Origin of the sequence: Nonomuraea sp. KM90 (assembly GCF_052246675.1) — a bacterium.
GTDB lineage: Bacteria > Actinomycetota > Actinomycetes > Streptosporangiales > Streptosporangiaceae > Nonomuraea.
Window position 1 is genome coordinate 55,976 of record NZ_JBQQCB010000019.1, and the last position, 56,810, is coordinate 112,785.

The 56,810-nt window shown below is 70.7% G+C and carries 50 protein-coding genes, 2 tRNA genes and 2 pseudogenes (2 of these 54 running past the window's edge); 24 read left to right on the forward strand and 30 right to left on the reverse strand.

Annotation, left to right across the window (positions count from 1 at the left end; translation table 11 throughout):
- The 6 genes from ACTWPW_RS21635 to ACTWPW_RS21660 all read right to left on the reverse strand — a co-directional run.
- A protein-coding gene (locus ACTWPW_RS21635) for a hypothetical protein (RefSeq protein ID WP_443169734.1) crosses the window boundary here: on the reverse strand, positions 1-1,847 show its 5' portion. 274 nt of this gene lie to the left of the window's left edge; 1,847 of the gene's 2,121 nt are visible here — the first part of the coding sequence; its start codon is at positions 1,845-1,847; its stop codon lies beyond the left edge, outside the window.
- Positions 1,844-5,593, reverse strand: a complete 3,750-nt coding sequence (locus ACTWPW_RS21640) for a vWA domain-containing protein (RefSeq protein ID WP_443169735.1) — start codon at positions 5,591-5,593, stop codon at positions 1,844-1,846. Before ACTWPW_RS21640 ends, ACTWPW_RS21635 begins: the two co-directional genes overlap by 4 nt.
- Positions 5,590-6,828 (reverse strand): ATP-binding protein, encoded by a 1,239-nt coding sequence (locus ACTWPW_RS21645; RefSeq protein ID WP_443169736.1) that lies wholly within the window; start codon positions 6,826-6,828, stop codon positions 5,590-5,592. The genes ACTWPW_RS21640 and ACTWPW_RS21645 overlap by 4 nt, the downstream gene beginning before the upstream one ends.
- Before the next feature lie 31 nt (positions 6,829-6,859).
- A complete protein-coding gene (locus ACTWPW_RS21650) occupies positions 6,860-11,704 on the reverse strand; it encodes a DNA-binding protein (protein WP_443169737.1) in 4,845 nt (1,614 codons plus the stop codon).
- Positions 11,701-12,555 carry a DUF4132 domain-containing protein gene (locus ACTWPW_RS21655; protein ID WP_375113236.1) on the reverse strand — a complete coding sequence of 285 codons (855 nt, stop codon included), beginning with the start codon at positions 12,553-12,555 and terminating at the stop codon, positions 11,701-11,703. Before ACTWPW_RS21655 ends, ACTWPW_RS21650 begins: the two co-directional genes overlap by 4 nt.
- Before the next feature lie 127 nt (positions 12,556-12,682).
- Complete coding sequence (locus tag ACTWPW_RS21660; protein ID WP_375113235.1) at positions 12,683-13,135, reverse strand: DUF2000 domain-containing protein; 453 nt, start codon at positions 13,133-13,135, stop codon at positions 12,683-12,685.
- Positions 13,136-13,249: 114 nt separating this feature from the next.
- Between ACTWPW_RS21660 and ACTWPW_RS21665 the strand changes: the two genes are divergently transcribed.
- Entirely contained in the window at positions 13,250-13,747 is a 498-nt protein-coding gene (locus ACTWPW_RS21665; RefSeq protein WP_375113234.1) for an Lrp/AsnC family transcriptional regulator, read from the forward strand.
- 215 nt (positions 13,748-13,962) lie between these two features.
- Here ACTWPW_RS21665 and pip read toward each other — a convergent pair whose 3' ends face one another.
- Complete coding sequence (pip, locus tag ACTWPW_RS21670; protein WP_443169738.1) at positions 13,963-14,913, reverse strand: prolyl aminopeptidase; 951 nt, start codon at positions 14,911-14,913, stop codon at positions 13,963-13,965.
- Positions 14,914-14,960: 47 nt separating this feature from the next.
- Positions 14,961-15,527, reverse strand: coding sequence for a DUF6624 domain-containing protein (locus ACTWPW_RS21675; protein WP_375113232.1), 567 nt, complete (start codon positions 15,525-15,527; stop codon positions 14,961-14,963).
- Positions 15,528-15,635: 108 nt separating this feature from the next.
- Here ACTWPW_RS21675 and ACTWPW_RS21680 point away from each other — a divergent pair, with 108 nt between their 5' ends.
- Positions 15,636-16,496, forward strand: a complete 861-nt coding sequence (locus ACTWPW_RS21680; protein WP_443169739.1) for a hypothetical protein — start codon at positions 15,636-15,638, stop codon at positions 16,494-16,496.
- Between the two features lie 292 nt (positions 16,497-16,788).
- Here the strand turns inward: ACTWPW_RS21680 and ACTWPW_RS21685 are convergent, their stop codons facing one another.
- The gene (locus ACTWPW_RS21685) at positions 16,789-17,178 is read right to left on the reverse strand and encodes a RidA family protein (RefSeq protein ID WP_375113230.1); all 390 of its coding nucleotides are present in this window, start codon (positions 17,176-17,178) and stop codon (positions 16,789-16,791) included.
- A 73-nt stretch (positions 17,179-17,251) separates the two neighbouring features.
- Here ACTWPW_RS21685 and ACTWPW_RS21690 point away from each other — a divergent pair.
- Positions 17,252-17,905, forward strand: a pseudogene (locus tag ACTWPW_RS21690) (LysR family transcriptional regulator); the annotation flags it as partial.
- Positions 17,906-18,153: 248 nt separating this feature from the next.
- On the opposite strand, the gene ACTWPW_RS21695 reads toward ACTWPW_RS21690, so the two are convergent.
- Positions 18,154-18,426, reverse strand: coding sequence for an antibiotic biosynthesis monooxygenase (locus tag ACTWPW_RS21695; protein WP_375113228.1), 273 nt, complete (start codon positions 18,424-18,426; stop codon positions 18,154-18,156).
- Between the two features lie 86 nt (positions 18,427-18,512).
- On the opposite strand from ACTWPW_RS21695, the gene ACTWPW_RS21700 reads away from it, so the two are divergent.
- Positions 18,513-19,163: a TetR/AcrR family transcriptional regulator gene (locus tag ACTWPW_RS21700; RefSeq protein WP_375113227.1), complete on the forward strand. Its 651-nt coding sequence runs from the start codon at positions 18,513-18,515 to the stop codon at positions 19,161-19,163.
- Here the strand turns inward: ACTWPW_RS21700 and ACTWPW_RS21705 are convergent.
- On the reverse strand, positions 19,103-20,314 hold the full coding sequence (locus tag ACTWPW_RS21705; protein ID WP_443169740.1) for a cytochrome P450 family protein: 1,212 nt from the start codon (positions 20,312-20,314) through the stop codon (positions 19,103-19,105). The genes ACTWPW_RS21700 and ACTWPW_RS21705 overlap by 61 nt on opposite strands.
- A 140-nt stretch (positions 20,315-20,454) precedes the next feature.
- Between ACTWPW_RS21705 and ACTWPW_RS21710 the strand changes: the two genes are divergently transcribed.
- Positions 20,455-20,940, forward strand: a complete 486-nt coding sequence (locus ACTWPW_RS21710; RefSeq protein ID WP_375113225.1) for a GNAT family N-acetyltransferase — start codon at positions 20,455-20,457, stop codon at positions 20,938-20,940.
- Between the two features lie 3 nt (positions 20,941-20,943).
- On the opposite strand, the gene ACTWPW_RS21715 is transcribed toward ACTWPW_RS21710, so the two are convergent.
- The gene (locus tag ACTWPW_RS21715; protein WP_375113224.1) at positions 20,944-21,195 is read right to left on the reverse strand and encodes a hypothetical protein; all 252 of its coding nucleotides are present in this window, start codon (positions 21,193-21,195) and stop codon (positions 20,944-20,946) included.
- 50 nt (positions 21,196-21,245) lie between these two features.
- On the opposite strand from ACTWPW_RS21715, the gene ACTWPW_RS21720 reads away from it, so the two are divergent.
- Together ACTWPW_RS21720 and ACTWPW_RS21725 are read left to right on the forward strand one after the other, a co-directional pair.
- A complete protein-coding gene (locus ACTWPW_RS21720) occupies positions 21,246-22,484 on the forward strand; it encodes an MFS transporter (protein WP_443169741.1) in 1,239 nt (412 codons plus the stop codon).
- A 259-nt stretch (positions 22,485-22,743) separates the two neighbouring features.
- A complete protein-coding gene (locus ACTWPW_RS21725; protein WP_443169742.1) occupies positions 22,744-24,573 on the forward strand; it encodes a rhamnogalacturonan lyase in 1,830 nt (609 codons plus the stop codon).
- A gap of 83 nt (positions 24,574-24,656) precedes the next feature.
- Here ACTWPW_RS21725 and ACTWPW_RS21730 read toward each other — a convergent pair whose 3' ends face one another.
- Both ACTWPW_RS21730 and ACTWPW_RS21735 read right to left on the reverse strand, forming a co-directional pair.
- On the reverse strand, positions 24,657-25,898 hold the full coding sequence (locus tag ACTWPW_RS21730) for a cytochrome P450 (protein ID WP_375113221.1): 1,242 nt from the start codon (positions 25,896-25,898) through the stop codon (positions 24,657-24,659).
- 133 nt (positions 25,899-26,031) lie between these two features.
- Positions 26,032-26,634: a TetR-like C-terminal domain-containing protein gene (locus tag ACTWPW_RS21735; protein WP_375113220.1), complete on the reverse strand. Its 603-nt coding sequence runs from the start codon at positions 26,632-26,634 to the stop codon at positions 26,032-26,034.
- Between the two features lie 85 nt (positions 26,635-26,719).
- On the opposite strand from ACTWPW_RS21735, the gene ACTWPW_RS21740 reads away from it, so the two are divergent.
- Positions 26,720-27,895 carry a DUF418 domain-containing protein gene (locus ACTWPW_RS21740; RefSeq protein WP_443169743.1) on the forward strand — a complete coding sequence of 392 codons (1,176 nt, stop codon included), beginning with the start codon at positions 26,720-26,722 and terminating at the stop codon, positions 27,893-27,895.
- Positions 27,896-27,956: 61 nt separating this feature from the next.
- Here ACTWPW_RS21740 and ACTWPW_RS21745 read toward each other — a convergent pair whose 3' ends face one another.
- Positions 27,957-29,216 (reverse strand): MFS transporter, encoded by a 1,260-nt coding sequence (locus ACTWPW_RS21745; RefSeq protein ID WP_443169744.1) that lies wholly within the window; start codon positions 29,214-29,216, stop codon positions 27,957-27,959.
- A 187-nt stretch (positions 29,217-29,403) separates the two neighbouring features.
- On the opposite strand from ACTWPW_RS21745, the gene ACTWPW_RS21750 reads away from it, so the two are divergent.
- Positions 29,404-30,108 (forward strand): transglutaminase domain-containing protein, encoded by a 705-nt coding sequence (locus tag ACTWPW_RS21750; protein WP_443169745.1) that lies wholly within the window; start codon positions 29,404-29,406, stop codon positions 30,106-30,108.
- Positions 30,109-30,175: 67 nt separating this feature from the next.
- Here the strand turns inward: ACTWPW_RS21750 and ACTWPW_RS21755 are convergent, their stop codons facing one another.
- Together ACTWPW_RS21755 and ACTWPW_RS21760 are read right to left on the reverse strand one after the other, a co-directional pair.
- Positions 30,176-30,523, reverse strand: coding sequence for a DoxX family protein (locus tag ACTWPW_RS21755; protein WP_443169746.1), 348 nt, complete (start codon positions 30,521-30,523; stop codon positions 30,176-30,178).
- Positions 30,524-30,765: 242 nt separating this feature from the next.
- On the reverse strand, positions 30,766-31,647 hold the full coding sequence (locus ACTWPW_RS21760) for a sigma-70 family RNA polymerase sigma factor (RefSeq protein ID WP_375113215.1): 882 nt from the start codon (positions 31,645-31,647) through the stop codon (positions 30,766-30,768).
- 151 nt (positions 31,648-31,798) lie between these two features.
- On the opposite strand from ACTWPW_RS21760, the gene ACTWPW_RS21765 reads away from it, so the two are divergent.
- Positions 31,799-32,092 (forward strand): hypothetical protein, encoded by a 294-nt coding sequence (locus ACTWPW_RS21765; RefSeq protein WP_375113214.1) that lies wholly within the window; start codon positions 31,799-31,801, stop codon positions 32,090-32,092.
- A 284-nt stretch (positions 32,093-32,376) separates the two neighbouring features.
- Positions 32,377-33,603 (forward strand): riboflavin synthase, encoded by a 1,227-nt coding sequence (locus tag ACTWPW_RS21770; protein WP_443169747.1) that lies wholly within the window; start codon positions 32,377-32,379, stop codon positions 33,601-33,603.
- Between the two features lie 74 nt (positions 33,604-33,677).
- Here ACTWPW_RS21770 and ACTWPW_RS21775 read toward each other — a convergent pair whose 3' ends face one another.
- Positions 33,678-34,109: a hypothetical protein gene (locus tag ACTWPW_RS21775; protein WP_375113212.1), complete on the reverse strand. Its 432-nt coding sequence runs from the start codon at positions 34,107-34,109 to the stop codon at positions 33,678-33,680.
- Positions 34,110-34,377: 268 nt separating this feature from the next.
- On the opposite strand from ACTWPW_RS21775, the gene ACTWPW_RS21780 reads away from it, so the two are divergent.
- Positions 34,378-35,676 carry a serine hydrolase domain-containing protein gene (locus ACTWPW_RS21780; RefSeq protein WP_443169748.1) on the forward strand — a complete coding sequence of 433 codons (1,299 nt, stop codon included), beginning with the start codon at positions 34,378-34,380 and terminating at the stop codon, positions 35,674-35,676.
- A gap of 269 nt (positions 35,677-35,945) precedes the next feature.
- On the opposite strand, the gene ACTWPW_RS21785 is transcribed toward ACTWPW_RS21780, so the two are convergent.
- A complete protein-coding gene (locus ACTWPW_RS21785; protein ID WP_443169749.1) occupies positions 35,946-36,371 on the reverse strand; it encodes a hypothetical protein in 426 nt (141 codons plus the stop codon).
- Between the two features lie 124 nt (positions 36,372-36,495).
- Here ACTWPW_RS21785 and ACTWPW_RS21790 point away from each other — a divergent pair, with 124 nt between their 5' ends.
- The gene (locus tag ACTWPW_RS21790) at positions 36,496-37,452 is read left to right on the forward strand and encodes an AraC family transcriptional regulator ligand-binding domain-containing protein (RefSeq protein WP_443169750.1); all 957 of its coding nucleotides are present in this window, start codon (positions 36,496-36,498) and stop codon (positions 37,450-37,452) included.
- Positions 37,453-37,658: 206 nt separating this feature from the next.
- On the opposite strand, the gene ACTWPW_RS21795 is transcribed toward ACTWPW_RS21790, so the two are convergent.
- On the reverse strand, positions 37,659-38,171 hold the full coding sequence (locus ACTWPW_RS21795) for an NUDIX hydrolase (protein WP_443169751.1): 513 nt from the start codon (positions 38,169-38,171) through the stop codon (positions 37,659-37,661).
- A gap of 532 nt (positions 38,172-38,703) precedes the next feature.
- Between ACTWPW_RS21795 and ACTWPW_RS21800 the strand changes: the two are divergent.
- Positions 38,704-39,402: pseudogene (locus ACTWPW_RS21800) on the forward strand (DUF2716 domain-containing protein).
- A gap of 354 nt (positions 39,403-39,756) precedes the next feature.
- Here the strand turns inward: ACTWPW_RS21800 and ACTWPW_RS21805 are convergent.
- From ACTWPW_RS21805 to galU, 8 genes are all read right to left on the reverse strand, one after another.
- Positions 39,757-40,329: a DUF6461 domain-containing protein gene (locus tag ACTWPW_RS21805; RefSeq protein WP_443169752.1), complete on the reverse strand. Its 573-nt coding sequence runs from the start codon at positions 40,327-40,329 to the stop codon at positions 39,757-39,759.
- Between the two features lie 326 nt (positions 40,330-40,655).
- A tRNA-Ala gene (locus tag ACTWPW_RS21810) sits at positions 40,656-40,729 on the reverse strand.
- A 15-nt stretch (positions 40,730-40,744) separates the two neighbouring features.
- Positions 40,745-41,362 (reverse strand): divisome protein SepX/GlpR, encoded by a 618-nt coding sequence (sepX, locus tag ACTWPW_RS21815; RefSeq protein ID WP_443169753.1) that lies wholly within the window; start codon positions 41,360-41,362, stop codon positions 40,745-40,747.
- Between the two features lie 124 nt (positions 41,363-41,486).
- A complete protein-coding gene (locus tag ACTWPW_RS21820; protein ID WP_375113496.1) occupies positions 41,487-42,140 on the reverse strand; it encodes a GNAT family N-acetyltransferase in 654 nt (217 codons plus the stop codon).
- A gap of 58 nt (positions 42,141-42,198) precedes the next feature.
- The gene (locus ACTWPW_RS21825) at positions 42,199-42,675 is read right to left on the reverse strand and encodes a MogA/MoaB family molybdenum cofactor biosynthesis protein (RefSeq protein WP_375113199.1); all 477 of its coding nucleotides are present in this window, start codon (positions 42,673-42,675) and stop codon (positions 42,199-42,201) included.
- Positions 42,675-43,151, reverse strand: coding sequence for a cyclic pyranopterin monophosphate synthase MoaC (gene moaC, locus ACTWPW_RS21830; protein ID WP_364132679.1), 477 nt, complete (start codon positions 43,149-43,151; stop codon positions 42,675-42,677). Before moaC ends, ACTWPW_RS21825 begins: the two co-directional genes overlap by 1 nt.
- A 64-nt stretch (positions 43,152-43,215) precedes the next feature.
- Positions 43,216-44,403 carry a molybdotransferase-like divisome protein Glp gene (gene glp, locus ACTWPW_RS21835; protein ID WP_443169754.1) on the reverse strand — a complete coding sequence of 396 codons (1,188 nt, stop codon included), beginning with the start codon at positions 44,401-44,403 and terminating at the stop codon, positions 43,216-43,218.
- The gene (gene galU / locus ACTWPW_RS21840) at positions 44,390-45,292 is read right to left on the reverse strand and encodes a UTP--glucose-1-phosphate uridylyltransferase GalU (RefSeq protein WP_364132675.1); all 903 of its coding nucleotides are present in this window, start codon (positions 45,290-45,292) and stop codon (positions 44,390-44,392) included. The genes glp and galU overlap by 14 nt, the downstream gene beginning before the upstream one ends.
- Positions 45,293-45,316: 24 nt before the next feature.
- On the opposite strand from galU, the gene ACTWPW_RS21845 reads away from it, so the two are divergent.
- The 3 genes from ACTWPW_RS21845 (at position 45,317) to ACTWPW_RS21855 (ending at position 47,784) form a co-directional block, all read left to right on the forward strand.
- Complete coding sequence (locus ACTWPW_RS21845) at positions 45,317-45,886, forward strand: 5-formyltetrahydrofolate cyclo-ligase (RefSeq protein WP_375113197.1); 570 nt, start codon at positions 45,317-45,319, stop codon at positions 45,884-45,886.
- 24 nt (positions 45,887-45,910) lie between these two features.
- Positions 45,911-47,416: a potassium/proton antiporter gene (locus tag ACTWPW_RS21850; protein WP_375113196.1), complete on the forward strand. Its 1,506-nt coding sequence runs from the start codon at positions 45,911-45,913 to the stop codon at positions 47,414-47,416.
- A 68-nt stretch (positions 47,417-47,484) separates the two neighbouring features.
- Positions 47,485-47,784, forward strand: coding sequence for an FmdB family zinc ribbon protein (locus tag ACTWPW_RS21855; RefSeq protein ID WP_375113195.1), 300 nt, complete (start codon positions 47,485-47,487; stop codon positions 47,782-47,784).
- A 437-nt stretch (positions 47,785-48,221) separates the two neighbouring features.
- Here ACTWPW_RS21855 and ACTWPW_RS21860 read toward each other — a convergent pair whose 3' ends face one another.
- Positions 48,222-50,189: an MFS transporter gene (locus tag ACTWPW_RS21860; protein WP_443169755.1), complete on the reverse strand. Its 1,968-nt coding sequence runs from the start codon at positions 50,187-50,189 to the stop codon at positions 48,222-48,224.
- 110 nt (positions 50,190-50,299) lie between these two features.
- Here ACTWPW_RS21860 and ACTWPW_RS21865 point away from each other — a divergent pair, with 110 nt between their 5' ends.
- The 3 genes from ACTWPW_RS21865 to mscL are packed head-to-tail and all read left to right on the forward strand — an operon-like array spanning position 50,300 to position 52,118.
- On the forward strand, positions 50,300-51,106 hold the full coding sequence (locus ACTWPW_RS21865; protein WP_443169756.1) for an S-methyl-5'-thioadenosine phosphorylase: 807 nt from the start codon (positions 50,300-50,302) through the stop codon (positions 51,104-51,106).
- The gene (locus ACTWPW_RS21870) at positions 51,103-51,696 is read left to right on the forward strand and encodes a flagellar biosynthesis protein FlgA (protein WP_443169757.1); all 594 of its coding nucleotides are present in this window, start codon (positions 51,103-51,105) and stop codon (positions 51,694-51,696) included. The genes ACTWPW_RS21865 and ACTWPW_RS21870 overlap by 4 nt, the downstream gene beginning before the upstream one ends.
- Positions 51,697-51,719: 23 nt before the next feature.
- Positions 51,720-52,118, forward strand: coding sequence for a large conductance mechanosensitive channel protein MscL (gene mscL, locus ACTWPW_RS21875; RefSeq protein WP_375113191.1), 399 nt, complete (start codon positions 51,720-51,722; stop codon positions 52,116-52,118).
- Positions 52,119-52,124: 6 nt separating this feature from the next.
- On the opposite strand, the gene ACTWPW_RS21880 is transcribed toward mscL, so the two are convergent.
- Positions 52,125-53,216: a D-alanyl-D-alanine carboxypeptidase family protein gene (locus ACTWPW_RS21880; protein WP_443169758.1), complete on the reverse strand. Its 1,092-nt coding sequence runs from the start codon at positions 53,214-53,216 to the stop codon at positions 52,125-52,127.
- Between the two features lie 795 nt (positions 53,217-54,011).
- On the opposite strand from ACTWPW_RS21880, the gene ACTWPW_RS21885 reads away from it, so the two are divergent.
- The 4 genes from ACTWPW_RS21885 to ACTWPW_RS21900 form a co-directional block, all read left to right on the forward strand.
- Positions 54,012-54,084: transfer RNA gene (locus tag ACTWPW_RS21885), tRNA-Arg, on the forward strand.
- 323 nt (positions 54,085-54,407) lie between these two features.
- Positions 54,408-55,091 carry a hypothetical protein gene (locus ACTWPW_RS21890; RefSeq protein WP_443169759.1) on the forward strand — a complete coding sequence of 228 codons (684 nt, stop codon included), beginning with the start codon at positions 54,408-54,410 and terminating at the stop codon, positions 55,089-55,091.
- The gene (locus ACTWPW_RS21895) at positions 55,088-55,513 is read left to right on the forward strand and encodes a protein NO VEIN domain-containing protein (RefSeq protein WP_443169760.1); all 426 of its coding nucleotides are present in this window, start codon (positions 55,088-55,090) and stop codon (positions 55,511-55,513) included. The genes ACTWPW_RS21890 and ACTWPW_RS21895 overlap by 4 nt, the downstream gene beginning before the upstream one ends.
- A gap of 155 nt (positions 55,514-55,668) precedes the next feature.
- Positions 55,669-56,810, forward strand: the 5' portion of a protein-coding gene (locus tag ACTWPW_RS21900; RefSeq protein ID WP_443169761.1) for a GmrSD restriction endonuclease domain-containing protein. It continues 928 nt past the right edge of the window; only the first 1,142 of its 2,070 coding nucleotides appear in the window; the start codon lies at positions 55,669-55,671; its stop codon lies beyond the right edge, outside the window.

Genomic DNA, 56,810 nt, shown 5'->3' on the forward strand with positions numbered 1-56,810 from the left:
AGCTCGACGAGCCGCCGCACCCGCCACAACGGCGCGCTGGACACCGGATCCACGTTGCCGGCCCCGCCCATGAGCCCTTCCAGGTCGTCGGCCGGCGAGGGAAGGTGGGCGCTCTGCAGGCGGTCGTAGCCGAGGTCGGCCCGGCCGTGCCATTCGGCGGGCAGCCGCAACGTCGCCTCCACCCCAGGTACGGGCCCCACGGCCAGCGCGGACAGGGTCGCCGCCCGATCCGGCTCGACCCGTCCCACGACCCGCACGCACAACCCGGGCCGGGACGCGAGCCGCTGGAGGTTGGCGACGTGGGCGAGGTCGGGGTGCCGGTCGGCCGGGACGAGCCGGATCATCGGCCCATCCGCTCGCACCTCGCCGTCGCCGGGTACGAGTTCGCGCGCCAGCACGTGATCCCCCGCCGCGCCGACGATCACCAGATCGCACCCGACCGGCTCCCGGGCCTCGTCCGCCGTGTCCGACTCGCTCCACGAATCCCCGGCGAGCCGGGCCCTGGCCGCCTCGCCCAGCGGGCGCGCGAACAGTGCGGCCAGCGGCCCTTCCGTCCAGGGCATGCCGTTCGAGGGTGTCGCGCGTACCCCGCTGCCCGCGCCGAGCCGACCGTCCGGGGAGACGGTGGCTCCGACGATCAGCAGTCCGGCCCTGGCCAGCTGGGCGTGGGTCAGCATCGCGGAGCCGATGGCGACGGTCGCGGTGCCCGCGCCACGGGCGCGCGCCGGCCCGCCCGGCCTGACGTCGGAGACGGAGAACCAGCGGCCGTCCTCCGCGACGACGTGGGTGACGGCACCGCCGTACCCGGTGGCGCTGATCACCGGCTCCCGGCAGACGCCGTAGACGCGCAGGCTGCCGCCCTGCTCGTAGTTCCGGCGAACGCTGCCGACCAGCGCCGGATCGGGATCCGCGGCGGCCAGCCTGCCTGTGATGAGCAGGAGCTCGCGCAGTGCGGACACGAGGTCCGCCAGGCGGTGGCCGCCGTGCTGCTCGCGCGCCGACCGCAGCCCGCGTACGACCCGGAGGGCCGCGGCCTCGGCCCTGGGCAACCCGGCCAGGCGAGCGGCATGGGCGGCGCGGAGCAACTCGGCCTGCGCCACCGCACCGGCGCCCGGCACCCCGGCCACCAGCACCGCCGCCCCAGCACGCCACAACCCCGCCGCAGCCGCCACCCGCCCGCTGTCGGCCGCGGCGCCCACCTGTCTACCACCGGCCGCAGCGCCCACCTGCCCGCCACCGGCCGCGGCGACTGACCCGTCACCGCCGGCCGGCGTCAGTCCGGTGGCTGGATCTGCCCCGGCCGGCGACCCACCGGCAGACCCGGGACCCGCACCGGAACCAGCCCCCAGACCGGCCCCCGGACCGGCTCCCGGATTGGCCGCCACGACCTCGCCGGAGCCGGCGCCACCACCAACGACGCCTCCATCAGGGGCGGCATCGAGGACGGCACCGGGGGCGGCACCGGGGGCGGCATCGGGGGCGGCATCGGGGGCGGCATCGGGGCCGACCGCCACAGCCCCGGGCTCCCCCACCGGGCACGCGCAGAGCACCGCGGCCCGGTGCAGGCATCGTGGCGCGAGCAGGCAACTGCACCTCGCCTGCCCCTCCTCCACGACCACCCCGGACGCCCCCGGCGACAGCGTCACCACCGCGTCCTCACCGCAGACGATCCGAACCCCCTCACCATCCACCACCTCGACGGCAAGGGCGGCGTACTGCTCGACGGCCGCGTCCAGCTTCTTCCGCAGCCGGGAGGTGAGCCCCTCCACGGCGGCGGCGACCACGTGCGGCGCCGCGGCCGGCAGCTGGGAGGCGGCGGCGGGGACGTTCGAGGTTGGGGAATTCACCGGTTCTCTCCGCGAAGGCGATCGCCCACCCAGCGGGCGAGGGCGAGCGGGCTGAGGGCGGCGACCGGCATCCCGGCCGCGACGAGTTGCTGGGCGACGGGCAGCGAATAGCGCGGTACGCCGCTGTCGTCCAGGGCGGCGCACCCCAGCAGGTGTACGCCGGACCCGGCCAGGGCGCGTACCTCCCCGAGCAGGCCACCGAGCGGATAGCCCTCCTCGAAGTCGCTCACGACCACCACGAGCGTACGGCTGGGCACGCTCACCAGGGTGCGCGCGTGAGCGAGCCCCGCCGCGATGTGCGTGCCGCCACCGACCCGGACTTCGAGCAGCAGCGAGAGCGGGTCGGTCACCTGGTCGGTCAGGTCGATCACCTGGGTGGAGAACGTCAGGAAATGAGTGGAAAGCGTGGGCACCCCCGCCAGGACCGCGGCGGTCAGCGCCGACCAGATCACCGACGCCTCCATGGAGCCCGACACGTCGACCACGAGAATCAGCCGCCAGTCGGCCTCCTGCCGGGCCCGTGTCCCGAACACCGGCCGCTCCGGCACTACCACCAGCCGCCCGTCCTCCAGGCGCCGGCTGTGCTGGAGGTTGGCACGCAGGGTGCGGGGCAGGTCGAGCCGCCCGCCAGGACGGCGGGTCGGGCGCGGGCTTCCCAGCCCGGTCAGCGCGGGCCGCAGCTTCGTGGCCAGCTCGCGGGTGAGCTCGGCGACCAGCCGTTTCACGAGCGGCCGCAGCTTGGCAACCTGCTGCTCGGGCAGGCCACCGGCCAGGGAGAGCACGGAGGTGAGCAGCTCGACGGACGGGCGTACGGACGCGGGGTCCAGCTGCGCCAGCACGTCGGTACGCCCGGCGTCGGCGGCCTGGGCCAGCACCTCCTCGCGCACCTCGGTCCCGAACAGCGCCTCCAGCTCCTCCGCCCACTCCCGCGCCGTGGGGAACGACTCCTCCTGCCCCCCGCCGTCGCCCCGGGGCTCGAAGTCGTCGGAGCCCTCGCCGCGGCCGGCGCCGTACAGCTCGTCGAGGGCACGCGCGTACGCCCGCGCGTTCGACGGCAGCCGCTCCGACTCCCGCCCGAGCAGCAACCGCCACCGATCCCCCGGCGCCAGCCGTCGCGCGTCATCGGCCCGCGCCGATGGGGCGGATGCCGGATCCGCGATCTCGGCGGCCGAGCTCTCCGGCGCGCCGGAGCCGGACAGCCCCAGAGAGCGCAGTACGGCCAGTCCGGCGGAGTCGGCGGCCGTCCACAGTCCGATCAGCTCGGGGGACGCGGTCAACGCCAGGTCGAGCCGGTCGCCGAGCCGTTCGGACACGGTGTCCAGCAGCCGCGTGCGCGCCGCGGGAGCGAGCGTGTCGAAGCCGCCGCGCAACGCGGGCAGCCGGTCGAGGAACTGCTGGTCGGCCAGGTCGTCGATGCGGTCCATGAGCGGGCCGAGAGCCGCCGGGGCGGACTCGAGGAGCGGGCCGGCGGCCGTCAGCACGCCGGTCAGCAGGCGACTCAACCGGCGGCGGCCGTCGGGGCCGGTGGCGGTGTCGATCCAGCCGGCCGCGCGGGCGCCGAGCGTGTCGGCGCCGTCGAGGTCGAGCAGGACCCGGGCGGCCAGCGCCGCGCCCTGCATGAGCGGCGCCGCCGTACGCGCGAGCTCGCCCAGCGCGTCGTCCATCCGCAGCCCCAGCCGCTCCTCGCCGACCCGGGTGGCGAGCGCGACCAGCGCGGACGCGTCCTCGGGCAGGTCGCTGCCCGCCAGGCCCGGCAGCGCGCGTACCGCGGCCTCGAGCAGCGTGCCGGCCAGCTCGGCGGCCTGCCCGCGGCCCTGCGGCGTGGTGCCGGGCAGGTGCTCGCGGCGCAGCGCCTCCAGCAGGTCGAGGGCGTCGAGCAGCTCGGCGAGCGTGGCGGTCGCGGGCAGCGCGACCGCCGCGTCGGCGAGCCGGTCCGCGACCAGCTCGGGCAGGTCGCACCGGGCCGCCGCGCGGAGGCCGTCGAGAATCAGCCGGCAGGTGGGCCCGCCCTCCGCGGACTCTCTCCGGTACGCCTCCCGCAACGTGCCGGCCGCGGCCTGTTCCAGGGTCACACCGCGTACGCCCGCCAGGTCGAGCAGCGCGGGCACCGCCGGTGTCCAGGACAGGCGCCACCTGGTGCCGAGCGCGGCGGCGTCGCCCGTCCCGGCCACCTCGACCGGCTCGCCGTACGGGACGCCGCAGACCTGCAGCCGCTGCAGCAGGACCTCGCGGCGCGCGTCGAGGTCGGAGCGGAGCGGGTCGAGGCGCACTTCCCGCCGGTCCGGGTTGTCCGGGCCGGGCAGCCGCAGCGCGGCCAGCTCCGCTTCGACCGCCGGTCCGAGCCCGGAACGCGGGGTGCCCGGGGCGGTACGGCCGCGTTCCGTACCGACGAGGACGGTCTCGAGCGCCTGCGCGAGCGCCCGGCCACGGCCGAGCGGCTCGCCCTGCCCGAGCACCGTCGTCACCGCTTCCAGCAACTCGCCCCGCCCGGGGGCGGGCAGGCCGCGCAGCCGCGCCAGGTCGCAGGCCAGGCGCAGCGTCTCGACGGCCTCCCCGGTGCCCGCCGTATGACCGGCGGCGCGCATCTCCCGGCACAGGTCGGTGATCGCCCGCGCGGCACCGTCCCGCACCCGCTCCGGATCCCCGCCCGCCTCGAACACCGCCTGCTGCCACCGGGGATCCCGGATGCCCGCGGGGTATCCGGAGCGGGAATCGAGCAGGTCGAAGGCATAGGGAACGAGCGAGGTGACGGGCCGCTCGACGGGACCCGGGGTGACCTGCCCAGCGGCCGAGCCCCGCTCCGCAGCGCCGTCATCGACCAGGGCAGGGGCGTGGAAGGCACCGACCACGGCCGCGACCCGGCGCCCGCCGGCGGCGGCCTCGGCGAGGACGCGGCGCATGTGGGCTTCACGCGCCAGGTCCCGGGCGGGCACGCCGCCCGCCGCCTCGGCATCCCGCCTCAGCGCCCATCCGACGCCGAGCGCGGCCCGGCGCACGGCTTCCGGCTCGCATCCGGGCGCCAGCACCTCGACGGCCCGATCCCACATGTCGTCGCCTTCACGCCCGGTCGCGGAGTCCGCCAGCGCCTCAGCGAACGCCCGCCGCCGCCCCCCGACCGCACCTGCAGACCCACGCCCCGAACCCGAGGCCCGGTCCGAATCCGAAACCCGGTCCAAATTCAGGGCGCGGTCCGGATCCAGGGGGCCGTCCGGATCCGGGACCCGGTCCAGGTTCGCGTCTGGGGCCGGGTCCGGGTCGGCGCGTGGGGCCGGGTTCGGGTTCGGGGCTGGGGCCGGGCTCGGGGCTGGGGTGTGCCAGCCTGCGTCGGACAGCGGCAGGTCGCAGCACACCACCTCCGCCCCGCGCTTCCAGGCCCACCGGATGGCCACCAGCTCCGGCGAGAAGTCCGCGAAGGGGTAGAACCCGAGCCCGCCCGCCCCACCGGTCCCCGCCAACGCGACCGGTGCCTGGGTCGCCGGGTCGGCGAGGTGTTCCAGCCACGGCTGGAAGTCCACCGGCAGCTCGACGCACACCACCTCGGCGTCCGCCGCGTCCAGCAGCGCGGGCAGGACGCCGGCCAGGGCGGGGCTGTGGTGCCGGACACCCAGCAGGTACGGCCGCCGCGCCCCGGCCAGCTCCGCCACCACCCGCCGAGGATCGCCGAGAGAGCCGTCCACCCCCCGGAGATCCCCAGGAGAGCCGTCCACTCCCCGGAGCTCCTCGGGAGAGCCGTTCTTCGGGCTCAACGGAGGTTCTCCCGCAGGTCCCAAAGGCGGCGCCACATCGCGGCGCCGTGCTCGGCGCGGCGGCGTACCGGTCCGTCCCAGTAGCCGAGCAACCGCCCGTGATCAGCCGGATCGTCCTTGCGCACGACGCCCAGCAGGTGCCCGGGCACCAGGTCGAGCACGTCGCCCGCGGGCAGGTAGGCGGCCGCCACCCCCAGCGAGGCGGCCACCTGCACCGCCTCCGCCGTGGACATCACCGTGCCGGGCCGCTCGACGTCCCAGCCCTCGTCCGACCGCCCGGAACGCAGGTCGCGGAAGACGGTGACCAGCGCCTCCAGCACCGCGTCGTCCACCCCGAACGCCGCCCCCGCCCGGTGCACCACCGCCGTCGCCTGCCGGCGCACCAGCGCCGTCTCCGCCGCCGCGTCCGAGATGGGCCCGACGGTCTCGAAGTTGAAGCGCCGCTTCAGGGCGGCCGACATCTCCGACACCCCGCGGTCCCGGAGGTTGGCCGTGGCGATCACGGTGAAGCCGGGCGCCGCCGCCACCTGGGCGTCCTCGCTCCCGGACAGCTCGGGCACGCTGACCCGCCGGTCGGACAGGATCGACACCAGGGCGTCCTGCACCTCGGGCAGGCAGCGGGTGATCTCCTCGACCCTGGCCACGCGGCCGGATCGCATGGCGGTGAGCACCGGGGAGTCGACCAGCGCCGCCCGGCTCGGGCCCTGGGCCAGCAGCAGGGCGTAGTTCCAGCCGTAGCGGAAGGCGTCCTCGGTCGTGCCCGCGGTGCCCTGTACGGTGAGCGCGCTGGTGCCGCACACGGCGGCGGCCAGCAGCTCCGACAGCATCGACTTGGCCGTGCCGGGCTCGCCGACGAGCAGCAGCCCGCGCTCTCCGGCGAGCGTCACCACGCACCGCTCCACGAGCGCCCGCTCCCCGACGAACTTGGCCTCCACCTTCATCCGCGCCGGGACACCGCCATTCTCCGGAGCCGCGGCGCCGCCGCCTTCCGGAGCCGCGGCGCTTCCGCCCGCCGGGGCCGCGGCGCCGCCCCGCCGGTCCTTCGGCAGTTCCAGCGTCTCGTCACCGCTGCCGCAGATGAACGTCACCACCGCGCGCGGCGTCAACCGCCACCCCGGCGGCCGGGGCCCGTCGTCGTAGGCGGCGAGGAAGGCCAGCTCGGCCGAGTGCCGCTCCTCGGCCGTGAGCACCTGTCGGGCCGGGGCGCCCGCCACCTGGTCTTGAGTCATGGTCATGGGAGAGAAGTCCTTAAGGGGTGATGGGGATTCAGCGGCGCCGGGCGCCACGTCCGACCTTGAGCTCCTCGAACCGGGGCAGGTCGCCGTCACGCACCCGCCGCCACGCCGTGGCGTAAAGAGCGGCGGCGGGCTCGATCGGCACCAGCGGCGCGCCGGGGCACTGCTGGAACATGGCGAGCTTCCACAGCTCCACGGGCAGGCTGGGAGCGGTGAGCTCGGCCCAGGCGCCGGGCAGGAACAGCCCGCGCCCGGCCCGGCTCCGCCCGGCCGCCACGACGAGGTCGGTCGCGGCCAGCTCGGCGCGGGCGGCCTTGAGCCGGGCGGGCTTCCATCCGGTCCACCTGGCGACGTTGCGGTCGGTCGGGTCGGGCATCGCCAGCAACATCAGGTAGACGGCCGCCGCGTCCCCGCCCAGCCCGTGGGTGGCGGCCACCTCGGCGACCAGGTCGGGCACGGATCGCGTGGGGTCCTGCGGCCACCACAGGCCCTCGGCGTCCCGCGATCCCGACACGGGGTCACCGGGGTCGGTGAGGAGGGCGGCGAAGCGCGGGTCGCGCGCCACGCGCAGCGCGATCTCAGCGGGGAACGGCGCCTCGGCCCCCAGCAGGGCCCGCAGGTAGGGGTCGCCCTCGTCGTACAGGGCGACGCTGATGCCCGGCGAGGGCCGGTCGTCGTAGGTGGACAGGACGAGGCAGCCGTAGCGGACGTATTTGTCGGTGGTCTCGCTCGGCGCCCCCGCGACCTTGCGGAAGGAGGGCAGGTCGATGTAGCGGTCGAGGTCGAGCAGCAGCTCGGGGTGGGCCAGCCGCTCGCGGACCGCGGCCAGCCCGGCGGGCAGCGCGGCCCTGATGGGGTCGCCCGCCGGCAGCCGGTGGGCCAGCCACGCCGCCGCGGGCACGATCATGCGGAGCGTGGTCGCGGTGAACCCCGTGTGCTTCTGCTTCGCCTGCTCCACCCGGTCGTCGCGGACCTTCCAGGCCAGGTCCCGGCTCAGCTCGGGGGCGGCGGCCGGATCGATGAGGGCGCGCACCGCCTGGCCGACGTCCCCGCCGGTCCTGAGCGCGCGGGTCGCCTCCCCGAGCAGCCATTCGGGCACGGCCACCTGCGGGCCGACCTTCGCGTTCCACACCTCGGCCGCGGCGGCCACGTCGGGCCCGTCCGTCCACAGCCTGGCGGGGTCGGCGGGCAGCAGGGCCGCGACGATCGCCCACCGTACGGGGTGGTCGAGCTTCTGGAGCTCGCCCTTGGCGACGGCGGCGTCGGCCAGCTTCACGTCAAGCAGCGTGCGCTCCTCCTTGGTGAGGAAGCCCCGCTCGTACGCGTCCACCCGCGGCAACCCGGCCACCACGAGCTTGGCGGTGGTCAGGGAGACGCCGGTCAGCCGGGCGAACTCCGCGGCCGCCTCGGGCCGCCACGGCGCGGGCCCGCGCTCGTCCAGCTCGGCGAGGAACGCCTGCGCCCAGCCCGCCGGCCGGTCCCCGCCGAGGGGGACGGAGGACTGGACGGTGTAGGGCTCGGGCACCTGGAACTCGCCGGCCGGGTCGTGGAACAGGGCCGTCCAGGTGGTGGCCGAGGTGCCGTGGTGCAGCACGTTCACGAAGGCGATGAACGCCCCGCCGTCCAGCGGCAGCAGCCCGAGCCAACTGCCGTTGCGCCAGCTGCCGTCGGGCCTGGCCACGTGCCGCTGCGCGAGGCGCAGCGACATCCGGCGCCACTGGGCGGGCTCGGCGGAGACGGGCAGCCCGCGCTCGTGCAGCTCGCCGAGGAGCGCGCGCAGCGCGACCCGGCCGCCGGCGCCGGTCGTCGAGGAGGCGGCCCGGAAGGCCACGGCGCCGGGGTGGTCGAGCGCGTGATCCCAGCGCAGCCCGGTGCCGGGCAGCTCGGGCAGGTCGAGGTGCAGCCGGCCCATCCTGGACGGCAGGGTGTCCGGGGCCGACAACGCCTGGCCGAGGATCCGGATCTGGCGGACGGCGCCGGCGGCGTCCTGAGCCCGCCAGTATTGGTTGCCGGAGCCGCCCAGCCCGCTCAGCGCCGTCTCGATGACGTCGTCCTCGGGCCCGGCGGGCTCCTGCGGCCCGTGGTCGCCGGCCAGTGTCTCGGCGAGCCTGGTCCCGATCTCGCGCAGCGACTCCTGCTGGCGGGCGGCGAAGCCGGCGATCCCGGCGATGCCCGCCACCAGCCCGTCATGGGTCACCCCGGGCAGCAGCGCGCGGATCTGCGCGGGCAGGTCGTCGCCGTCGGACTCGGCCGCCTTCAGCAGCGCGGCCGCGGTGTCCCGGTCGATCCGGCGCAGCACGGCCGACCCCTCGGGATCGCGGGGCTCCAGGTGGTTCCAGTAACGAGCGGGCGGCAGGATGATCGTCCCCATGCCGAACGGGCCGGGCGCCGCGTCCGTCTTGACCGTCGCGGTGACCACACCGTCGGGATCGACGAGGAGCAGCCGGTAGCTCCCCTGTACGACGGCGCACGCGCGCTCGGCGCCGGGGAACCGCACGGCCAGGATCGGCGAGTCGGAGCCGGGCGGCACGGTGACCGTGAGCCCGGCGGCGTCCTCGCCCCGCCTGGAGCCGTCCGACAGGCTCACCACCCGCCAGCCGAGCAGCCCGCCCACCGGCGTGCCGATGGGGGTGGCCCGGTCGGAGGGGGCGGGCAGCAGCCAGCCGCCGCGGAACGAGCTGCCGGCCGGGGCCGTGCTCAGCGCGTCGGCGAAGAAGCCGGGCAGGACTTTGCGCCCTTCCTGCCCGGTGGCGGGGTCGAACTCGTACCAGCCGGAGGTGTCGTGGTCGGATCCGTCCCGCGACCACACCCAGTAGGAGGAGCCGTCGGTGAGCACCGCGCGCTCGTCGGGGACGGCCGTGTCGCCCCGGTGCAGCACGCCGTGGCCGGTCGTCCGCCCGCCGCCGGGCAGGGCCAGGGTGGCGGGCTCGTTGCCGCGGGACCAGTCGAGCCTCGTGCCCCGCGGCGAGCCCGTTCCCAGCGGCTGGAGCCGGTCGGGGGCGGTGTGCCAGTAGCCGCGCAGGCCGCGGTCGAGCTGCCGGGACTGCCAGTAGACGAGCAGCTCGCCGTCCACGTAGTGGAAGCCGGGATCGCCCCACGAGTCCGCGGCCGGGACGCGCAGGTCGTGGGTGAGCACGGTGCCCTCGACGCCGAGCACGCGCGCCTGGGAGGCACCGGCGACGATCAGGTGCGGCCAGGCGTCGGCGACCACCAGGTCGTCGACGTCCTTGCGGGGGACGAGGCTCGCGGCCGCCTCCTCCCAGGCCGGCCAGCCCAGCTCGTCGATCAGCCCGGCCCGCAGCGTGCGGACGAGCACCTGCGCGATGTCGGCGGTGGCCGCCGCACGTACGTCGTCCTCGGCCAGGGCGAGCGCCTCGCCGGGCAGCCAGGCCAGCCGGCGCATGGCGTCGGGCAGGTCGGGCAGCCCGGCGGCCGACGACCGCCGCGCGACCTCGCGCGTCCACTCGGCGAGCATCGGCCGGCCGCCGGGCGAGGCGGCCAGCAGCCGGATGGCCCGCCGGCCGCTGTCGTTGTCGCCGAAGCCGTCGGCGGCCCGCCGGAAGGCGGCGTGGAACCGGCCGTCGGCCTCCAGGGCGACCAGGTCGCGCCGCTCCTCGCCGTGCGCCCAGTGCTCGAGCCACAGCGTGGCGCGCTCCTCCGGGTCGGCCACCGGAACGCCGAGGGCGAGCAGCAGGTCGAGCACATCCACCTCGTACGGCGCCGCCACCGGCGGCCCGCCCTCCTCGCGGAGCCGCGGGGCCAGCCGCTCGATGAGCGCGTGGAGTGCGGGCATGCGACGCGGCAGCCCCCAGGCGTGGTTGCGGGCCGCCATGAACCTCGCCAGCCAGCCCTTGACGCCGTCGCGCGGCCGGAGCCGCCCGGCGACCAGGTCGTCGGCGGCGCCGGACGTCTCGACGACCCCCAGCCACACCCCGGCCAGCTCGCGTTCCCTGGACTCGGGCATGAGGTCGAGGAGCGCCGCGCGTACGGACGCGTCCTGCCTGCCCAGCGCCGCGATGGCGGCGGCGTGGGAGCGCCACCAGCCGGTGGGCGCCCGCAGGGTGGCCGGCAGGACGAGCAGCTCCGCCAGGTAGGCCTGCTCGGCGGCGTCGGCGTCGGCGCCGGCGGCCCGCGCGAGCTTGCGCAGGTCCTGCGCCATCTGCGACGAGGGCGGCATGCCACCGGCGGTCCGCCGCAGGCACAGCCGGCTGAACCGGCGCAGCGCCTCGTCGGCGGGCAGCCGCCCGGCCAGGTCCTTCGCGTATCCGGACAGCGCCTTGACCGGCAGCGCCCCGGCCAGCGCGAACTCCAGGAACACGGCGTCGAGCCGGTCCTCGTCGACCTCGATGCCGTGCTGGGCCTCGGCCCTGCGGGCGTGGGTGAAGAGCTGGCCGGCGTAGGTGGCGTTCTCCACGCCGATGAACACCCGCCCGGCCTGCTCGTAGAAGGTGGGCAGGAAGTGCGGCACGGAGGTGGCGAGCCGTCCGGCGAGCGCGTGGTAGGCGTCGAGCGCCGTCTTGGGCTTGGACTTGGCCTGCCTGGCGGCGCGTTCGAGCTCGGGCACGATGGCCAGGGCGTGGTGGCCGTCCTCGGGGTGGCGTACGAGCACCCACTCGGGGAAGCCGAGCGAGCGCCGGCTGCCGAGCCCGACGACGGCGGGCTCCCCTTCGGGCTCCAGGCCGAGGAACCCGGCCGCCAGGTCCTCGGCCGGCCGCAGCTCCTCGGCGACCAGCCGGACGACCACCCGGTCGTCCAGCCCGGGATGGCGGTAGGCGCGGGCCACCAGCGGCACCGCCCGGTCGCCCGCCCCCTCGGTGCCGGGCGGCAGCACGGCGCCGGCCTTCAGCAACTCCTCGGGTGACTGCGTCTCGCTCACTGGCTCTCCTCCACCTGTCGCCCGGCGTGGAGCGCCGCGGCCATCCGCATCCCCTCGGACCACGCGACCGGCCCGACCTCGGCCGCCGGCAACGACCGGCCCTCCTGGTCGTGCCAGGTGAGGTTGCCGGTGCGCACCTCGTCCTCCCAGTACGGCTCCCCGATCCACACGGCCGCCTCCGCGAACCGCCCGGCGTCGCGCACCCGGCACGTGGCGTAGCCCCCGGACACCCGGTAGCCCAGCTGAGTGGCCCGCGCGGCCAGCCCGAACCTGGAGGCGTACTTGCCGCCGGCGAACTCCGCCACCTCCCTCCCGGTCACCTCGGCGGGCTTGCGCCAGATGGCCCGGTGGATCTGCTCGACCTTCTGCGTCAGGCCCAGCTCCGCGGCGAACTCCCGCAGGTCGTCGAGGTCGGGCAGCAGCACGGGGTGCGGCAGCGTCACCGTCTCCGGGGACAGCCGCACGGTCTCACCGTCGAGGTTGACCATCCGCAGCTCGCCGGAGCCGGTGGCGTCGCGCAGGAACCCGACCTCGTCCGGGTCGTCGCCGACCACGGCCAGGTCGCGCAGCGCCACCTGCCACGCCTCGTCCTGCCAGACGCGGGCCAGCAGCCCGGTCGGGACCGGCAGCGACGACACCATCCAGGTGTCGACCTGGGCGACGCATGCCGCGGCGTGCCGGTCGAGCCACTCGGCCAACCGGCGCAGCCGGTCCACCTCGGGGTGCTCGCGCAGGGCCTTGGGCAGCGACTTGAGCTGCCGCCCCGCCGCGCGGCCGGAGGTGGCCCGCGCCGCCACCCGGCCATCCATGAGGGCGACCTCATATCCGTCGCCCGCAGCCAGCCAACCCAAAGCGCCCGCCTTTCGTGGTCGTGGAACGCCACGGCTTCCGCCGCCGCGATGCGCGGAACGTTAGCGGCTGCGACCGACAAAGGACCGGCCCGTAGATCACGATCTTGCGGCGGGCTGCTGAAGATCGCTAGCGCAGCAGCGGAAGCCTCCCGGTGAGCCGCTCGACCAGTGCCCGCGGGCCGAAGAGGCTGACCGCGTAGTAGGACGGCTCCTCCGTACGCGCGAGCTCGGCCAGGTAGTCGTCATAGACGTTGGCGCGCTGGGCGATGGTGGCCATGTCGGAGACCATCAGGTCGGGCTCGGCGGCGGCTTCGCTCCTGATCCGCGCGACGATCGCGGCCGGGGCGCCCAGCACCGTGCAGCCCGTCCACGGCAGCCCGGCGTGCGCGAGCCCGGAGGCGTCCACTCCGCCCGACCCGACGATGGCCGGGACGGCGACCCCGACGGACGCGGCCAGGCAGGCGGCGGCGTTCGCCTGCAGGCCCCGGGGCAGGTCGCTGTCGATCACGATCGCCCATTTGACCGCGAGCTCCTTGGTGGGCAGATCGGTACGGCGTTCGAGCTCGTCGAGCACGCTCATGCAAGGGTCCCTTCTCCGAAGTTCACCCTGAAGGTTCACACCGTTCCCGTCATTCCTACAAAACGAAAGCGCCGATTCCGAAGAAAATTCGGAGACCTGCGAGAAGATGCGTACATGGACGAACTTGATACGGCCATCCTCGCCGAGCTGCAGCGCGACGGCCGCCAGACCAACCGCGAGCTGGCCGAGCACCTCGGCATCGCACCCTCGACCTGCCTCGAACGGGTGCGCTCGCTGCGGTCGGCCGGCGTGATCGAGGGCTTCCACGCCGAGGTCGATCTCGACGCGATCGGCCGTCCCGTGCAGGCGCTGATCAACGTGCGCCTGCACCCCAAGATCCGCGAGGCCGTCGAGGGCTTCCGCGACTACGTCGCCGCCCTGCCGGAGACGCTGGCCGTCTTCGTCGTGTCGGGCGGGGACGACTTCATCATCCAGGTGGGCGTGCGCGACGCGAGCCACCTGCGCGACTTCGTGCTCGACCACGTCGCGCGGCACCGCAACATCGCCGACGTGCGCACGTCGCTGGTCTACGACCACATCCGCAAGACGTCGGTCGAGGTGCTCCCGCCCGAGCGCCCCTCGCGCCGGCGCACCGGCGGCCGCAAAGGCTAAATAGGTGGTGTCCGAATGGCCGGCGAAGTACTGTTACGGCAGGTCAGCGAGCGGACAAGGCATGGCGATGCCGCCGGCGGCGCCTCGCCGCGCCCTGTCCGCCCGCCGGCCTGCGAACCCGCGGCTCACCCCCGTACGGCATCGACCGACGGCGAGCGATGGTCACCAGGGGCACCGTCCAGACCCCCGATGATCGCGAGCCGCGGGTTCATCCCTCACCGGTCGGCGAACTCGGCGACGGCCGACCTGATGGCCTGCACGAACGTCTGGCTGCCGGTGTGCCCGGAGTCCTCCACCACGACCAGCTCGGCGTCCGGCCAGGCCTGGGCCAGCTCCCACGCCGTCTTCAGCGGGCCGCCCATGTCGAGGCGGCCGTGGACCAGCCTGCCGGGGATGCCGGCCAGCCGTCCCGCCTCGCGCAGCAGCACGCCCTCCTCCAGGAAGGCGCCGTTGGAGAAGTAGTGCGCGCAGATCCGGGTCATCGCCATGATGGCGTCGTCGGGACGGTCGCTGTAGGCGTTGGGCGTGCCGTTGCCCTCCAGCGAGATCACCGCGTCCTCCCAGGTGATCCAGTCGCGGGCGGCCTTCTCGCGGACCTTCTGGTCGGGGTCGGACAGCAGCCGCCCGTACGCTGCCAGGAGGTCGCCGTCGCGGTCCGCCTCGGGCACGCCCTGCCTGAACCGCTCCCACTCCTCGGGGAAGAACCGCCCGACGCCCCGGTAGAGCCAGTCGATCTCGGAGCGGCGCGTCATCGTGACGGCCGGAATGATGATCTCCGTCACCCGCTCGGGATGGGTCTCGGCGTAGGCCAGGATCAGCGTCGACCCCCACGACCCGCCGTACAGCAGCCACTTGTCGATGCCGAGGTGCTCCCGCAGCCGCTCCATGTCGGCGATCAGGTGGTGGGTGGTGTTGTTGGTCAGGTCGGTGGCGGGGTTGGCGGCGTGCGGGCGGCTGCGGCCGCAGTTGCGCTGGTCGAACAGGACGGTACGGAACCGCTCGGGGTCGAAGGTGCGGCGCGCGTTGACCGAGCACCCCGATCCGGGTCCGCCGTGCACGATGAGCGCGGGCTTGCCGTCCGGATTTCCGCAGACCTCCCAGTAGATGAGGTTGCCGTCACCGGTGTCGAGCATGCCGTGCTCGTAGGGTTCGATCGGGGGACGCAAGGGGGCTCCTCTCCAGCAATGTAACAGCGCTTCAATATTAGCTGGAGTCACTGGGCCGACTTGAGCTCCTCGAGATACTCCCGCAGCGGCTTCAGGCCGGCGTCCGCGCGTCGTTCGTCCACTTTCGCCTGGTCCTCGATGGGGGTACGCGGCCGCCACTGCCCCTCGGGGCCGGTCTCCCACTGCGTGCCGTACACCTGCGGCCTCCCCTCCGCCACGCGCACCCGGTCCACGAGGAAGGCCAGGTCGGAGGGGTCGGCGTCGTCCTTGTCCACGGCCCGCCGCATCAGCTCCAGACCCCGCCGCTGCAGGTCCAGGTCGCGGTCGGCGTGCTGGACGAGCGCCCAGGCGGCGTGCGCGCCGTCCCTGCCGACCATGGCGTACCCGGGCCAGCCGTGCGCGCCGAGGATCTGGCGCATGCGGTCGGTGTTGGCCTTCTCCACCCGGTCCCAGTCCTCCTGGGACGCGTCCAGCGTCCTGACCTTCTGGTCGAGCTCCAGCATCCGGAGCAACTCGGCGCGCAGCCCCGGGTTCGTGGGCGGGTCGTCGGAGCAGGCCGTGAGCAGGATCAGCGCGGCGATGAGCATGCCCAGAAAGGACTTTCCCTGCAGCATGGCGCCTACCAGTAAAGAGGGCTAGATCCAACTATGAAGTAATTGAACCACTACTAAGGGTACTGATCGCAGCGATAACCTGATCATCACCCTTGGGGAGCATCAATCATGTACAGGCATGCCGTTGCCGCATTCACCGCGACCACCGCCGTCCTGCTGGCCGGCGCCGGGGTCGCGAACGCGGAGACCGAGACCGCGGCCGACACCGCGCCGTGCAGGAACTACGACGGCATCAGCATCTACGTGTCGCCGCCTCCGCGGGTGGCGGGGACCGTCACCGCCGACGACATCAGGGGACTCATGGACTCGCTCGTCGCCGGCACCTCCCTCGAGAGGTTCTTCTCGCCGCCGCTGAGCCAGCCGTCCGTGCCGGGCTTCCTGGCTCCGTACTCGGCCGCGGGCCGGTACGCCGCCCCGAGCCCGGCCCCGTCGCCCGCCCCCAGCCTGTCGCCGTCGATCACCTCCGGCCCCGTCACGCCCACCCCCGCCACCCCGAGCCCCATCACGCCCGCCCCGGCCTCCCCAAGCCCGGCCACCCCGAGCCCATCCGCGTCCAGCCCGTCCACAACCGGCCTCTCGGCCGCCGATGCGGCCGATGTTTCCCACGTCTCGCCGGCGCGCATGATGCTGGAAGACCTCGTCGGCAAGGCGCTGGACTGCATCCGGATCACGGCGTCCCCCGGCACGGTGGTGCGGTCCACCTCCGTGCTCGACGCCTCCTCCGTCGCGAAGCTCACCGACGCGCTCATCATCAGGCACCGGGCCGCCTGCGCCCCGTCCACCGGCCCGTCGGCGGCCCCGCCCAGCCCGGCGACGCTGCTGGGGACACTCGGCGTGCCACAACTCCTGGACGCGCTGGTCGCCCACCCCACCACCTGCGCGTTCTCCGCGCCGTACACCGTCCCCGCCGGCGCGCTCCTGGACTCCCTCGGCGTCACCGACCTGCTCCACGACCTTGCGGGCGACTGACCTCCAGCCCGCGAGATGCCTGGACGCACTTCGTCGGACCGGCCTGGCACGCCGGCCACTGCCATCGCCGCCGTCTCCGTCGAAGGGGTCCCGCATGAGCACGTGCAGCGCGTCCGGGGCCGGGCCCGCGAGGGGCAGCCCTGCCTGACCACGGTCACAGGGGTTCGGGCAGGCGGCCCCGGCGCAGGCGCTGGTCGAGCTCCCACAGCGCCGTCCTGTCGTCGTCGTGGCGCAGGATCGCGTGGGCCGCCTCGTACGCCACTGACGCACAAGAGGATCGCAGCCGCAGGTCTCAGGCGGCGGATCGGCGCGCGTACACCTCGATCTCGATCTTCATCCGCGGATCGGCGAGGCCGCACATGAGCATGGTCGCGGCCGGCCGCACCTCGCCGAAGCATTCCCGCAGGACGGGCCAGCAGGGTTCGAAGTCGGCGCGGTCCGGCAGGAGGTAGCGCACGCGTACGACGTCGCCGAAGCCGCACCCGGCCTCCGCCAGGGCCGAGCCGATGTTGCGCAGGCACTGCGCGGCCTGCTCCACCACGTCGTCGGAGATCGTCATCGTCGAGTAGTCGAAGCCGGTCGTCCCCGAGACGTGCACCCAGTCGCCGTCCACCACGGCCCGGGCGTATCCGATCTGCTCCTCGAACGTGGAGCCGCTGAGGATCGCGCGTCGCTCTGTCATGCGCCGAAGGCTACGATGACCAGCACAGATACGTCTAATAGCGCCCGAACCATGAACTGATATCTCTAAAGGTATGGACCGCCCGGAACTCCCCCTCCCGCAACTGCACGCCTTCGTCGTGCTCGCCGAGGAGCTGCACTTCGGCCACGCCGCCGACCGCCTGGGCATCGCGCAACCGCCGCTGAGCCAGCAGATCCGCCGCCTCGAGAGCAAGGTCGGGCACGCGCTGTTCAGCCGCGCGCCGGGCCGGGTCGAGCTCACCCCGGCGGGCCGGGAGCTGCTGCCCGCCGCCCGCCGGGCGCTCGCCGAGCTGGAGGGCGGGCTGGCGGCGGCCCGCGCGGCGGGCAGCGGCCGGGCGGGCCGGATCCGGCTCGGGTTCGCCGCCTCGCTGGCGCTCACGATCCTGCCCGGCCTGCTGAACACCTACCGGGAGCGCTTTCCCGGTGTGCGCATCGAGATCCACGAGATGACCACGGCACCGCAGCTCGCCGCCCTGCACGACCGGCGGATCGACGTCGGCCTGCTGCGGGAGCCGCCGGACGACGAGCCGGGGCTGGGGTTCGCGACCGTGCTGAGCGAGCCGTTCGTGGCCGTGCTGCCCGCCGGCCACCCGCTGGCGGCGGGGCGTACGGTGCAGATCGCCCGGCTGGCCGGCTCGCCTTTCGTGCTGCTGCCGCGCGCCCACGGGCCCCGGCTGCACGACCGGATCGTCGGGTTGTGCGAGGCGGCCGGGTTCACGCCGGAGATCGCGCAGCACGCGGTCGAGTGGCAGACCGTATGCGCGCTTCGAGGCGGGTCTCGGCGTCTCGCTGGCGCCCGCGAGCATCAGGCGGATCCGGCTCAAGGGGGTCGCCTTCCGCCGGGTGGCGCCGGCCGGCGTACGCACGAGCGTGGCCGTGGCCTGGCGCGCGGACGACGCGAACCCCCTCGTCGCCCGGCTGGTGGAGACGGTCGATCAGGGAGCGAGCTGAGGGCTCACCGGGGGATCAGCACGGTGGCCTGGTTGCTCCCGGGCACCACCCCGGCCCGCCGGTGCGCCTCCTTGAGCGCGTCGGAGGCGAAATGCCGCCGCATCGCCTGCGCGTCCGCGCACTCGAACAGCACCACGGCCTCCTCGGGCCGCTCTGCGTCGACGGTGACCAGGACGGTGCGCATCCCCGCGGCCTCCCTGACGCTCGCCAATCCGTCGAACGCCTCCCGCCACGTGTCGTAGTCGGCGAACCGCTGCCTGATGAGCAGGTACTCCATGGCCGTGCTCCTTATCTCATCGGTGTTGAGTTAAACGGTAGCCGAGAAAACGGCAAAACTCAACACCGATGAGTTAGTCTGGATCCGTGACCGAGCAACCGAAACGGGCAGGAGGCCGCCGGCCGGGCGCGACGCGTACGCGTGCCGAGATCCTGCAGGCCGCCCAGGAGAGCTTCGCCGAAAACGGCTACACCGGCACCACGATCCGCGGGGTGGCGCGGGCCGCGGGCGTCGATCCCGCACTGGTGCTGCAGTTCTTCGGCAGCAAGGACGGGCTGTTCGACGCCGCGCTGCGCGCCGACCCGCCCGTCGGCGACCTGGCCGAGCTCGCCGGCCAGGGCGAGCTGTCCGAGCTCGGGGCCCGCCTCGCCCGCCGCTACCTGGAGCTGTGGGAGGACCCGCGCACCGGCCCCAGGATGCTGGCGGTGATCAGGGCCGCCACCGCGTCGCCCAGCGCGTCCGCCATGGTCACGTCGTTCATGACGGACGCGGTGATGTTGCCCCTGGCCCGCGCCGTGCAGGCGGACGAGCCCGAGTTGCGCGCCGCCCTCACGGGCGCCTACCTGTTCGGCGTGGCGACGGCCCGCTACGTGCTCCGCATCGAGCCCCTGGCCTCGCTCGACACGGAGAGCGCCGTCGCCAGCCTGGCGCCGGTCGTCCAGCACCACCTCACCGGTCAGCTCCGGAGCACCACCGGCAGCTCCGTCGGCCCCTCCGTGATGAACGACGAGGTGTAGGGGACCTGGCCCTCGGTGAGCGCCAGCCGCAGCCCGGGGAACCGGCCGAACAACGACGACAGCGCGATCCGCATCTCGAGCCTGGCCAGCGGGGCGCCCAGGCAGAAGTGCGGGCCACGGCCGAAGCCGAGGTGCCCGTCCGGCTCGCGCGAGATGTCGAACCGCTCGGCGTCCCCGCCGAACCTGGCCGGGTCCGTGCCCGCCCCGCTGAGCCCGACCATGATCGGCTCTCCGGCCTGGATCGTCGTCCCGGCCACCCGCACGTCCTCGATCGGATAGCGGAACAGGACGCCGACCACCGAGTTGCGGCTGCGCAACGCCTCCTCGACCACCTGGTCCCAGGCGTTCTCCTTCTGCGCGACCGCGAGCTGCGCGGGATCGGCGCACAGGGCGACGACCGTGTTGGCGATCAGGTGCACGGTCGTCTCGTGGCCGGCGATCAGCACCAGCCACAGGATCCACAACATCTCCTCGTCGGACAGCCGGTCGCCGTCGTCCTCCTGCGCCCGGATGAGCCCGGTGGTGAGGTCGTCGCCCGGTTCGGCGCGCCTGCGCCCGATGAACCCGCCCAGGTACCCGAGCAGTTCCCCCGCGGCCGTGGCGGCCTCCTCCGGGGTGCTGACGTTCGACAGCAGCACGTTGGTCCATTCGCGGATCCGGTACCGCTCGTCCTCGGGCACGCCGAACAGCTCGCAGATCACCGCGATGGGCAGCGGCTCGCTGAAGTGCCGCACGAGGTCCACCACGTCGCCCTCGTCCGCCAGCCGGTCGAGCAGCTCGTCGGTGATCTCCTGGATGCGCGGGGCCATGGCCGCCACGCGGGCGGGTGTGAAGGCCCGGTTGATGAGGCCGCGCAGGCGGCGGTGGTCCGCGCCGTCCTTGGTCAGGAGGTGGTCGCCCTGGATGACCTGGCGGATCGGCCAGTCGGGCGGGATGGTGCCGTCGTGCAGCGCGGGGAAGTTCAGGGGGTTCTTGCTGTAGAGCGTCCCGTCGTTGGTGAGCACCTCGTTCACCGTCTCGTACGAGGTCACCAACCAGGCGTTGACCTTGCCCGGGAGCTCGATGGGCACGACCGGCCCGCTCTCGTCCCTGAACCGGCGGATTGTCTCGGACGTGCGTTCACCGGGCACCGGCATCTGCAGAGGATCCATAAGAACTCTCCGTGTAGGAAGTACTTCCCAGAGTCCCCTGCGCCCCGCCCGGGGCCAAGGTCGCTTCGTGTCACCGCGCAGCCGCCAACACCTGCCGACCCCGCCACCTTGGGGCCACAGGTTGGCCCTATCGTGGCCGGGTGACCATCATCGAGACGCCGCTCCTGGTCCTGCTCCCCCTGCGCCCGGAGCACGCCACCGAGATGGCCGCCGTGCTCGCCGACCCCGCCCTGCACGAGTTCACCGGTGGTGCCCCGCTCACCGAGCGGGAGCTGCGTACCCGCTACGAGCGGCTGGCCGCCGGGCCGCCCGGCTGGCGCAACTGGGTGATCTGGCTGCGCGAGGAGGAACGGCTGGCCGGCTACGTACAGGCCACGATCGACGGCCGCACCGCCGAGGTGGCCTGGGTGATCGGCACGCCGTGGCAGGGCCGCGGCCTGGCCGCCGCGGCCGCCAAGGCCATGATCGACCGGCTCATGGAGCAGGAGGTCGACACGGTGATCGCGCACATCCACCCCGGCCACGCGGCCTCGGCGGCCGTCGCCACCGCCGCCGGCCTGCACCCGACGGACCGCTGGGAGGACGGCGAGATCCGCTGGGAGCGCACCTCGGCCGGCCCCGCCTGACTCTCAGGCCCGGCGCGCCCGTACGAGCCGCATGATCAGCCAGCACGCGACCGGATAGCCGACCAGGACCCAGCGTGCCACCTCCCATGCCTGCACGAAGTAGCCGATGCAGCCGGTGTAGTGGCCGCAGTGCCGTTCGTCCGCGAAGAACTGGGCCATGACCACGGCCCAGACGAAGGGGGCGACGAAGATGGCGACCCCCGCCACGATCGCCAGGACGACGCGACTGCCCGGCCTCTTCGTCTCCGAACTCATCTGCGAATCTTGACATGCGGGAGGTCGCCCCACCATAGGAAGATGTCCGGATGATCACCCCCAGCCGGTTACGGTGGCTCCGGCTGCTCTTCGCCTTCGCCGCTTTCGCCCTTTCCGTCGACTTCCTGCGGGACGCGCTGCTCCTGGTCCGGAGCCCCGAGGTGGACCGCCACGCCTGGGCCCTGCTGGAGGAGATCGCGGCGCCTCTCGCCGCCATCCTGCTGGGGCTGCCGTTCGGGGTGCTCATCGACCGGGTACGCCGCCGCAGCGTGCTGATCGCGATGGCCCTGCTCGGCACGACGGCGCTCGCCGCGGTCGCGGCGGCCGACGGCGCGGGCCTGCTGGGCGGGCCGCCGCTCTTCACCGTGCTGATGGTGACGACGGCCCTGGGGGCGCTGGCGCCGATCGGCAGCGAGACCTACCTGCCGTCCGTGGTGGGCCGCGAGCGCCTGGTCACGGCGAACGCGCTGCTGTCCGTGTCACCGTCCTTCATCATGTTCGCCCTCGCGGCGGCGCTGTCCCTGGCCGACCACCTCGACGAGGTCGGGTTCCCGATCGTCGTCGGCGTGCTGATGGCGGTGGCGGCGCTGGCGTTCCGCGGGGTCACCGCCGTCGAGGAGCCCCCGCCGCCCAGGACCGGCTTCTGGCGGGAGGCGGCGGAGGGCGTGCGCTTCACCGTACGCGAGCCTGCGCTGCGGGCGATCGCCGTGTACCTCGTCGCGTCGGAGCTGTTCGAGCAGGTCGCCCACGAGGTGATGAACGAGACGCGGCAGGCGGCGGCAGCGGCGGGTGACCTGCCGATGGGCTACTTCTACTCCCTCATGTCCACGTTCTCGTCCGTCGCCTCGCTCCTCCTGGGAGCGCTGCTGGCCGTGCTGCTCCACCGCAGGCACGCCCCCTTCCGCCTGGCCTGGGCGGCCCTGCTGGCGAGCCAGCCGTTCACCCTGCTGCTGGCGCTGTCCGGCACGGCCTGGGGTCAGCTGTGGCACGCGTTCGGCACCTTCGTCCCGCAGACCGGGACGGTCATCGTCGCGATCCTGCTGATCAGCCACCGCCAGGCGATCACCCCCGACCGGCTGCTCGGCCGGGTCAGCGGCCTGCTGGTCGGCCTCGTCGCGCTGGCCGACAGCGCGGGAGAGCTGCTGGAGGCGCCCGCCGAGTGGCTGGCCGGGATCGGCGGCCCGGCGCCCACGCCCCTGACCCTGCTCCCCGGTGCGGCCCTCGCCGCGGCGCTGGCCCTGGCCACCGCCGTCCCCCTCCTGCGCCGGCCGGAGCGAGCACTGACGTGAAGTCAAGCTGCGGGTAAAAGGGGCGCGGAAGACTCCTTGCGGATCAATTATCGCCAGGCTTTAATACGGCCTGGCGCCGCCCCAGGCACCCCTGACGCCGACGAGGAGCCCCTGTGACCATCCCCGCAGGTCGGGCAGCATTTTCCACCGGATGTATTCTCCGCGTCGGCCTGTTAGCGCTATCACCTCCTCACCCCGCACCATGAAACTTTCTTTTCGCCCATCGGGAAAGCGCTTACCAGACGTAAAGGAAACCCCCATGCGCTTACACCTGGCCGCCGCGACCGCCGTCCTGGCCCTGGCCGCGACCACGATCGCCGCCACCCCCGCCCAAGCCGCGCCACCCACGAAGCAGATGGAGGACCTGGACCGAGGGCTGATCAGCGTGCGCTCCGGCTCCGGCAACCTCGTCTCCTGGAGGCTGCTCGGCACCGACCCCGACGGCGTCTCCTTCAACGTCTACCGGGGCTCCACCCGGGTGGCCTCGGGGCTCACCGCCGCCACCAACTACCTGGACAACGGCGCCGCCGCCGACGCCTCGTACACCGTGCGCGCGGTCGTCGGAGGGGCCGAACACGCCGCCTCCCCCGCCTCCCTCCGCTTCACCGGCGGGTCCTACCTGGACGTCCCCATCCAGCCGCCGTCGGGCGGCACCACCCCCGACGGGGTCGCCTACACCTACAGCGCGAACGACGCCAGTGTGGGCGACGTGGACGGCGACGGCCAGTACGAGATCATCCTGAAGTGGGACCCGTCCAACGCCAAGGACAACTCCCAGTCCGGCTACACCGGCAACGTGTTCGTCGACGCCTACCGGCTGAACGGCACCCGGCTGTGGCGCATCGACCTGGGCCGCAACATCCGCGCGGGCGCCCACTACACGCAGTTCCAGGTGTACGACTACGACGGCGACGGCCGGGCCGAGGTCGCGATGAAGACCGCCGACGGCACCAGAGACGGCGCCGGGACCGTGATCGGCAACGCCGGCGCCGACCACCGCAACTCCGGCGGCTACATCCTCAGCGGCCCCGAGTATCTGACCATGTTCAACGGCCTGACGGGCGCCGCGATATCCACGGTCAACTACGACCCGCCGCGCGGCACGGTCTCCTCGTGGGGTGACAACTACGGCAACCGCGTGGACCGCTTCCTGGCCGGGACGGCGTACCTGGACGGCGAACGCCCCTCGCTCATCATGGCCCGCGGCTACTACACCCGCAGCGTCATCGCCGCCTGGGACTTCCGCAACGGCACGCTCACCAAGCGGTGGACGTTCGACAGCAACTCGGCGGGCTCGCAGTACGCCGGGCAGGGCAGCCACAGCCTGTCAGTCGGCGACGTCGACCAGGACGGCCGCGACGAGATCGTGTACGGCGCGATGGCCGTGAACGACAACGGCACCGGCATGTGGAGCACCCGCACCGGCCACGGGGACGCCCAGCACCTGGGCGACTTCGACCCGGCCCGGGCCGGCCTGGAGTACTTCAAGGTCAGCGAGTCCACCTCCCAGCCCGGCTCGCTCTACGTCGACCCGCGCAACGGCTCGATCCTCTGGTCCACCCCTTCCGGCTCCGACAACGGGCGCGGCGTGGCCGGGGACATCTCGACGGTCCGGGTCGCCGGTGAGTTCTGGTCGGCCGCCGACGCCAACCTGCGCAGCGTCACCGGCAACACCGCGGGCCGCAAGCCGTCCTCGGTCAACTTCCTCATCTGGTGGGACGCCGACCCGGTCAGGGAGCTGCTCGACCAGACCAGGATCGACAAGTACGGCACCAGCTCCGACACCCGCCTGCTGACCGCCTCGGGCGTGCACTCCAACAACGGCACCAAGGCGACCCCGTCGCTGTCGGCCGACCTGTTCGGCGACTGGCGCGAGGAGGTCGTCTGGCCCACCTCGGACAACCGCGCCCTGCGTATCCATTCCACGACGACCCCGACGGACCGGCGCATCTACACCCTGATGCACGACCCCCTCTACCGCGTGTCGGTGGCCTGGCAGAACACCGCCTACAACCAGCCGCCGCACACGGGCTTCTTCCTCGGCGACCGCATGGCCACCCCGCCGAGGCCGGACATCTACGTGCGCTGATCCCGGCTCGGCATGTTTGAGACCGCGGAGCGCCCGGCCGGGCTACGGCCGGGCCTCCGCGCGGTGCCCGGTCAGCTCGAAGATCAGGTGAGGGTGTAGCGGATCGGCAGGCGTTTGAGGCCGCCCACGAACGTGGTGGCGGTCCACGCCGGCTCCCCGTCCAGCTCGACGGCGGCCAGCCGGGGAACGAGCTCGGCGAACAGCGCGCGGATCTCCATGCGGGCCAGCGCGGCGCCCAGGCAGTAGTGGACGCCGAAGCCGAACGCCAGGTGCCGGTTCGGGTCGCGACCGACGTCGAAGCGGAACGGGTCGTCGAAGACCTCCTCGTCCCGGTTGGCCGACGGGTACGACAGCAGCACCGCCTCGCCCTTCCTGATGGGCGTGCCGTTGACCTGGGTGTCGGCCGAGGCGGTGCGCATGAAGGACTTCACCGGGCTCACCCACCGGATCATCTCCTCGGCCGCCGACGGCAGCAGGCCGGGATCCGCGCGCAGCCGCCGCAGCTCGGCCGGGTGCCGGATGAGCGCCTCCAGCCCGCCCGCGATGGTGGAGCTCGTGGTGTCGTGGCCGGCCGTGGCGATGAGGACGTAGTAGGAGGCGGCGACGTTGTCGTCCAGCAGCTCCCCGTCGACGCGGGCGTTGGCGATCTCCGAGGCGAGGTCGCCGGTGGGCCGGGCACGGCGCCGCGCGGTCAGGTCGTGGAAATAGGCGAAGAAGTCCTCCAGCACCGCGGTGTGGTCCTGCGGGGTGCCGCCGCGCCCGGTGTCGCTGTCGTCCTGGCCGAACATCTCCTGCGTGAGCCGCAACATGCGCGGGAAGTCGGACTCGGGGAGCCCCAGCAGGGAGAGGATCACGTACAGCGGGTAGTGGACGGCGACCTGCCGGACGAAGTCGCAGCTGCCGCCGAGCTCCGCCATCGTGTCGACGTGGCGCCTGGCGAGCTCGCGCACTCGCGTCTCCAGCGTGCGCATGGCCTTGGGCCGGAACCAGTCGGCGCCGACTGCGCGCAGGACGCGGTGCTCCGGGTCGTCCATGTGCACGATGCTCCTGAGGCTGGTCCCCTTGGCCCGGCGCGCTTCGAGCGCGGCGTCGAGCCCCGCGGTCCGCAGCACGGGGCGGGGCGCGCTGAGCCACAGGGCGTGGTCGCGCTCGATCTCCAGGATGTCCGCGTGCCGGGTGACGGCCCAGAACGGGGTGTATCCGGGCACGTCGACGTGGTGGACGGGGGCCTCGCGGCGCAGCAGCGTGAGCGCCTCGTGCAGCCGGGCCTCGTCGGTGTACGCGGTGGGTGTGGCGAGCACACGCCCGGCTTCGCTCACGGACATGCTCGGAGTCTCCTGTCCATCGGGGGTGGGGGATGCCTTCGGCCAGGAGATGCCATTCCCCCTGCGCCACCGCGCCATGCGGTCGGGCCCGCGAGGGTTGTGGCTGTCATGGGCGTCGTGGCCGTCGTGGCCGTCATGGACGTCGTGGGCCCAGACCGATGGCGGGCAGGATCGCCTGGTCGACGATCGCAACGAGGTCCTCGTCGGTGGGTGGTGCCCCGCTGTCGATCAGGCGCTTGGTGACAAGGGCCTCGCCGATGTCGGCCACGACCGGGGTGAGCAGCTCGGCCGGGAAGCGGCCCTGGTCGGCGTAGTGCTGGAGCACGGTGCGGGTGAACGTACCGCCCCGGTTGGCGAAGACCCGCTCGAACAGCGCCTCGGACATCAGCGCCGCGCTCTTCGGGTCGGTGAGGATGGCGGCGACCGCGCGGCCCGCCGGGCTGAGGGCCCAGTCGACCATGAGGCGCAGGGCCTTGACCAGGTCGCCGCGCAGGTCACCGGCCCCGGGGGTCGGCTCCTCGACCGGGTGCTGGTGGTAGAGCGCATCGAGGAGCACCTCGATCGGGTCCGACCAGCGGCGGTACAGCGTGGTGCGGGGCGTGGCCGCCCGCCGGCCGATGCCGTCCATGGTCAGCCGCCCCACACCGACCTCCACCACCTCTTCCAGCACGGCGTCGTGGATGGCCTTGATCAGCTCTTCGCCGCGCCGGCGCGACCTGGCGCCGTGGTCTCCCATCGCCACCCCTCTTGCGTAGCTACACGTGTGTAGCTTACCTTGAAGCATTAGCTACAGTTTTGTATCTAATTCTGAGGGGACAGCCATGTCCATCGCCCCACCGGCTCCCGCTGACGGAGCCACTCCCATCACCCGGCGCGCGCTCGCGCCCGATCTCGCGCGTGGCCTGATGCTGCTGCTCATCGCGCTGGCGCACGCGCACATGTACCTGTCCGGGCACACTGCCGGCTTCCGCGGCTACGCCCTCGACGGCGGCGCGCTCGACCGGCTGGTCGCCGGCGTACAGATCCTGCTGGTCGACGGGCGGGCGTTACCGATGTTCGCCGCCCTGTTCGGCTACGGCCTGGTGCAGCTGGCAAATCGGCAGCTCGCCGCGGGCCGGAGCTGGCCGCAGGTGCGCAAGGTGCTGCGCCGCCGGAGCCTCTGGTTGCTGGCGTTCGGGTTCTGCCACGCGCTGCTGCTGTTCTTCGGCGACATCCTCGGCGCGTACGGGCTGGTCGGGCTCGTGCTCGTCGGGTTCGTCCGGCGCGCGGACCGGGCCGTGCTGCGGGCCGCCGTCGCCGGGCTCGTGCTGCACGTCGTGGTGCTGTTCGCGTTCGGGCTGCTCACCATCTCCGCGCCCAAGGGCGACACGCCCGCCGCCATGGCGGACCCGATCGAGGCGACGGTGATGCGGCTGATCGGGTGGTCCGGGATGACGCCCACCTACTTCGCCGCCAGCGTGGTGCCGGCCTTCCTGTTCGGGATCTGGGCGGCCCGCCGCCGCGTGCTGGAGGACCCCCTGGCGCACCGTGACCTGCTCTCCCGGGTCGCCGTCCTGGGCACGGGGGTGGCCGTCGCCGGAGGGGTGCCGCTGACGCTGATCGACACCCAGGTCTGGATCCCGTCGGACATGGTGGCCGTGTCGGCGTACGCGCTGCACAGCCTGACGGGCATCGCCGGCGGGCTCGCGTACGCGGCGATCGTCGGACTCTTCGCCGGCCGGCTGCGGCGCGGGGTCCCCGGCCCGGTCGTCAGGGCGCTCACCGCGTGCGGCCAGTGGTCGCTGACCTGCTATCTCCTCCAGTCAGTGGTCTTCGTGGCGGTGTTCGCCCCGTACACGGGAGGGCTCGGCACGCGGGTCGGCGACGCCGCGGCGTCCGGTATCGCGGTGCTGACCTGGCTGGCCACGGTGGCGCTCGCCGCGCTGCTGGCCCCCGGCGGCCGGCGAGGACCGGCCGAGGCGGCGCTGCGGCGGCTGACGTACAGGTCTCAGCAGTAGCGCCGCTGCGGGTCAGCCCGGACAGCACCACCGTCCCGCCGCCTCCCGGCGCGAACCTCGTTCATGAGGTCCCGGAAGGAGCGGGAGCGCCGGCCGGCAGATGGCGCTCCAGCCGCAGCGTACAGACGATCGCCGCGACGTTGACCACCCCGAGGACGAGGAACGGCACCGCGTGACCGACGCCGAACAGGGTGGTGAAGAACACCGGCGCGATGATCTCCGCCGCGACGAAGGAGTACTGGAACACCGCGAGGTAGCGTCCGCGCGCCTGGGCCGGGGAGAGCTCGGCCGCCAACGCCATGGAGGCGGGAGCGTGCATGACCTCCGCGACCGTGAACAGCAGCGTCGAGACGACGAGCGCCGCCACCGGCCACGCACCGTGCCCCTGGGTGACGGCCGCGAGCGCCAGTCCCCAGCCCGACCACAGCCCCGCGGCGGCACACAGGACACGGGTGCGGCGGTACGGTGCGAGCCGGCGCGTGATGGTGCTGCCCAGCAGCGCGATGAGGATCGCGTTGCCGACCAGGACCGCCGAGGTCAGCCGGCCGGGCCCGCTCATGGCGGCCGTGACGAACGTCGGCAGCGCGAGCCCGAGCATGAGCGTCGACAGGGCGAAGAGGCTGTTGAGTGCGGTGAGACCCATGAACGCCCGGTCCTTGACCAGGGCCCGGTACCCGACGAGGCCGGGCACGGGCCGTTCCGGACGACGGGGCGGCCCCGGAGGGTGCGACGGACGCGGCAGGCGCGACGGGCGTGACGGGCGCCACGGACGCGGCACGGCCGCGAGCGCGAGGGCGGCCAGCGCGAAGCAGGCGAAACAGGCGTAGGCGACCGCGTGGTAGGCGCCCGGCCGGCCATCGGCGACGAGCAGGCCGGTGATGAGCCCGCCCGCACCGATCCCCACGGTCCGGGCGATGTTCGCCCGCGCGTACCAGAGGTCCTTGCGGGCGGAGGCGTGGTGGTCGGCATGGTCGGCGATGAGCGTGAAGATCGACGACCAGTAGAACCGGACCCCGACCGCGCCGGCCGCCGAGGCAAGGAAGATGCCGACGGGTTCGTCGACCCACGCGTAGGCGAGGAAGGACAGCGCCTGGAGCAGTTGGGCACCGATCACCAGGCGGCGCGCGCCGTACCGGTCGGCCAGCACCCCCGCCCACAGCGGGATGGGAATCGCGACCGCGTTGGCCGCGCCGAGCAGGACGCCCAGCATGGCGAGCGGGACGTCGGTGAGCACGGTGAAGTACACGATCGACAACGGCAGGAAGAGCCCGCTGCCGACGGAGGTGAGCAGCAGGGAACAGACGAGTGCGGCGGACGGCATGACGGAGCCTCGCGTTTTCAGCTCAGGAGGAACCCCTGGGCCGACGGGAAGCGGCGCGGGCCATCAGGGGCGGTATGACGTGACAGGCGGTGACCCGTCGCGCTAGACGTCCATGAGCTGCATGGCGCGACCTTACTGGATTCCCCCTGACATCGATATCGCATTTTCCGGCCTTTATGATCATCGAATGACCCCGGCGCTTCGACGATCGCGGCACAGGAGCGTGCCCGCTCTGCCGCGAACGGCGGCGCCCACGGCCATCCTCGACTGGAGACACCCCCGGGTGCTGGAGTTGGCCGCCGAGGCCGGGGACCTCGGCGCCGGAGCGGACCGAGCAACCCTGACAGCGGCCCACCAGCTCATCGCGGCCCGCGTACGCCCGGTGTACGCCATGAACGAAAGGCAGCCCGCCTCCACGACGCTGCGCCTGGGACGCGGCTCGTGCAGCCAACGGCTGGCGTTGCTGGAGGCCGTGGCCCGCGCCTGCGGGATCGCCAGCCGGGTCAGAGGGCTGCTGGTCGACGGGCGCTTCTGGCACCCCCGGTTCCCGCGCCTGCGCGCGCTGGTCCCTCGGCGGGTCGTGCTCGCCTGGCCGGAGTTCTTCCTGGACGGTCAGTGGGTGAGCGTGTCCGAGCTCTACGCCCCTCCGAGCACGCCGCGGACGGGAGGCCGCTTCACCAACACCGGCAGTGAGACCCTCTTCGACGCGATCACGCGCACTGCCGTGGACTGGGACGGCGGCACCTGCTCCTCATGCGACCTGTCAGCTCAGGTGCTGGCCGATCTGGGCTCCTTCGACTCCCGCGACGACCTGTTCAGCGAACACGGGCAAACCCTGTGCCTGCCGGTCCGCATCCCCGCAAATCTCATCATGGGCCGCCGGGCGGCCTGAGAAGCCTCCGGCGAGGAGAGCCTCCTGAAGCGGTCGCTCAAGCCCGTCTCCGGCAGGTCGCACGCCGTCAGGCGGTGACGCCCAGCACCAGGGTGACGATGACCGGCGCGAGGTACAGCAGCGGGTAGGGAATGTGCACGTACGAGCGTGCGTGGAGCACGGTGATGACGGCGCCGACGAAGTACAGCACCAGGCCGGCCCCGGCCAGGATGCCGATGACGGGCACGAGCAGGCCGACCAGCAGGCCCACCGCTCCGGCGGCCTTGGCGGCGCCGAGCCAGGGCCACCACGAGCGGGGCACACCGTACTCGGCCAGCGGTTCGACAACCCACTTCGCGCGGGTGAGCACGGAGTAGGCGGAGAAACCCACCCAGGCGGCGGTGAGGGTGGTGACGACAACGTGAACAGCAGACATCTGGGGTGCTCCTTCGCTTCGGCCACCGGGGGCGGGGCCCGCCGGCTGGCTCGGGATCCGGTCCGGGTGGGTCGGTCACTGCCTTGACCCGCCGCGATCCGTCCATGTGACCGGGGCCGAATGTGACGTGCGCCACACACGAAAGGAGCAGGTTACCGGAGGACGGATCGAAGCGATCCCCCTCTGAGCGCGTTGCCAGGGGGCGGATCCAAGCGATCCGCCCCCGGCCCCGGCGACAGGCGTCAGTCGAGGACTGCCAGTTCGAGCCGACGGAGGGTGTCAGGCTCGGCGATGACGTCGATGGCGGTGATGAGACCGTCGACGACGGTGAAGGTGAGCGCCACGCGCAGGTGGCCGTGGGTGGCCATGGCGAGGCCGACGGTGCCGTCGATGAGGGCCGGTCCGGTGAACTGGGCCCGCTGCATCGCGGCCATCGCGCCCTTGGCGACGGGCTCGGCTCCGTGCACGATGACGGGCTCGGGCGTGGGGATGACGGCCTTGTCGGCCCGCAGCACGACCTCGGGGTGGAGCAGGGTGATCAGCGCCTGGAAGTCCCGTCCCCGGGTGGCGGATAGGAACGCGCCGACGATCTCCCGCTGGCGGGTCAGGTCGGCGGTGGGTGCGGGTGCGGCCCCCTTGACGCGGCGGCGGGCGCGGCTGGCCAGTTGCCGGGTGGCGTCCGGTGACCGCTCCAGCATCGGGGCGATCTCCTCGAACGGTACGGCGAACAGATCGTGCAGCACGAACGCGACCCGCTCGGCCGGCGTCAGGGTGTCGAGCACCACCAGCAGCGCCACCCCCACGGAGTCGGCCAGCACCGCTTCCTGCTCGGGGTCCCCACCTGAGGCAGGGCCCAGCAGCGGATCGGCCTCGTGGACGTCCAGCGGATCCTCGCGACGGTGCTCGCGCGAGCGCAGCATGTTCAGGCACACCCGCGCCACCACCGTGGTCAGCCACCCGGCGAGGTTGTGCACCTGGCCCACGTCGGCCCGGCTGGCCCGCAACCAGGCCTCCTGCAGCGCGTCGTCGGCCTCGCTCAGCGAGCCGAGCATCCGGTAGGCCACCGCCCGCAGATGCGACCGGTGCTCGCCGAACCGCTCGGCCAGCCACTCGTCTTCGTTCACGCGTCACATTCCTTCGGCAGCCGGCGTCTGAGCAGCAGATCGATACAACACGGGATCAAAGTATCGACAGGTACATTGCTTGACATATCAGGCCCAACGGAGGAGCCATGACTTCACCCATCCTGCCGACCAAACGGACGAGCTGATCCCCGTGACCCGCTTCCACAGCGGATTCACCCGCTGGATGGAACAACGCCTCCTCCGCGAGGACCCCGACGACCTCATCGAGGCGATCGGGATCCTGGCCCGCACCGAAGGCCTCCCATCCGACGTGGCGGACTTCGTAGCCGCCATGACCGGCACCACGACCAGCGACGTCATCGCCGCGTACAAGACCGACAACACCGCCTGGGCCAGGACGCAAGCGGTGTTCGACCGGCCCGACCTGACCGCACTCGACGACCACCTCGACACGATCGCCCATTGCCTCCGACCGGAACATTGACCCCGCGGCGCCCGCGTACCGCCATCCCACCCCATCCCGCCACGGCCAGGACGATGACGGAACCCGCCACTTGACGTCGACGGACACCGAATGCCATTCACTTTGACGGTGCCGCCGGTTATCGTGAAAGCGGTGCGATTCCAGGTGCGGCGGTGACAGCCCGCCGGTTTCTCCACGGAGGAACGATCCGGCGCGACTCCGGAGCCACGCGGTGAAACCCCGCCCCCTCTCGGACCCGCACGAAGACGGTCCCTGATGCCACCGGCAGCACGAAGGGGATGGACATGTTCACCGGCAGAATTCACGAGATCGGCGTGATCGAGTCCGTCGGCTCGAAGGGAATCATCGTACGAGCGGCCAAGTGCGCCGGACGGCTGGTCCCGGGCGGCTCGCTGAACGTCGCAGGTGTCTGCGTGACCGCCGAGCGCGTGGAGCAAGACCTGGTCAGCACCTCGATCAGCGCGGAGACGCGCCGCCGGACGACCTTCGACCAGCTGCTGGCCCCCGGGCTCCGGGTGAACCTCGAAGCGCCCCTGTCCGTCGGCGACCCCCTCGACGGGCATCTGGTGCAGGGCCATGTCGACGCCGTCGGGAAGGTCGTACGTATCGACAACGATCTCGGTGTGGGCAAGCGGTTGTGGATCCGCCCGCCGGACCGGTTCATCCGCAGGATCGCCGCCAAGGGGTCCATCGCGGTCGACGGCGTGAGCCTGACCGTGGCCGAGATCGTCAAGGACCGGTTCTCGGTGGTGCTGATCCCGTCCACCCTCGCCGGCACGACCCTGGCCGACCTGTCCGAAGGCGACCGGGTCAACATCGAGTCCGACGTGGTGAGCCGCCTGGCGGCCGCCGACCCCGGCTCCGCGAGCGCGAACGTCGCCCGCGCGGTCGCGGCGCTGGGCTGGGCCGGCCATCTCTCCGGGCGGATCGGGGTGGAGAAGGCGGTGCAGCAGTTCGCCGCCGGGGGCGCGGTCATGGTGTGGGATCCCGACCGCGAGGCCGAGGGCGACGTCATCTTCGCCGGTGCGGACCTGCGTCCGGCCGCCTTCACCTTCCTGCTGACCGAGGTGTACGGCTACCCGTGCGTACCGTGCGCGCCGGAGATCCTGGAGCGGCTCGAGATCCCGGCCCTCGCGGGCAACGGAGATCGTCAGGGTACGGCCTTCCACACCCCCGTGGACCTGGCCGCCGGCACAGGCACCGGGGTCAGTGCCGCCGAACGCGCCGCGACCGTCCGGCACCTCGCCCACCCCCAGTCCCGGCCCGCCGACTTCGCCTCGCCGGGCCACGTCATCCCGCTCGCCGCCCGCCCGGGCCTGCTGCGGGAACGAGCCGGCCACACCGAATCGACCGTCGCCATGTGCCTGGCCTCGGGCCTGCCCCCGGTGGGCGTGTGCTGCGAGGTGATGAAACGCGACGGCACCATGGCCGGCGCGGCCGACCTCGAGGCGTTCGCCCTGCGCTGGGGACTGCCCCTGGTCGACATCGACGACCTCCGTACCTGGCTGTGAGGCGGTGTGCACAGGCGGCGCTGTAGGCCGCGGCCAAGGCGAGAAGTTCCGCCTGCTGTGTCGGCTTTGTGGCCTTACGAGGGGAGCCACGACGGCCACCACGGTAGAACGCAATCTCCTGGGGTCCCCACGGTGGCCAGGTCGTACCAAGCCATCGCCGTCGGTCCGGCGACTGACCCGGCAATGGTGACAGCCAGCAGAACGGCACCCGCCCATATGCGTCCGGCCGGCCAGGGCAGCCGGGTCAGCAGATGGAACGACTGTGCGCCAAGCGCCGATAGCACCGAGACGATCGGAAAGATCACGATCCGGCTCAGGGCCCAGAAGGTGCCGGCGAACTTCTCTCCGGAGCTGAGGTCGCCCAGGCAGTAACGCTGCGCGCGAGCCACCAGGTGGATATCGAGGAAGGTTCCGAACGTCGCGCACACAATGGCGATGATCACGGAGAGCCCGCATCCGAACGTCCAGTAGACCTCGCGCGCTTCTGGCCTTCGCCGCTCTGTCACGGCGTCATCAAAGCAGGCGCACATGCGAACAATGCGCAGCCTGTGTGCGGATCCGGTGCAGGGTTCACCCGCACCTGCCGACAAGCAAGACAACACGGCACCCAAGGCAACGTCCACACCCCACTGCCCAGCGACCGCCCAGGTCCGGCCACCGGACCTGGGCGAAGGTTCTGGCTGGCGGCGCTTCGGGTCTGCCGCGGTGGCGTGTCAGCGGCCGTATCAGCACGACGACGGCCCGGTATCAGAGCGCTCGGCGATGGTGAATGCCATGAACAGGTCAGCGGCCTCGAAGCTGCGCAACAAGACATACGAAAACAGGATCGTGCCTGCCGGCGACAACAGCGTCCGTACGCGGGTCTTCCGGCGCGTGGGGGCAACGGCGTTGGCGGCCGCGCTGCTGGCCGGTGCGGCCACGACCGGAGTGGCCTCGGCGGACAGCCGGGCCGTCCCGACGGCCGCCGCCGGGCAGGACCGCCCGGAGCTGCGGACGGCCGTCCAGGCGTTCATCGACGCCGGTTTCGCCGGGATGCAGGTCCGCGTGAACGATGAGCAGGGCGAGTGGGTCGGCAGCGCCGGGGTACGCAAGCTGGGCCAGGCCGCGAAGCCGCCGACGAACGGGCGGTTCCCGGTGGGCAGCGTCACCAAGACCTTCGTGGCGACCCTGGTGCTGCAACTGGTGGCCGAGGGCAAGATCGGGCTGGACGAATCGGTGGCCGGCCATCTCCCCGAGCTCGGGCTGGACTCGCGGATCACCGTACGGATGCTGCTGCAGCACACCAGCGGGCTGTTCAACTACGCAGGCGGCGAGGCCTACGACAACGGGACGTACGTGCCGGGGCTCCCCGCCACCGGCCAGGAGTGGCTGGACAACCGGTTCCACAGCTACCGGCCCGAGGAGCTGGTCCGGTTCGCGTTGTCCAAGCCGGCACGTTTCGAGCCCGGGACGGACCAGAACTACTCCAACACCAACTACACGCTGGCCTTGCTGCTGATCGAGAAGGTCACCGGCCGCTCGTACGCCGAGGAGATGCAGCGGCGGATCCTGCGCCCGCTCGGGCTGCGGGGCACCATGGTGCCGGGCGACCGGACGCAGATCCCCGGGCCGCACGCCCACGGCTACTACCGCTACCAGGACGCCGGCCAGTGGAAGGTGGTCGACATCACCCGCCAGAACCTCTCCCTCCTGGCCGGCGCCGGTGACATGATCTCGACCACCCAGGACCTGCACACGTTCATCTCCGCGCTGAACGGCGGCAAGCTCCTCCCGGCGCCGCTGCTGGCCGAGATGCGCAAGCCGCACGGCAAGCTCGGCTACGGCTTCGGGTTGTTCGTGCAGGACCTGGGCCCGAACTGCGGCACTGTCTACCAGCACAACGGCAGCCCCCCGCACGGCTTCGGGGCGCTGATGTACAGCTCTCCTGACGGCAAGAGGACCCTGACCGCCTCGGTGACCTGGGTGGACGAGGCCACAAGGGGACCGGCGAAGGACTTCTCGGCGCTGGCGGACAGGCTCGTCAAGGAGGTGTTCTGCGGCGCTCAGGCCGAGGAGGCCAAGCCGGCTCAGTAGAGGGGACCGAGCACGTACACCTCGAGGGTGGACCTCTTGCGGTCGTGCAGGGGGTAGTGCGCGACCGCCCGTCCTCCTGGAGGGCGCCGAGGCAACGAATCGGATCTTCGACCCAGGTCAGTGATCTTTGAGCCAGGATTCCAACACGTTCAGCTCGCGCAGTGGGAAGGCCCGTCCTCTCCACTGCCGGGCGTACTCCTCCTCACCCATCTCGAAGAGCAGTCGCCTGACCGAGCGGACCACCGCTCGTACCAGAGGGCTTGTATCGCTCAGTAGGGCGAACACCTCTCGGCCTGCGTCGGGGACGCTTCGAGATCGAACAGCCCGATGAGCGCCAGGCCGATCGGTACGAGGCCGAGGCCGATCGAGGCCGGCACGCGCCTGATCGTGCGTCCTCCCTCGAAGGCCCGGAAGAAGCCGAGGAAGCCGACCCCGAGCAGCAGTCCGCTGAGGAGGAACACGGTGTTCATGTACGGGGCGGTGTCGCCCATGCCCAGTCCGCTGATGGGCTGGGTGAGGTTGGAATACGGCGCGATGTGGTCGCCGCCGATGGTGTACCCATCGCTGATGAAGCTGAGCACGATCCAGGCAACGGTGAACAGAACGGCACCGGCGACCGTGCCCAGCGCGAGCCGGTCCCAGAGGGCGGTTCGCGAAGTGACGGTGGCGGCTGGGGCGGTGTTGTCGGTGGGCATCAGGCTCCTTTCACTCCCCCGTGTCGCGATTAAGAAGAGGATCAAGGACAGCGCCCGGAGCTGGATAGGACAAATCACGCCAACCAGGTGGTAAACCGCGCCACGGTGCTGCCAGGCTTAGCCTGTGGATGGGTTCGATCTTGCACTGCTTCCGAGGCTCATCATCAGCGGCTCAGGTCTTGACCCCGAGCCGCTAGCACGGCAGGCCGGCATTCCCGGACGGGCGCTCCGTACCGATCACGCCAGGATCACCGGCGACCGTTATCTGCGAGCGTGGGAGCTCGTCGAGCACGGTGTGGACCATCGCGAGATCGCCCTGATGATCGCCGAACGCTACGTGGTCGGCGCGCTCGGCCTCTACGACTACCTGTTCATCACCGCTCCCACGCTCTGGGACGGCATGGCGGCCACCGGCACGTACATGAACACCATCAGCACGAACTGGCGATTCGAGCCCGCCGAAGAGACCGATCGGGAGTTCTCCTTCACCGTCCATCTCAACACCGGCGAAGGGCGCGGCGCTGACCTGGCGATGCAGTTCTGGATCGCCGGCGCCTTCAGCCGCGCCCGCACGGCCACCGGTCGTCCCGTCAACCCGGTGCAGGTCGCCCTCCGGCAGCCCGCACCCCGACGTCACGACGCGTTCCACGCGTTCTTCCAGACCGACCAGGTGGACTTCGGCGCCCCTGCCGACACCGTCACCATGCGCAAGTCCGACCTGGATCTGCCCCTCCTCGGGGCCGATTCGCTCCTGGCGAGGATCCTGCGATACCAGGCCGAGAGCCTTCCGCCCCTGCCGGTGAGGACCACATGGCTGGACCAGTTCCGCCGGCTACTACGGGACTCGCTGATGACAGGCCCCACCATCGCCGCCGTTGCCGCGCGTCTCGCGACAAGCCCTCGCACCCTGCAGCGGCGGCTCGCCGCCCACGGCACCACCTGGCGCGAAGAACTCGATCGCGTACGGCGATCGGAATACCACCGCATGCGGCCGGCCGGCCTCAACAGCCTCGCGCGGCGTCTCGGCTACTCGGACGCACGCTCACTTTCCCGCGCGAACCGCCGCTGGCAGACCAGATGAGGCAGTGGCCCCGCGCCGACTCGTAGCCGTCCTGGGCGAAGCCGCGTACAGTGCCCGATCACCTCGTACCGCCGCGTCGACTCACCGCGAAGCGGCAGCTGGCCGGAACGGAGTGTCAACCTCGGCTTCGCGTGTACGTTCGCCGGTCACCATTCCTCGATCACGCGCTGTCCTGCGGTCACAGCCGGGCAACATGCTGCCGCCGATCAGCCGGCCGCCGGCTGGCCCTCGTTCCCGAATACCGAATATCGGCGCAACGCCTCTCGCCCACCGGGAACGAAAGACCATCGATCAACGACCTCCCGCCGTTCGAGCTCTGTGAGCCAGGCATGCCACGCGATCTCGGACGGATCTGGAAGCAATGGCTCAGTGATCACGGCCTCGTGCACCCCGAACCAGACAGGGCTGACCCCATCCCGGCACAGGAACTTGAACATGAAACGCACCGGGACGCCGGCGCCCAGCTCCTCGGACAGCTCGCGGGCTGCCGCGTCCTCATACGACTCGCCCACGTCCACGGCACCGCCGACCATCACGTCATAGTGGCCGGGAAAGCGAGTGTGCTGCTCCGCTCGGCGCAGCACGAGGATCCGCCGCATCGGATCGCGACAGATCGTCGTCGCGATCCGATGCATCCATCGCCGACGCTCCGCCTCTGCGCGATCCACGACTCCCAGCACGCGGTCCAGTTCATCCACTCGCTCGACCAGCTCGCCCATGCAGGACACGATCGCAGGCACCACCGACAACCTGCTCTACGAGCACCCCAAGCTAGTGATCTGCGTCACATGACCTGCCCGGACACGCAACACGAGCGACGACCCCCAGCGCGAACACCCCGATAAAAGCCACCTGCTCGATCGCCACACGAACACAACCGCACACAGCGAGTACGGGCAGAAGCCGCCGCTACACCACCTGCCCCGTCAACGACGTCGCCCGACTCATAGGCCACGAGCAGATCTCGACGACGCCCAACCGCTCACCCACACATCTCAAGACCGCAACAGCAGGGCCCGCGCCGCGTTCGCAGACTTCTCCATGATGACGCTCTCGAAGTCCCAGCCTGAAGACCAACAATCCACCAGGTAGCCCCGAACGCAGAGAAGGCCCGATTCCACGATCTGGAGTCGGACTTTCCGGTTTCAGGCCCGGCTACCACCCCCAGCCCGGCTCGCGCCACTCACCGTAACGGTCATCTCATGACCACCACCGCCTGGAGCAAATCGACCCGGATAGCTACGAAGACCACTGGGCTCCGTTCGACGCGCATTTCACCTTCCGACCACTTCATGGCAGCACGGCGAACCGACCATCAATGAGCCCGTACCGTCGCTGACCATCGACCTGGCTCCGATTTTCGCCAGGAGCCCGCCCGAATTCGCCGCCGCCCAGAACGCCGTCAACGCCCTTGACCTGTTGGCCATGACCCGCGCCTTTCCCAAGTCACAGCGCCTGCTGCTGCTCGACTGGCAGCACCCATGCTGGTGGTTCTGACCCCACCGCCAAGCCCTCGACGACGCCCAGAGCTGGCCCGTCGAGACCTTCCCCAACGGCGACTACTACGTCTTCCTGTCCGAAGACAGGACCAACGGCACCTTCGGCCACCCCTGTGAGCAGACCCTCTGCATCTTCGGCACCAGCCTGATCCCCGAGCTGGCGCGGCCAAGCCGATCGGAAGTTCCCCATCGAGCTGCTGGCGGCGGTTGGAGCCGCCCCTGTCCCTCAACTCCTGTGGTCGGTCGTGCCCGGTGTGACCGCGAGCACTCCGGTCCCCCGTACCTTCGTCTCGCACGTCAAGGTGAACGGGCTGACACCGTACGCGGCGGCGATCTCGGGCGCACGACGCGGCCGTGCTCGGCCACCAGCCACGCCGAGCCGCCCCCCGCGCACCGTAGTAGTGGGCCTGGGCTCCTCCCTGGCGGGCGCTCAGTGCCTCGCACGATCTGAGCACATCCTCGTGACGCTCGCCGTCACAGGGATCGCACCAGGCCCCGATGACCAGGGTCCAGCCGTCCACCTCGGGTGTGACGAAAACCCGCGACAGGTGACGGCGGTCGTCCGGGTCGCCGTACCCGTCGGCGCAGATCACTTCTCGAGCCCCCGGCGAACGTCATCGGCTCAGAGGAGGAGAGGCCCAAGACGTCCATGACACCCGCCTGGTCACCGGTCGGGACCGCGATCCAGTAGTTCCAGCACGTCGACACCAGCTCAGGCCGATCCTTCACCTCTGCCATCACTTCCGTGGACACGCCCCGCTCTGAGCTCTTGCTTCAAGATGGAGAAGCTCGCTGCCGGCCAACGTTACGGCTTGACCGGTTCTGGGACGACGCCCCACATCAGCGTGGAGCCCTTCAGCAGCTGCTCCGTCACCCTGATCCCGGTCAGGCGCTCGACAAGCAGGAAAGCAGGCCCTTCGTAGAACTGGTGAAACGACGGGTAGAGCCTGTCGATCTCCGCCATCGTGCCCACGAGTTCATCCGGTATCTCCGTTCGATATCCGTCATCACTCCCGAAGGCGAACCGGATCTCGCCATCCTCGCACCAGTAGAAGTCCTCTATGCCCTTGACGCCGAGTGCGGCCTGGGAGACGAGGCTGGTGCCCTCGGAGAGTTCAGTGATCACGTCTTCGCGGGTGCCGAGCCAGGCAGGATCGAAAACGAACGTCCAATCACCGATGGAGGTGACGCCGATCGACTCCCCCAGGTCTGGATAGTCATCCGGGTCATCGGGGAAGGGACCCGGCGTGAAGTCCTCCCATCGACCGCCGAGGCGGGAAACCACCTGTTCAGGCGTGGCACGGATGTAGATGAAGCTGTAGCACTCCTCGGCGTATTCGCCGCAGAGCCAAGAGACATCGAGGGGCTGCATGGTCATGTCGTCATGCTGCCAGCCGCCACCGACAAGCACAGACCCTGATCGCCACGAGACGATGGGGCTTGGGTGCAACGCAACGTGACGTCCCCTGGCCAGCATGAACAGGATTCCGGTATCAGTAATCCAATGGGAGCTGACGGGCCTGCCTGAATCGCCCCGGCCTCACGCCCTTCGTGGCCGATGGTGACCACAGCCCACCCATGCTCTGGAGCGCCATAGGAGAACTCGATCCTCGACATGGCGGTCATCGTCGCACTCAGAACCGATAGTCACTCAATCACGAAAAAGGCCACTTCCCGCGACTGGGAAGTGGCCTTTGACCTGGGTGGAGATGAGGGGATTCGAACCCCTGACCCCTTCGATGCGAACGAAGTGCGCTACCGGACTGCGCTACATCCCCAAGGACTCGACCAGATTAGCAAACTCCGGGGAGTCCTCGCGCCACCCTTTCAGTCCCCCCCACCGCCCGCTTGGGCGGTTCGGCGTACTGGTCGAACAGGACGTCCTGGTGCAGCGCGGCCAGATCGATGATCTCGGCCTCCGCCTCCGCCGCGACCCGCCGCTGCTCACGTAGCCGCCGCAGGCGCTCAGCGCGCGCCTGGCGGGCGCGTTCGCGGCGTTCCCTGTCCACCTGTACGGCGATCCGCAGGAACGCCATGTAGGCCAGCATGATGACCACCGAGGGCACCACGCCCCACCACGGGATCATCTCGACCGCGGCCGTCACCACGGAGGCGATCACGAGGAGGGCGGTGAAGAACAGCAGGCGGCGCCGGCGGGCGACGATGATGGCGCGGCGCCGGAAGCGGAACTGGCGGACGTCCACCTTCTCGATCTCGGCGACCGGAGCGCCGTCGTCCTCGTCGGCATCGGGGGCGAGGTTGTCGAGATCGGGCAGTTGGTGCTCGCCGGTGTAATACTCTTCGAGCTCGGCCAGCTCGGCGAGGTTCGTCTTGTCCCTGCGCAGCCACATCGGGATCAGGACGCAAAGCCACATCAGAACGATGGCCATGTAGAGGAAGGCGGGGCTCACGACCACCTCCGGGCAGCACGAAGACGCGGGTGTGCTCGTCGCGCCTTCAATGTGCTCACGTCACGCACCGTAAGACCGCGTGTCACTGATTGACGAGCATTCGGTGCGGTGTGTCGCGAGATCGTCAAACCTCTTCGACGGGAGACCCACCGTGAGCGGCTGACTCACGAGCGCGACGCCATTGCACGAGCAGCCCGCCAGGAACGTCCTCGACGGTCAGCGCGTAGCAGATGTGGTCGCGCCAGGCTCCGTCGATGTGGAGTTGGCGACGCCGAATGCCTTCTTCCCTGAAACCGAGCTTCTCAACCACTCTACGGCTGGCTTGGTTCTCGGGGCGGATGTTCGCTTCGAGCCGATGCAATCCGGTGGTGAAAAAGCAATGGTCGACCGCCATGGCGAGCGCGGTGGGGGTGATGCCCTTGCCCGCCAGTGCCCCGTCGATCCAGTAGCCGACCTGGGCAGAACGGGCAGACCCCCACACGATTGCGCCCACCGTCAACTGCCCGGCGAAACGGCCGTCGTACGTCACCACCCACGGCAGCGCCAGCCCCTGCCTGGCCTCGCGGCGCAGGGTGCCGACCATGGAGATGTAGGGCCCGAGCCCGGTCCTGAACAGGGGTGTCTCGGGGTTGCTGGGCTCCCAGGGACGTAGCCAGTCGGCGTTGCGCAGCCGAGTCTCGCGCCACACGCGTACGTCGCTCAGCCGCAGCGGCCGGAGGCCTACCGAGCCTTCGTTCAGGGTCGCCGGCCAGCCACGAAGTCGATCCACATCTCTCATCATCCCCCTATCGGGCACGATGTCGCCACGGATCAGGGAGCAGTGCTCCGAGTCGAGGTCAGCGCGGGTGATCGCCGCCCCGGATCTGATCGACCGCGTGCCGCAGGATCGGAGCGAGTACGGCAACGCCATCTCGCACACCACCGGACGATCCCGGCAAATTTACGATCAAGGTGTCACCCGCCTGTCCCGCCAAACCTCTGGACAGTACGGAAGTAGGCACCTTTTCCCGATTCGCCAGCCGGATGGCCTCCGCGATACCGGGAATTTCCCGAGAAATTACCCGGGCCGTCATCTCCGGCGTCAGGTCCATGGGCGTCAACCCGGTCCCCCCGGTGGTGACGATGACGTCGAAGCCGGCCGCCACGCCCTCCCGGAGCGCACCCTCGACCGCCTCGCCATCGGGCACCACCACGGGCCCCTCGACCTCGCACCCGGCATCCTGCCGCAACAAGTCGGCCAGCAGCGGCCCGGATTTATCCTCATAAATCCCGGCCGAAGCCCGGTTCGACACCGTGATCACCAGTGCGCGCATCACGCCTCGTCCCGCGTCCACCGGCCGGTCTTGCCGCCCAGCTTCTCCTCCACCCGCACATCGGTGATCACCGCGCCCGGATCCACCGCCTTGACCATGTCGATCAGCGCCAGCGCCGCCACCGAGACCGCGGTCAGCGCCTCCATCTCCACCCCGGTACGGTCGGCCGTCTTCACCCGGCACGTGATCGCCACGCCCCAGTCCTCGACGTCGAGCGTGACCTTCACCCCGTGCAACGCGATCGGATGGCAGAGCGGGATCAGGTCGGGCGTACGTTTCGCCCCCATGATCCCCGCGATCCGCGCCACCCCCAGCGCATCACCCTTGGGCACCTCCCCCGACCGGAGCAGCGTCACCACCTCGGCCGACAGCAGCACCCGGCCGGTGGCCGTGGCGGTGCGCGCCGAGACGTCCTTGGCCGACACGTCGACCATGCGGGCGGCACCGGTCTCGTCGATATGCGTGAGCTCGCTCATGGCTCCATCATCCCGGGCGCGCCCCGAACCCCGTGCCGCGAGCCCGCAGCCCCACCACCGGAGCTCACAGCCGGATCACCTCCACGGAGGCCCCGCCCGCCACGTCGGTCACGTCCTCGGGCACCACGATGAGGGCGTTCGCCGAGGCCAGGGCGGCGAGCTGGTGAGAGCCCTGCCCGTGGGCCGGCGACACCGTGCCGTCGGCGGCCAGCACGCCCCGCAGGTATGACCGCCGCCCGAACGGCGAGCGCAGCGGCGCGGTGACCCGCGCGGTGACCGCCGCCGGCATGCCGGCGGGCAGCCCGCGCATCTTGTCCAGCGCCGGGCGTACGAACAGCATGAACGACACGAAAGAGGACACCGGATTGCCGGGAAGGGCGAAGATCGGCACCTGGTCCTCCCCCAGGACCCCGAACCCCTGCGGCATCCCCGGTTGCATCGCCACCTTCTCGAAGCGGACCGTCCCCAGCGGCGACAGAGCCTCCTTGACCGGCTCGTACGCCCCCATCGACACCCCACCGCTGGTGATGATCGCATCGGCCCGCACCAGGTGCGTGTCCAGCCGGTCGAGCAGCACGCCCGGATCGTCCCCGACGGACCCGGCGCGGAACCCCTCGGCCCCCGCCTCGCGCACGGCGGCCGTCAGGGTGTAGCTGTTGGAATCCCAGATCTGCCCGCGCTCCAGCGTCCCGCCCGGCTCGACCAGCTCGGCGCCGGTGGAGATGACGACGACCCGGGGCCGCGGCCGCGCCCAGACGCGCCGCCGCCCGACCCCGGCGATGATCCCGAGCTGTGCGGGACCGATCAGGGTGCCCGCCTTGAGCACGATCTCGCCGGCCTGCACGTCCTCCCCGGCCCGCCGGATCGCGTTGCCGGGCTCGGCGCGACGGTCGATGCGTACGGAGACCGTGCCGCCGTCCGTCCACTCGACCGGCACCACGGAGTCGGCCCCGGCGGGCATGGGGGCGCCGGTCATGATGCGTACGGCATGCCCCGGCCCCACGGCCCGCAGCTCCACGGACCCGGCCGCCACGTCGTCGATCACCGGCAACGTGACCGGAATTTCCGACACGTCCTCGGCCCGCACCGCGTACCCGTCCATGGCCGAGTTGTCGAACGGCGGCAGCGGCACCGGCGACGACACGTCCTCGGCCAGCGTCGCTCCGAGAGTCTGCTCCAACTCCAGCTCAAGGGGGGCCAGCGGACGTACAGTGGCCAGGATCTCGGCCAGATGCGCGTCAACTGATTTCATCAAGGAACTCCCGCAGCCACGGCACGAACTCCGGCGCCAGATCTTCGCGATCTGCCGCAAATTTCACCACGGTCCGCAAATAGTCCAACTTGTCGCCCGTGTCGTACCGGCGGCCCCTGAACAGCACGCCGTGCACCGGCCCGCCGTCCTCGGAGCTGCGCGACGCGAGCGTACGGAGCGCGTCGGTGAGCTGGATCTCGTTGCCCCGCCCCGGCGGCGTCTTCTCCAGCACCTCGAACACGGCCGGGTCGATGACGTAGCGCCCGATGATCGCCCAGTTGGACGGCGCCTCGTCGGCCGGCGGCTTCTCGACGAGGTCGGTCACGCGGACGACGTCGTCCTCGGAGGTCGGCTCGATGGTCGCCACGCCGTACAGCGAGACCTGCTCCTTGGGGACCTCCATCAGCGCGATCACGCTCCCGCCGAACGTGGCACGCACCTCGATCATGCGTTTGAGCAGCTGGTCACGGTGGTCGATCAGGTCGTCGCCGAGCAGGCAGGCGAAAGGATGGTCACCGACGTGGTGCTTGGCGCAGAGCACCGCGTGGCCGAGCCCCTTCGGCTCGCCCTGCCGTACGTAGTGCAGGGTCGCCAGCGACGCGGGCTCGCGAACCTGGGACAACCGCTGCTCGTCGCCCTTGGCCTCGAGGGCCTCCTCCAGCTCGAACGCCCGATCAAAATGATCCTCGATTGACCGTTTGTTCTTGCCGGTGACCATGAGCACGTCGAGGAGCCCAGCGGAGGCTGCCTCCTCGACGACATACTGGATCGCGGGCTTGTCGACGATGGGCAACATCTCTTTCGGTGTCGCCTTGGTCGCCGGAAGGAACCGGGTGCCCAGACCCGCGGCGGGCACGACGGCTTTCGTCACAGGGTCGAAGTCAGCCATGAGTAGACCCTAGTGGAGGGACCTGTGGACAAGTTGAACCTGCGCCGTGAGGTGAACGCGGCGCGCACCAACCTCTCCCCCGAACAACTGCGGGCAAACTCCATCAAGGTCCGCGAAACTCTGCTCGAACAACCCTGGGTGCAGATGGCCGGCCTGGTGGCCTGCTACTGGTCAACGGGGTCGGAGCCGGATACGCACGGTCTCGTGTTCGCTCTCTGGAAACATGGAGCCACAGTCATCCTGCCCGTTCTGCGGGAGGACAATGACCTGGATTGGGCGGTGTACGACGGCCCGGACACGCTCGCCCCGGGGCGCTACGGGATCATGGAGCCGGTCGACACCCGGCGCGGCGTGGACGCCGTACGCACGGCCGCCCTCGTGATCGTGCCCGCCCTGGCGGTGGACCGGGCGACGGGGGTACGCCTCGGGCGCGGCGGCGGATCGTACGACCGGGCCCTGTCCCGCGTCGGCCCGAACGTCCCGACGGTGGCGTTGCTGCACGACGGCGAGCTCATCGACGGAGTCCCCCGCGAGCCGCATGACCGGCAGGTCCGCTATGCGATGACGCCTTCGGGACTCACTAGTCTTATGTGAACGCAGATACGAGAGGGGAGCCAGATGACGCTTGATGTCTGGCTCCTCCTCGGTGGCGCGATCGTCATCGCGGCCATCGCGTCCGTACGCATCGCCCATCGCAGCGGTCTGCCCAGCCTTCTGGTGTTCCTTGGCTTCGGGCTGGCTCTGGGGCCTTCCGGGGTCGGGATCCCTTTCGAGAGCCCGCAGGTGGCCCAGCAGATCGGTCTGTCGGCGCTCGCGGTGATCCTGGCCGAGGGCGGTCTGACCACGAATTGGTCCCATGTGCGGCGTTCCGTCCCCATGGCCATGGTGATGGCGACCGTGGGCGTGGCGGTCAGCATCGTCGTGGTGGCGCTGACCGTACAGGGACTTCTCGGCATAGACGGGAGGACGGCGCTGATCCTCGGCGCGGTGCTGGCCTCCACGGACGCCGCCGCCGTCTTCTCCGTGCTGCGGAGACTGCCGCTGCCGCCACGCCTGGCCGGGGTACTGGAGGCGGAGTCGGGCTTCAACGACGCCCCGACGGTCATCGCCGTGGTGCTGCTCAGCGGGGCCTCGCACTCGCAGGCGGCGCTGGGAACGTTCCTGCTGGAGACCTCGGTCGAGCTGGTCATCGGCGCGGCGGTCGGCCTCGCGATCGGCCCCGCGGGCGCGTACGCCCTGCGCCGCGTCGCCCTGCCCGCCTCCGGCCTCTATCCCATCGCGGTGCTCGCGCTGACGTTCGTCTCGTACGGCGGCGCGGTGCTGCTGCACGGTTCGGGCTTCCTGGCCGTCTACCTGACGGCACTCATCCTGGGCAATTCACGCCTTCCGCACCGGGCGGCGACCAGAGGCTTCGCGGAGGGCGCGGCGTGGCTGGCGCAGATCGGGCTGTTCGTCATGCTCGGGATGCTGGCCGACGTCGACGAGATGCCGTCGGCCATCATCCCCGGCCTGATCACCGGCACGATCCTGGTCCTCCTGGCCCGCCCGCTCTCGGTCCTGGTCAGCTCCCTGCTGACGTGGGGGCTGCGGCTGGGGCGGGTGGACTGGCGTGACCAGGCGTTCCTGTCGTGGGCCGGCCTGCGCGGCGCGATCCCGATCGTCCTGGCGACCATTCCATGGGCGGCCGGCGTCGAGGGCTCCAAGGACGTCTTCAACCAGGTCTTCGTGATCGTCATCGTGTTCACCCTGCTCCAGGGGCCGACGCTGCCGTTCGCGGCGCGGGTGCTGGGGGTGATCGCGCCGGGCGAGGCACACGACCTGGAGGTGGAGTCGGCGCCCCTGGAGGAGCTCAAGGCCGACCTGCTGCAGGTCAAGATCCCGATGGGCTCGCGCCTGCACGGTGTGGAGGTCTTCGAGCTCCGGCTGCCCGCCGGCGCCGCGGTGACCCTTGTCGTACGCGAGGGCAAATCCTTCGTCCCCGCCACCACCACCCGGCTCCGGGCCGACGACCAGCTTCTGGTGGTCACCACCGCCTCCTGCCGCGACCAGGTGGAACGCCGCCTGCGCGCCGTGAGCCGCAGCGGGAAGCTGGCCGGCTGGTACGGAGAGCGGGGGTTGGAATAGGTGTTTGACCCTATCGGTTACCATTAGCAGTCGCATCGCTCGAGTGCCAAAGTTTGAAGGAGGAGCGCGTGCCGACCTACCAGTACGCCTGCAACGACTGCGGTGAGCAGCTCGAGGCCGTCCAGAAGTTCACCGACGATGCGTTGACGGTCTGCCCGAACTGCCAGGGCAACCTGCGGAAGGTGTTCTCCGCCGTCGGCATCGTGTTCAAGGGCTCCGGCTTCTACCGGACGGACAACCGCTCGTCGTCCTCGACGGCCGCCGCTTCTTCGTCGACCCCGTCCTCGTCGAAGTCGGGCGAGAGCAAGTCGTCGGACTCGAGCTCGTCGTCCACGACCACCCCCGCCCCGGCCGCCGCGTCCAACTGACCCACCTGCGCGGGCTCGCGTACGGATGTCACGCGGCCGCCCGGCATGGGCCAGTACGGTCTCGCCCTCGGCGCTGCTGCGCACCAGCAGCTGGGCGCCGAGCGCCGACCAGACCCGTCCGTGGCTGGCAATGCGGAGAAACCGGCAGATCGTCCGCCTTCAGCCGGCCGGGCTCGCACGAAAACGGCGAGCCCAGCACCCACGGCTCGACCAGGTGCTCGGCTAAGCGACAGGGCAGCCAGCTACGGCTCAACCGGCCTCGTCAGGCGATCTGCTTTCGACGGACGGACTCGCATGGAAACCGCGGACCCCGCCAAACCGGCACGCCGCCCATCTGCCGCCGCCACGGGCTTCGCATCCACGGGGGCAGCCTTCACCGTGTGGGGACGGCTTTCAGCATGCGCCGCCTCCTCACCCACGATCAACGGGCCGTGCCATTACCGAGGCCGATCGACCGGATCCCCCAGGAGCTCCGGCGCGATCCGATCGACGAGCCGTTCGAGCTGCGGATCCGGCCCCCAGTCCGCCACCAGCCGCCGCAACCCCTCCCGTGAGCACCGCAGCAACCGTACGGCCGCCTCATCCCCCGCCGGCGTGAGCCGCAGGGCATCGCCGTCATTCGACCGCCGCACCAGCCCCGCCGCCACGAGCTGATCAACGTACGGCCGCCCCTGCTCCCTGCTCACCTTCGCCCGCTCGGCCAGCGCCTCGGCCTGCACCCACCCCTCCCCGCCCAACCTGGCGACGACCCACACCCCTTGCGGCGGGATCCCGCTCAACCCGGCCAACGCCCCCAGCCGGTCGTAATAGCCCCGACGCAGATCCGCGTCAGCCAGCCGTACGAGCCCTCTCTCCACCTCGGCCAGCGAAGACCGCTCCGCCGAGGTGGCCCCCAGCCCCTCCCCGAGATCCGCCGCCTTCGTCGTCTCCCTGAGCCGGGCCTGCGGTATGAACCAGCTGAGCAGGAACGCCCCCAGCATCACAGGGCCGGCCACCCGGAACACGGCCGCGATCGAATCGGCGTAAACGTGCAGGAACTCCAGCGCAAGCCCCCGCGGCAACCGCTGGACGACGGTCGGATCCTCCTGAACACTCGCCGGATCGAACCCCGGGGGCAGCCGCGCACCCCGCAGCACCTCCCGCAGATCATCGCTCAACGTGGCCGAGAACACCGCCCCCAACGTCGCCACCCCGAACGACCCCCCGATCGACCGGAAGAACGTGGCCCCCGACGTGGCCACACCGAGATCCTTGAAGTCGACCGCGTTCTGCACCACGATCACGAGCACCTGCATGGTCATCCCCAGCCCGATCCCGAGCACCAGCAGGTATACGCCCATCGTGAACAGGCTGCTCCGCTCGTCCATCGTGGAAAGCAGGAACATCCCCACACTCGCGAACGCCGTCCCCCCGATGGGCAGATACCGATATTTCCCGGTCTTGGCGATGATCTGGCCGCTCACGACCGACATGGTCAACATCCCCGCCATCATCGGCAGCAGGTAGACCCCCGACAGGGTCGGGCTGACACCATGCACCACCTGCAAGAAGAGCGGCAGATAGGTGAGCGCCCCGAACATCCCGAACCCCACCACGAACCCCACCACCGACGACATCGCGAACGCCCTGACCCCGAAGAGCCCGAGCGGCAACACCGGCTCGGCCGCCCGCCGCTCGACGGCCACCCAGCCGGCCAGCAGGGCCAGCGCAGCCCCCGCCAGCCCCAGAATGACCGGATCGCTCCACCCGTACGTGGTCCCGCCCCAGGTCGTGAGCAGCACAAGACAGGACGTCGCCCCGCCGAGCAGCACGACGCCCGCGTAGTCGATCGCGTGCTTGGTCCTTGTGTCGTCCCTCGGCAGCACCGCCGCGATCACGAACAGCGCGACGACCCCCAGCGGCAGGTTGATGTAGAAGACCCAGTGCCACGACAGGTGATCGACGAACAGCCCGCCCAGCAACGGCCCTACGATGCTGGAAACAGCGAAGACCCCGCCGAAGAACCCCTGGTATTTCCCCCTCTCCCGAGCCGAGACCACGTCACCCACGATCGCCTGGGCCAGCACCATCAGCCCGCCCCCGCCGAGCCCCTGGACAGCCCGGAAGGCGATGAGCTCCCCCATGTTCTGACTCAGCCCGCAAAGCGCCGACCCGACCAGAAAGATGCAGATGGCGCTGACGAACAGCTTCTTGCGCCCGTACTGATCGCCCAGCTTCCCCCAGAGCGGCGTCGAGACCGTCGAGGCCAGCAGATAGCCGGTCACGACCCAGGACAGATGCTCCAGCCCGCCGAGGTCGCCCACGATCGTCGGCAGGGCCGTGGACACGATCGTCTGGTCGAGCGCAGCCAGCAGCATGCCGAGCATGAGCGCGACGATGATGAGCCCGAGGCCTTGTTGCCGCATGCGGCGATCCTACTCTTCGTACTGGTGTACCAACTCTGCGCAATCGAGTTATCCACAGAACGCCGTTCTGGTCGTCCTCGCCTCCCGCCGATCCGGCTACTCTCTGCGCCATGGTCACTCGCGCAGACATCGGCGTCATCGGCGGTTCGGGCTTCTACTCCCTGCTCGACGACGCGGAGGAGATCCAGCTCGCCACGCCCTACGGCCCCCCGAGCGATGTCGTCACGGTCGGACGCATCGGCTCGCGGTCCGTGGCGTTCATCCCCAGACACGGGCGAGATCACCGCTTCCCGCCACACCGCATCCCCTATCGTGCCAACCTCTGGGCGCTGCGCATGCTCGGCGTCCGCCAGGTGCTCGCGCCCAGCGCCGTGGGTTCGCTGAGAGCCGAGTACGGCCCCGGCGCCCTGGTCATCCCCGACCAGCTCGTAGATCGCACTTCTGGCCGCGTCCAGACCTATTACGACATCGACGGCGCCGTCCATGTCTCCTTCGCCGACCCCTACTGCCCCTCTGGCCGGTCCACAGCCGTGCGGACCGCGCGCGCAGGCGGCTGGGAAACGGTCGACGGCGGCACGCTGGTGGTCATCGAGGGGCCGCGCTTCTCGACGCGCGCGGAGTCGCAGTGGTACGCGGGCAACGGCTGGTCGATCGTGGGCATGACCGGCTTCCCCGAGGCGATCCTGGCCCGCGAGCTGGCCCTGTGCTACACGTCCGTCTCCCTCGTGACCGACCACGACGCCGGCGTGGAGGCCGGCCAGGGCGTCACCCACGACGAGGTCCTCGAGTTCTTCGCGCAAAACGTCGCCCGCATGCGCACCCTGGTGTCCGAGACCGTCCAGTCCCTCCCCGAGGAACGCACCTGCCCCTGCGGCTCGGCCCTCGACGGCATCAAGCTCCCCTTCGAGCTACCGTGATCCGGTCCTGGCTGATTCGCTACGGCCGTCGCCGCCGCCTCATCGCGGCGGCGCTCGCCGCCATCTCTGTCATGTCCGCCTTCATCGCCACCCGCCCGGCCACCTCCGCCACCACGGTCCTGGCCGCCGCCCGCGACCTGCCTCCCGGCCCCCTCCACCCCCAAGACTTCCACCCGGTCGCCCTCAACCATCCGCCCGCAGGAGCCGTCCACACCATCACAGCAGGCCAAACCCTGGCCACCCCCATGCGCCGGGGCGAGCCCTTGACCGATGTCCGCTTACTGGCCACCTACCCCCTCCCGCCCGGCCTGGTCGCCACCCCCGTACGCATAGCCGACGCGGCCACGGCCACCCTGATCTCCCCCGGCTCGACGATCACGCTCCTGGCCTCCTACCGAGAAGGCGGCCCAGCCCGCCAGCTGGCCCCCGACACCACGGTGCTGACCATCCCCCGCCCGAAAGGCGTGGCATCAGCCGGGGAAGACGGCGCCCTGATCGTCCTGGCCACCACCCCGTCCCAAGCAGCCGACCTGGCAGCCGCCCAAACCCACGCCCGCCTTTCGATCACCATCAAACCTAACTCTCAGTAATCATTCGGCTACGATCTCTTGCCATGAACGGATTCAAGAAGTTCCTCATGCAGGGCAACGTCATCGACCTGGCCGTGGCGGTGGTCATCGGTGCGGCCTTCAACTCGATCGTCCAGTCGTTCGTGGCCGACCTCCTCACCCCGCTGATCTCGGCGTTCGGCGGCCTGCCCGACTTCTCCTCGCTCAAGGTCACGATCGGCCAGTCCAACTTCATGTACGGCAACTTCCTCAACGCGGTCATCTCGTTCCTGATGGTCGCCGCGGTGATCTACTTCATGGTGGTGAAGCCGTACACGCATCTCAAGACCCGCTCCGCCGCCAAGGTCGAGTCGAAGACCCGCGAATGCCCCGAATGCCTGTCGGAGATCCCCAAGGCCGCCTCCCGCTGCGCCTTCTGCAGCGCCGAAGTGGCCCAGGTCTAGAGAGGATCAGAGCAGAGAATCGATCTTGGGGTCATACTCCCAGTGCCACGGCTCGAACGGGCTGCTGTAGGCCCACGACGGGTGGAACCACCCGTACCTCTTGGAGTTCTTCTCCATCCACACGAACTCCGCGGACCCGGACCTCTCCACCCCGCCACACAGGTCCACAGCCAGCCCGAGCCCGTGGTTGCTCCGCCCCGGCACCGCCGCGAACCCCGGCCGCCGATAGTAGATGGACTGCTGCTCGGCAAGATTCCGGTACGCGTCCGTCACACACATGGACTTGCCGAACCGCTGCCGATAAGCCTCGTTCAGGCTCACGAAGGCGATGGTGGCGTCGGCCCGGAGACTGAACCCCTTCTGCTGCAGGGGGCAGAGCATGCCCTTGGGGATCAGCCCGTTGGGATAGTCACCGGCCGTGGCCGCCCGCAGCGGGTTGCACCCCAGCGCCGCCCGTCCCACCTTGTCAATCTTGATCCCCAGCTTCACGAGCGCCGCGGTCAAGGACTTCACGATCTTGTCCGACCGCTGCCGCAACGTATCGACCTCGGCCGCGAGCTGCGCCTCCGCGAGCAGGTTGCCGGCCCGAAGCTCCTGCGCCTCACCCGCGAGCCGCTCGGCCTCTTTGTGCAGCGCGCTGGTCTGCTCGACGGCCTGCTGCCGTGCGGCCACGATCAGGTTCGCGTCCGACAGGGCCCGCAAGGTCTTTTCGTCCGCGCTCCCGGACAGGAACGGAATGACACCACCGGCCACGAGCGGCTGCTCGTACAGCAACTCGGCCATCTGCGACACGGGCTGCCGCATGACGGCCAGCCGCTGCTCGAGCTCCTGCAACGCGGTCAGCTTGGTCTTGAGCTCCTTCTCGGAGGCCGCGATCTCGGCTCGCCGCTTCTCCAGCGCCTTGGTGGCTTCCTCGAGTTCCTTGGCCGACTGCTCGGCCTCTTTCCGCAACTCGGTCAGATTGGACGGATCATTCCGCCGCTCCAGCACCCGCTGGGCCTCCTGAGCCTGCGCCGGGGACACCGCCCCAACAGGCACGAAGAGAGAAGCCACCGCCATGACGACCGCGATCAGACCCGCTGATCGAGGGGCTGGCACGTTCGACTCCTCCGTTTGCAATCTCGTTACCCGGGTCAGGCACGCACGTTACTACAGCCCCCCGAGTGCCCGGACCGAACTCCGAAGAGCTGTTATGAGACAAATAGCCCACTTTGCACACCCCACACGCACAGCAACACCCCCACACCCATCCATAGCGCTTCTACCGAGAGGTACGCCCACTCACCGCCCCCGGGTTCAGATCCCCGGCACCCAACTCCCCCGGGCCGCCTCCTGCTCCCGATCCCGGCACAACTCCCACAACCAGGTGTCCACCCACTCCCCCGGGCACCCAGCCTGAGTCCGCGCAGGAGCCGGCGTAACAGGCTCCTCGACCTCCACCTCAACCTCGGGCTCCGAATCACCCTCCCCAGAAGCCACCTCCCGCCCCCGATCAGGCAAGGCCTCCCTCACAGGCGCAGGCACAACCCCCTCGTACCACCGATCAGGCCGAGCCGGCGCAGGCACCAACACCGGCGCGAACGCCACCTCCATCACCCCGCCATCCCTCGCAGCGGCCCCCTCCACCTCGAACCCACGTATCTCCCCCGCCAGCAACCCTCCAGCAAGAATCGCCGGCGCCAGCAACGCCCCGAACAACACAACGGGCCGCCGACGGGCTTGCGTGCTTCGCCTCCTGGTCACAGGCAGACGCTATCCACGCACGACGAACAAGAATCTGATCACTTGTCAGGCCTTTACCGCAGCTCAGAGCACCCATAACCAACCCAGCCAAACTGATCGCCGCCCGACGTCCCACGCAGTGCCAGACTTTCGCTAGGCTTACGAGAGTCCGCCTCCGTAGCTCAGGGGATAGAGCACCGCTCTCCTAAAGCGGGTGCCGCAGGTTCGAATCCTGCCGGGGGCACTCATCTCAACCAGGCAATTCAGCCTTCGACCTGCGGTTTCTCTGCCGCAGGTCTTCTGCGTTTCAGATCCCGAGTAGGTAGCTGAAGGCACCCGTATGCAGCCGTAGGGCCTTGATCACGGGATATATGCGGGATGATCTTGGCTGCGTTTCCCCAGCTCAGGAACCAGTCGAGCTTCATTGCGGCGGCAGAAGAGCTACAGCAAGGACGGGGCGAGCTGGCACACATGGTCGCCCAGGAAGCAGGGCTTCAGGAGGGCTGAGCTCGGTAGCCAAGCATGGACCTATGGAGTACAAGATCCATCTGCGGCAGGATGAGGACCATGGTCGCGTACTGGTGGTCACAGCGGTCCGATGAGAACCTGTTCATGGAAATCACGCGACGTGACGACATCGGCAGCGACGTGAAAGCGCCCATCGCCGCTCGAGGCGGCGTGAGCACCCCAGGGTACGCATTGGTCAGCGCCGTCCAGGCCAACAACCTCGCCATCCACTACGACAGCGCCGCAGAGCAGATCGTGGGCGTCAGCCGCGCGACAGGTGAGCGGTACAACGAGCCGATCTGGTGGGTCGCACGTGGCTCCTACGCGAAGAAGGCCGGCGCCAAGCCCAAATGGCTCCCCGGCCTCGTCGTTGCACTCGCGGACTATCGCCCTCTGGCCGAACCGTTGCCCTTAGCGGTACTCCGGCAACGCCGATTAGCCCTGCTTGCGGTCCGAGATGCACTGCAGGCAGAGTTTCCAGGACAGCGGCTCTACTTCCCGTGGATCCAGTACCAGGACTCCCTACGGACCTGGCAGACCTACCTCGCCAAGTGCCCGAACGCAGTGCTCGATGTGCTTCCAGAGGTAAGGGAGCCGTGGATGCACTCATCGGAGAGCGGCCACCTGCGGGCCCGGGCCTCACCCGGAGCGACGTCGAGGAGGCCGAACGGCAGATCACCGCTGCCGCCGGTCGCCCTCGGGCGTCCCGCAAGGGCCAAGGCTTCGCCACCGACCAGCAGGTGAAGGTTGCAGTCGAGACGCACGCAATGAACGAAGCCCTCCTCTACTACAGCAAGCTGGGCAAGGTCACGGACACCTCTCGTACCGCGAGCTTCGACTATGTGGTTGAGATCGGCGGCGTCTCTTGGCATGTCGAGGTGAAGGGGACAACCGGCGATCCGCAGGAAATTCTCCTCACACCGAACGAAGTTCAGCACGCCATGGAGTATCCGCACGTGGCACTGTTCGTTCTGAGCAGCATCGAGGTGACCCGCGATGAGCAGGGCGATGTCATCGCACGCGGGGGCAAAAGGGCGATTTTCCATCCCTGGCTGTTGGACCAAGCCCAGCTCTCGCCGATCGGCTACCGGTACAGGCTGCACGGAAGCTCCGAGGGACTTGGAACGCCATATAGAGAGTCCGAGGTCGAGCCTGAGCAGACATGACCTTGACCTGCTGAACGGTACGTAACTTCAGGCTACACAAAGTTAGGGACGGTCCTCAGTTCTTGAATTAGGGTATCGATCGACCGCCCGATTCAAGCTTGCAGGTGATCATGGCCACAATGCTCTTCAGTGACTCCAGTTACACAGTCGGCAATATGGTCGAGGCCATCGATCGCGGAGATATCGCCCTCCCTGACATCCAACGTCCGTTTGTCTGGCAAGCCACCAAGGTCCGCTCGCTCTTCGACTCGATGTATAAGGGGTTCCCAGTCGGCTTCCTACTCTTTTGGAAGACCGACGCCGACCCAGGTGCCAGGCAGATCGGCACCGGAAAGACCGCACCGCAGTACCTGATCGTCGACGGGCAGCAGCGGCTCACCTCGCTGTATGCCGTGATGAGGGGGATGGAGGTCCTGCGCGAGGACTACTCCACGACCCGGATCCGAATCGCTTTCCGCCCCGCGGACGGAACCTTCGCGGTCACAGACGCAGCGATCGAGAAGGACCCCGAGTTCCTTCCAGACATCAGCGTTCTGTGGGCTCCAGGTAACTTCCGGCAGGCGATACGAGGTTTCCTCACCCGTCTAGCTACCAAGCGCGAAGTCGATCAGGAAGAGCGGGATCATCTGGACGATGCCCTTTACAGGCTTCACGACCTCGGTGGCTACCTCTTCAAGGTGGTGGAGTTGTCTCCTGCGGTCAATGAGGAGCAGGTGGCGGACATCTTCGTCCGTATCAACAGCGAGGGCGTCACGCTGAACCAGGCCGACTTCATCCTGACCTTGATGAGCGTGTTCTGGGAAAAGGGCCGCCGAGAGCTCGAAGACTTCTGCAGGGCGGCCAAGACACCCGCCCTCGGCACGGCCTCTCCGTTCAACTGGTACATCCAGCCGCAGCCTCCGCAACTGCTCCGAGTGACCGTCGCGCTCGCGTTCCGCCGTGCCGTTCTCAAGAACGTGTACACCGTACTCCGCGGGCGGGATCTGGAGTCGGGCAGCGCCTCACCGCAGGCCAGAGAGACCCAGTTCGAGATTCTTGAAGCGGCTCAAGCTCACGTTCTCAACCTCACGCATTGGCACGAGTTCCTGTTGTGCCTGGAACGGGCTGGGTTCCGAGGCAGCAAGATGATCTCCAGTGAGAACGCGATCCTGTTCTCCTATGCACTGTGGCTCTTCGGCCGGGTCCACTATGGCGTGCCGATCCCCCAGCTACGCGAAGTCATCGCCCGCTGGTTCTTCATGACGCACGCCACCAGCCGCTACTCCGGCGCCTTCGAGAGCCAGGCCGAGCGAGACTT

Coding starts and splice junctions, on each gene's coding strand:
- ACTWPW_RS21795 (WP_443169751.1), bottom strand. CDS start 38,171: ATGGGCGAGCTGGTCGAGCGAGTGGATGAACTGGACCGCGTGCTGGGA.
- ACTWPW_RS21675 (WP_375113232.1), bottom strand. CDS start 15,527: ATGCTGCAGGGAAAGTCCTTTCTGGGCATGCTCATCGCCGCGCTGATC.
- ACTWPW_RS21645 (WP_443169736.1), bottom strand. CDS start 6,828: ATGACCATGACTCAAGACCAGGTGGCGGGCGCCCCGGCCCGACAGGTG.
- ACTWPW_RS21705 (WP_443169740.1), bottom strand. CDS start 20,314: ATGGATCCTCTGCAGATGCCGGTGCCCGGTGAACGCACGTCCGAGACA.
- ACTWPW_RS21780 (WP_443169748.1), top strand. CDS start 34,378: ATGAACAGGTCAGCGGCCTCGAAGCTGCGCAACAAGACATACGAAAAC.
- moaC (WP_364132679.1), bottom strand. CDS start 43,151: ATGAGCGAGCTCACGCATATCGACGAGACCGGTGCCGCCCGCATGGTC.
- ACTWPW_RS21770 (WP_443169747.1), top strand. CDS start 32,377: ATGTTCACCGGCAGAATTCACGAGATCGGCGTGATCGAGTCCGTCGGC.
- ACTWPW_RS21715 (WP_375113224.1), bottom strand. CDS start 21,195: ATGAGTTCGGAGACGAAGAGGCCGGGCAGTCGCGTCGTCCTGGCGATC.
- ACTWPW_RS21865 (WP_443169756.1), top strand. CDS start 50,300: ATGGTCACTCGCGCAGACATCGGCGTCATCGGCGGTTCGGGCTTCTAC.
- ACTWPW_RS21745 (WP_443169744.1), bottom strand. CDS start 29,216: ATGCCGTCCGCCGCACTCGTCTGTTCCCTGCTGCTCACCTCCGTCGGC.
- ACTWPW_RS21685 (WP_375113230.1), bottom strand. CDS start 17,178: ATGACAGAGCGACGCGCGATCCTCAGCGGCTCCACGTTCGAGGAGCAG.
- ACTWPW_RS21735 (WP_375113220.1), bottom strand. CDS start 26,634: ATGGGAGACCACGGCGCCAGGTCGCGCCGGCGCGGCGAAGAGCTGATC.
- ACTWPW_RS21850 (WP_375113196.1), top strand. CDS start 45,911: ATGACGCTTGATGTCTGGCTCCTCCTCGGTGGCGCGATCGTCATCGCG.
- mscL (WP_375113191.1), top strand. CDS start 51,720: ATGAACGGATTCAAGAAGTTCCTCATGCAGGGCAACGTCATCGACCTG.
- ACTWPW_RS21750 (WP_443169745.1), top strand. CDS start 29,404: ATGACCCCGGCGCTTCGACGATCGCGGCACAGGAGCGTGCCCGCTCTG.
- ACTWPW_RS21720 (WP_443169741.1), top strand. CDS start 21,246: ATGATCACCCCCAGCCGGTTACGGTGGCTCCGGCTGCTCTTCGCCTTC.
- ACTWPW_RS21805 (WP_443169752.1), bottom strand. CDS start 40,329: ATGACCATGCAGCCCCTCGATGTCTCTTGGCTCTGCGGCGAATACGCC.
- glp (WP_443169754.1), bottom strand. CDS start 44,403: ATGAAATCAGTTGACGCGCATCTGGCCGAGATCCTGGCCACTGTACGT.
- ACTWPW_RS21725 (WP_443169742.1), top strand. CDS start 22,744: ATGCGCTTACACCTGGCCGCCGCGACCGCCGTCCTGGCCCTGGCCGCG.
- ACTWPW_RS21660 (WP_375113235.1), bottom strand. CDS start 13,135: ATGAGCGTGCTCGACGAGCTCGAACGCCGTACCGATCTGCCCACCAAG.
- ACTWPW_RS21730 (WP_375113221.1), bottom strand. CDS start 25,898: ATGTCCGTGAGCGAAGCCGGGCGTGTGCTCGCCACACCCACCGCGTAC.
- ACTWPW_RS21785 (WP_443169749.1), bottom strand. CDS start 36,371: ATGCCCACCGACAACACCGCCCCAGCCGCCACCGTCACTTCGCGAACC.
- ACTWPW_RS21740 (WP_443169743.1), top strand. CDS start 26,720: ATGTCCATCGCCCCACCGGCTCCCGCTGACGGAGCCACTCCCATCACC.
- ACTWPW_RS21680 (WP_443169739.1), top strand. CDS start 15,636: ATGTACAGGCATGCCGTTGCCGCATTCACCGCGACCACCGCCGTCCTG.
- ACTWPW_RS21695 (WP_375113228.1), bottom strand. CDS start 18,426: ATGGAGTACCTGCTCATCAGGCAGCGGTTCGCCGACTACGACACGTGG.
- ACTWPW_RS21665 (WP_375113234.1), top strand. CDS start 13,250: ATGGACGAACTTGATACGGCCATCCTCGCCGAGCTGCAGCGCGACGGC.
- ACTWPW_RS21825 (WP_375113199.1), bottom strand. CDS start 42,675: ATGCGCGCACTGGTGATCACGGTGTCGAACCGGGCTTCGGCCGGGATT.
- ACTWPW_RS21820 (WP_375113496.1), bottom strand. CDS start 42,140: ATGAGAGATGTGGATCGACTTCGTGGCTGGCCGGCGACCCTGAACGAA.
- ACTWPW_RS21860 (WP_443169755.1), bottom strand. CDS start 50,189: ATGCGGCAACAAGGCCTCGGGCTCATCATCGTCGCGCTCATGCTCGGC.
- ACTWPW_RS21755 (WP_443169746.1), bottom strand. CDS start 30,523: ATGTCTGCTGTTCACGTTGTCGTCACCACCCTCACCGCCGCCTGGGTG.
- galU (WP_364132675.1), bottom strand. CDS start 45,292: ATGGCTGACTTCGACCCTGTGACGAAAGCCGTCGTGCCCGCCGCGGGT.
- ACTWPW_RS21890 (WP_443169759.1), top strand. CDS start 54,408: ATGGTCGCGTACTGGTGGTCACAGCGGTCCGATGAGAACCTGTTCATG.